Genomic DNA, 57,671 nt, shown 5'->3' with positions numbered 1-57,671 from the left:
CGGAGTCGAAGATGCCGATGGGCGCGTCCCGGGATGCCGGGTCGATGAACGGAGGCAGTGGTGCGGCCATGAGGGAAAAGAGTACGGCTCCGCACGCGGAGCGTCGGCGATTGGGACGGCGGATGTGGCCACTGTCTCAGCGGTGCTTTTGGTCACGGCTGGCTTGACGTGCGGCGGAGCGGAGGCGGGGTGGGGCTGGGGTGCGGGGTCGGAGCGGGGAAATTTGCACTGGGGAGGAGGCGGGATGGTGGCTGCCGGGGAGGCGGCGGCGGGAACCGCAAAGCAGAAGCAGGCGCGGGGTCGGCAGGGGCGCCGGACTCGACGGACGCACAAGCAAGCGCGCGGCGGAAGTGCCGGAGGAAATGGAACCGGCGTCGGGCGCGGTCTAGGCCGGAGTGGTGGCCGGGGCGCGGTCTAGGCCGAGGCTGCGGCCGGAGTGGTGGCCGGGGCGGCGGTCCAGGCCGAGGCGGCGGCCGGACTAGTGGCGGGCGGCGGTCCAGGCCGAGACTGCGGCCCGAGCGGTGGCGGTGGCGGCGGTCCAGGCCGAGGCTGCGGCCCGAGTAGTGGCGGTGGCGGCGGTCTAGGCCGAGGCGGCGGCAGGAGCGGCGGCCTTGGCGAGTGCAGCGGCCGGAGTTGGTGGCAGGAGCGGCGGCCTAGGCCGAGGGAGCGGCCCGAGTGGTGGCCGAGGCGGCGGCCGGAGTGGTGGCGGGGGCGGCGGTCTAGGCCGAGGCGGCGGCCGGAGTGGTAGTGGTGGCCGGGGCGGCGGCCTCGGCGGGTGCGGGCCAGGCGAGCAGGGTGTCGCAGACCTCGATCAGGCGGTGGCGGAGGGGAGCGGTGCGGCGGGCGAAGTCGGCTTGCATCGCGGCGTACTCGGCGCGGCCGGGTGGGGTTTCGATGGCGATCGGGGTGTAGCCGAGTTCGGCGAGGTCGTAGGGGCTGGCTCGCATGTCCATCTCGCGGATCTCGGCGGCTAGGGCGAAGGAGTCGGCGATCAGTTCTGAGGGGACGAAGGGGTCCAGTTTGTAGGCCCACTTGTAGATGTCCATGCCGGCGTGGAGGCAGCCGGGCTGCTCGTTGGCGATCTGCTGTTCGCGGGTGGGGCGCAGGGTGTTGAGTGGTTCGGCTTCGGGGGTGAAGAAGCGGTAGGCGTCGTAGTGCGAGCAGCGGATGTTCTGGGTCTCGACGACCTGGTCGGTGCCTGGGGAGCCCAGGCGGAGGCGGCGTGCCGAGTGGCGCACCCGCTCGGGCTCCTGGCGGTAGACCATGGCCCACTCGTGGAGGCCGAAGCAGGCCAGGCGGGGCTCGCGGGCGGCGGTGGCGGTGAGGAGCGCGCGGATGAACTCGGCGGTGCGGCGGCGGGCGTCGGTGAACTCGGCGGGGTCGAGGGTGACGCCGTCGGGGGTCTCGGTGTAGCCGCGCCAGGACAGGCGCTCGCGGGCCGCGTCGCCGGACAGGGTCACGCCGATGCCGGGGTGCCAGCGCAGGAGGCGCGCGGGGCGGTGCGAGTAGTACGTGAACAGGAAGTCCATCACCGGGTGCGCCTCGTTGCCGGCGCGGCGGCGCAGGTGGGGCTCGGTCCAGGCGGCGACGCGGGTGTGGTGCTCGGCCTCGCGGGCCCGCCAGACGGATTCGGGGAGGACGAGTGGGGTGATGTGCTGCTCGGCCCGGTCCACGCTCACGCTTCGACGGTACCCGGTGCGGTGGGCAGGGCCGAATCGTGATGCCGGCTGAAAAGCGATGTGGGCCGAGCTGCGTATTGCAGCTCGGCCCAGCGGCATGCGACGGCTAGGCCGCAGAGGAGGACGCGCTGCTCGACGAGCCGGTCGACGTCGGCGAGGCGTGGCCGGTGCTCGACGGGCCGGTCGGGGTCGGGGCGCTCGGCACGCTCGGGGTGGCCGGAGCACTCGGGGTACCCGGCGTGCTCGGCGTGGCCGGAGCACTCGGAGCACTCGGCGTGCCGGGCGTGCTCGGCGCGCCCGGAGCACTCGGCGCGGACGGCGCACCCGAGCTGCTCGTCGGCACGCTCGGCGTCCCGCTCCCGTCCTGCGAAGCCTGCGCCGCGGCCTCCTCCTGCTTCACGATCGCGACGAAGTCCGCGCTCTGGCTGTCCGGGATCGGCGTCACCGCCACCTTGGTGCCCCAGTCGCTGTAATCGATCTCCCCGGTCATCGAACCGATCGACGTGCTCTCGGTGAACGTCATCGCGACCGGCAGCCCGTCGGCCCGCAGCCACACGTCGTACGCCAGCTTCGTCACCGCGCCCTGGGCCAGGGCGCTGCCGACCACGTCGGCGCCGTCCTGGGTGAGGCCGGTCCGGCCGGCGATGTTCGGGTCGGTGGCGTCCACGCCGGCCACGGCGCCGGAGTAGTGCACCGTCTGCACGCCCGCGTGCTGCTCGGTGCCCACCACGTGCAGGTCCCGCGCGGCGGCCAGCAGGGTCAGGCCCTTGTTCGGGGAGGTGTTCTCCAGCACGTCGGCGCCGAAGTTGGCGGTGTTCGGGTCGGCGGCCATGGCCTGCAGGTCCATCTTCATCCACTGCTTGCCGTTCATCTGCGCGGCCATCAGCGGGTCGCCGCCCATCTGCACGTACATCACGTCGTCGGCGAAGCGCAGCGGGAGGGGCTGCGCCGGCTGCGCGCTCGGGTCGCCGGAGCTCATCGCCATCGTGCCCTGCAGCGTCGGGTGCCCGTCGAAGGTCGCCACCACGTCGTCGGTCTCGGTGGCGGTCGGCGCTACCAGCACCGTGTGCACCTTCGCGCTCGGGTGCGCTGCGACGGCGCGGGTCGCGGCCTGGATCGCGTCCTGGGCGCTGAGCGAGGACAGCTGCGCGAAGGACTGCGGCGTGCCGTCCGACGCCTTCAGGGAGCAACCGGTGAGCGAGGACGCGGCCACGGCCGCCAGCACGGCGCCGGACCATATCTGCTTGCGGGGCATGTGTTTCCCACCCTTGATCGTGCTTGATCGTGAAAGCTGAAGAGCGGGGGAATCCTAGCGTTATCGCAGATCAGAGGACCGCGTGGGGGTCGAGACAAGATCGTTGATCAGGGAAAGAAGTCGATCTGACAGAGCGAAAAAGCGGCGGCGCCGGCCGAAAAAGCCGGCGCCGCCGCCACCTCAAGCTCATCAAGACCAGCCGAACGTCAAGCCCAGCCGTTCATCGGGCCCAGCCGTTCATCAAGCCCAGCCCTTCATCACGCCCAGAGCTGGCCCTCGATCCGATCCTCGGCCTCGTCGAGCGTCCCCTCGTAAGCGCCGGTGGACAGGTACTTCCACCCGCCGTCGGCGACGATGAACGCGATCTCCGCGCCCTCCCCCGCCTCGACGGCCTTGCGCGCGATGCCGAGCGCCGCGTGCAGCGCGCAGCCGGTGGAGATGCCCGCGAAGATGCCCTCGGCCGCCAGCAGTTCCCGGGTACGCCGCAGCGCGTCGTGCGCGCCGACCGAGAAGCGCGTGGTCAGCACCGACTCGTCGTACAGCTCCGGGACGAAGCCCTCGTCGAGGTTGCGCAGGCCGTAGATCAGCTCGTCGTAGCGCGGCTCGGCGGCGACGATCTGCACGTCCGGCTTCTGCTCGCGCAGGTAGCGGCCGACGCCCATCAGCGTGCCGGTGGTGCCCAGGCCCGCCACGAAGTGCGTGATCGTGGGCAGGTCGGCCAGCAGCTCCGGGCCGGTGCCGTGGTAGTGCGCCAGGGCGTTGGCCGGGTTGCCGTACTGGTAGGGCATGACCCAGTCGGGGTGTTCGGCGGCCAGTTCCTTGGCCACCCGGACCGCCTCGTTGGAGCCGCCGGCGGCGTTCGAGGAGATGATCTCGGCGCCGTACATGCGCAGGATCTGCCGGCGCTCCTCGGAGGTGTTCTCCGGCATGACGCAGATCAGCTTGTAGCCCTTGAGCTTGGCGACCATCGCCAGGCCGATGCCGGTGTTGCCGGAGGTCGGCTCCAGGATGGTGTCCCCGGGCTTGAGCCGGCCCTCCTTCTCGGCGGACTCGATCAGCCCCAGGGCCACGCGGTCCTTGACCGAGCCGGTCGGGTTGCGGTCCTCCAGCTTGGCCCACAGCCGCACCTCCGGCGACGGCGAGAGGTGCGGCAGCCCGATGAGCGGGGTGTGGCCCACGGAGTCCAGGAGCGAGTCGTAGCGCATCGTCGGCGCCCTCGTGCTCTTCCCGCGTCCCGGGCCTCAGCCGCCGGCGACGGCGGGCAGCACGGTGACGGCGTCCCCGTCGACCAGCGGGGTCTCCAGGCCGCCGAGGAAGCGCACGTCCTCGTCGTTCTTGTAGACGTTGACGAACCGGCGCAGCTGGCCGGCGTCCAGCAGCCGGTCGCCGAGCCCGGGGTGCCGGGCGTCCAGGTCGGTGATCAGGTCGGCGAGGGTGCTGCCCTCGGCCTCGACGCGCTTGGCGCCGTCGGTGTAGGTGCGCAGGATGGTCGGGATCGACACGTTGACGGACATGGCCGGTCATCTCCTCGTGGGAAAAGGGCGGAACAGGCGAGCAGGGCGTATGGGAGGCTCCGCGGGGAGGTCGCGCGCGACGAAGGCGGCCCGACTCGGCGGAACGGATGCGGTCGCGGGTTCAGGCGCCCCGGCGACACAGCGCGCTGGCCAGCCGGCCGAAGTCGACATGGCGGCGCGCGACGAGCAGCACCGTCGGGTCCATGCCGGGAGAACGCATGCCCCCATGATATTCATCCCGGCCGGACAGTGGACCCCTGTTCCCGAGCGGTGAGATACCCCCTACCGGGAGAAACCGACGGGCCCGCCGACACCCTGGAGAAGGCGCCGACAGGCCCGTCGCACGGTTCACCGTCGCGGGATTCACGGCTCACGGTTCAGGATTCATCGCTCACCGTTCGCCGGTCACGTCTCGGGCCGAGACCGACGTCACGCCCCCGGCACGCGGTCGGCGCGGTAGCGCTCGATCGCGGCGTTGGTCGAGGAGTCGTGCTCCAGCGGCGCGTCCGTGGACAGCTCGGGGACGATCTTCTTCGCCAGCACCTTGCCGAGCTCGACGCCCCACTGGTCGAAGGAGTCGATGTCCCAGACCGCGCCCTGGACGAACACCTTGTGCTCGTACAGCGCGACCAGCTGGCCCAGGATCGCCGGGGTCAGCCGCTGCGCGGTGACCGTGGTGGTCGGGTGGTTGCCGCGGAAGGTGCGGTGCGGGACCTGCGCGGCCGGCACGCCCTCGGCCTCGACCTGCTCACGGGTCTTGCCGAAGGCCAGGGCCTCGGTCTGGGCGAAGAAGTTCGCCATCAGGGCGTCGTGCTGGCCGAACGGGTCGGTGCCCTCGATCGGCCGGTCGAAGCCGATGAAGTCGGCCGGGATCAGCGCGGTGCCCTGGTGGATCAGCTGGTAGTAGGCGTGCTGGCCGTTGGTGCCGGGGGTGCCCCAGACGATCGGGCCGGTCTCCCACTGCACCGGCTCGCCGTCGCGCCGCGTCGACTTGCCGTTGGACTCCATGTCCAGCTGCTGCAGGTACGCGGTGAACTTCGAGAGGTAGTGCGAGTACGGCAGGACCGCGAGAGTCTGCGCGTCCCAGAAGTTGCGGTACCAGACACCGATCAGGCCCAGCAGCAGCGGCAGGTTCTGCTCCGGCGGCGCGGTGCGGAAGTGCTCGTCGATGGTGTGGAAGCCCTGGAGCATCTCCTCGAAGCGCTCCGGGCCGATGGCGATCATCAGCGACAGGCCGATGGCCGAGTCGTAGGAGTAGCGGCCGCCGACCCAGTCCCAGAACCCGAACATGTTGTCGGTGTCGATGCCGAATGCGGAGACGCCCTCGGCGTTGGTGGACACCGCGACGAAGTGCTTGGCGACCGCGGACTCGTCGCCGCCAAGACCTGCGAGCAGCCACTTCTTCGCGGAGGTGGCGTTCGTGACGGTCTCGACCGTGGTGAAGGTCTTGGAGGAGACGATGAACAGCGTCTCGGCCGGGTCCAGGTCGTGCGTGGCCTCGTACAGGTCGGCGCCGTCGACGTTGGAGACGAAGCGGAACTGCATGTCGCGCATGCTGTACGGCTTGAGCGCCTCGTAGGCCATCGCCGGGCCCAGGTCCGAGCCGCCGATGCCGATGTTGACGACGGTCTTGATGCGCTTGCCGGTGGCGCCGGTCCACTCCCCGCCGCGCACGCGGGCGGAGAACGCGGCCATGCGGTGCAGCACCTCGTGCACCTCGGGCACCACGTCGGCGCCGTCGACCTCGATGCGCTCGGTCTCCGGGGCGCGCAGCGCGACGTGCAGCACGGCGCGGTCCTCGGTGAGGTTGATCTTCTCGCCGCGGAACATCCGGTCCCGCAGCTCGAACACCCCGCGCTCGCGCGCCAGGTCCAGCAGCAGCCGCAGGGTCTCGTCGGTGACCAGCTGCTTGGAGTAGTCCACCGACAGGTCCCCGGCCTGCGCGAAGAAGCGCTCGGCGCGGCCCGGGTCGGTGTTGAACAGCTCGCGCAGGTTCACCCGGTCGAACTCCGCGTGGTGCGCCTCCAGCGCCTTCCACTGCGGCAGATCGGTGAGTTTCTCGGTCATCGGCGTCCTCCTAGCGACGTGCTGTATCGGCATCAAAACCCTATCGCCGCACCCGCACGGAAGCGTGGGCGGCGAGGTGAACGGGTAGGGTCCGGCGGTTATGACGATCATCGACGAGGACCGGGACGCGCGCTTGGCCGAGGCCGTGGCCCTGCGCACCGCCGGGGAACCCGAGCAGGCGCGGCAGCTGCTGGTCGTCCTGAGCGCCGAGTTCCCGGCGGACGCCGAGGTGGCGTATCAGACCGCGTGGGTCCACGACGTGCTCGGCCTGGAGGTCGAGGCGGTGCCGTTCTACGAGCGCGCACTCGCCGGCCAGGGACTGTCGGGGGACGACAAGCGCGGGGCGCTGCTCGGGTACGGCAGCACCCTGCGAGGGCTGGGACGGTATCCGGAGGCGGTCGAGGTGTTCCGGCGCGGGATCGTGGAGTTCCCCGAAGACAATGCGCTGCGGACGTTCTGCGCGATGGCGCTCTACAACGTTGGTGAGCATCACGACGCGATGCGGACACTCCTGGAAGTGCTCGCGGCAACAAGCTCGGACCCCGGGATCCAGCGCTACCGCCGCGCCATCGAGCACTACGCGACGGACCTCGACGCCGTCGAGTAGCAAGATCGCGCAGGTCGGAACAGCCCCTGTGCCGAAACTGTGCGCGTTCGGTGATCACGCCGGTACCGGGTCGACACGTGCCTATGCTGAACCGGTGACCAGCATTCTCGTCGTCGAGGACGAACCGACCCTCGCCGAGGCGATCGCGGCCCGCCTGCGCGCCGAAGGCTTCGCCACGCACCTGGCCGGCGACGGCCCGGCGGCGGTGCGCACGGCTCAGGAGCACCTGCCGGACCTGATCGTGCTGGACGTCATGCTGCCCGGCTTCGACGGCCTGGAGGTGTGCCGCCGGATCCAGGCCGAGCGGGCCGTCCCGGTGCTCATGGTCACCGCCCGCGACGACGAGAGCGACCTGATCGAGGGCCTGCGCACCGGCGCCGACGACTACCTGACCAAGCCGTTCTCCATGCGGGAGCTGATCGCGCGGGTGCACGCGCTGCTGCGGCGGGTAGAGCGCGCCGCGGAGCTCGGGGCCGGCGGCGGCGTCGAGGGCGCCGGCGGCGGCAAACTCATCCCCATCGGGACCGGGTTCGGGCCGGGCACGGCCGCCGCCGTCCGCACCCCGCGGCCGCTGCGCTTCATGGCCATCGGCACCAGCGCCGGCGCGCGGATGCTGGAGATCGACCCGGCGCAGCGCCGGGTGCGGGTCGGGGCCGGGCGCTCGCAGGACGAGGCGCACCTGACCCCCACCGAGTTCGACCTGCTCGCCTGCCTGGCCGGCCAGCCGCGCACCGTGCTCACCCGGGAGAAACTGCTGGCCGAGGTGTGGGACTGGCTGGACGCCTCTGGCACCCGCACCGTGGACAGCCATGTGAAGGCCGTGCGCCGCAAGATCGGCGCGGACTGGATCCGCACGGTCCACGGCGTCGGCTACGCGCTGGAGGCCGAGCCGGTCCTCGGCGACACCAGCCTGGAGGCGGCCGGACGATGAACTCCCGCGTCTCACTGCGCTTCGGCACCCGGGTCACCACCTTGAACGCCGCCTCGCGCAAGGTCGGCGGCACCGTCGTGGACCGCGCTCGCGAAGTGCGCCCGCTGGACCGCTTCCACAGCATCAAGGTCAAGCTCGGCGTGCTGGTCGTGGCCTCGGTGTCGGTGGTCGGCGTGTTCACCGCGATCGGGGTCTCGGCCGGCATCCAGGCCCGGTACGTGGTCAGCGTCGCGGTGATCCTGTCGCTGGGCGTCACGCAGATCCTGGCGCACGGCATGACCAGCCCGCTGCGCTCGATGGCCGACGCCGTCTCGCGCATCGCCCGCGGCGACTACAGCCGCCGCGTCACCACCTCCAACTCCCGGGACGAGGTCGGGCAGCTGGCGACCGCGTTCAACCTGATGGCCGCCGACCTGGAGGCGGTGGACCGGCAGCGCAAGGAGCTGATCGCGAACGTCTCGCACGAGCTGCGCACGCCGATCTCGGCGCTGCGCGCGGTGCTGGAGAACGTCGTGGACGGCGTCACCGAGCCGGACCCGCCGACCATGCGGCTCGCGCTGGAGCAGGCCGAGCGGCTGGGCCGGCTGGTCAGCACCCTGCTGGACCTGTCGCGGATCGACGCCGGGGCGGTCGAGCTGGACCGCGAGGACGTGGCGCTGGAGGAGTTCCTGGCCACCGTGGCCCGCGAGGCCACGGTCTCGATGCTGACCCGGGACGCCGCCGACCGGCGCCCCTACACGGTCGTGGACGTGGTCCCGGCCGAGCTCACCGTGCGCGCCGACCGCGAGCGCCTGCACCAGGTCGCCGCCAATCTGCTGGACAACGCGGTCCGGCACTCCCCGCCCGGCGGCAAGGTGACGCTGCGGGCCCGGCGGCTGGAGGAGGGCGGCGTCCGCGTCGAGGTGTGCGACCAGGGCCCCGGCATCCCGCAGGGCGAGCGGGTGCGGGTCTTCGACCGGTTCGACCGCGGCTCGCGGCAGGCCGCGGACGGCGGCACCGGGCTCGGGCTGGCGATCGCGCGCTGGGTGGTGGATCTGCACGGCGGACGGATCTCGGTGGCCGAGCCGGTCGTGCCGGCGCCCGTCGGCGGTCCCGACGATCACGACGGTCCCGGCAATCTCGGCAATCTCGGCAATACCGGTGCTCCGGGCGGCCCGGCCGACTCCCGGCACGGCGCCGCCGCCGCGTCCGGCCATCCGGTAGCCGTCGGCGCGCAACCCGGATGTGTCATCCGCGTCGATCTGCCGTAACCGGACCGGTGAGCACAACGCACTAATGTGCGGCCCGGGTGTGAATCTGGTCACTCCTGACCACCGCGTCGCCACCTGCCCCTAGTCACATGGAGGGATTTTCCCCGCACCGCGGTGTGATCAGTGCCTCGAACCCGGGGCGCGACTGCAATAAAGCCCCACATCGGCGTAGCCTGGATGACCGCTATACGTCTACGGCCGGAGCCGGTCGTAGCCGCCGTGCACTCCTATACGCACCCACGCGGAAGAGGGCGGAAACCGCCGTGTCGCCACAGCCGTCGCAGCAGGCAACCACCGATCAGACTGCCGGTACTCCGGGCTCCACGCCGGGGCACACCCTGGCCGAGTTCGGCCCGAACGAGTGGCTGGTGGACGAGATCTACCAGCAGTTCCTGCGCGACCCCGAAAGCGTGGACCGCGCGTGGTGGGACTTCTTCAACGACTACCAGCCCACGGACAGCTCTGCCGCCGCGCAGGCTCTTGCCCCCGTTGCGAAGGTTGATAACCCCGAAGTGACTGTGACCTCCGACACATCGGCCCCCGCCCAGCCCGCCGCCCCGGCGGCGCCGGCCGCCCTCGCGGCGGTGCCGGCCCCGGCCCAGGCCCCCGCCCAGGCGGCTCCCGCGACTCCGGCGGCGCCCGCCGCCCCGGCCCCCGCGGCTCCGACCGCCCCGGTCCAGGTCCCGCGGGACGCGGCGACCACCGCCGCCCCGGCCCCGGCCGGCGGCAGCGCGGGCACCACCACGGCGGTCCTGAAGGGCCCGGCGGCCCGCGTGGTCACCAACATGGAGGCCTCCCTGGAGGTCCCGACCGCGACCAGCGTGCGCGCCGTCCCGGCCAAGCTGCTGATCGACAACCGCATCGTCATCAACAACCACCTGAAGCGGGCCCGCGGCGGCAAGGTCTCCTTCACCCACATCATCGGCTACGCCCTGGCGCAGGCGCTCAAGGCGATGCCGGAGATGAACCGCTCCTACACCACGGAGAACGGCAAGCCCGCGGTCGTCACCCCGGCGCACGTCAACGTCGGCCTGGCCATCGACCAGGTGAAGCCGGACGGCACCCGGCAGCTGCTGGTGCCCTCCATCAAGGGCGCCGAGCTCATGGACTTCCGCGAGTTCTGGCAGGCCTACGAGGACGTGGTCCGCCGCGCCCGGAACAACAAGCTCACCCCGGACGACTTCGCCGGCACCACGATCTCGCTGACCAACCCGGGCACCATCGGCACCGTGCACTCCGTGCCGCGCCTGATGAAGGGCCAGGGCACGATCCTGGGCGTCGGGGCGATGGAGTACCCGGCCGAGTACCAGGGCACCAGCGAGGAGACGCTGTCCCGGCTGGCGGTCAGCAAGGTCATGACCCTGACCTCGACCTACGACCACCGGATCATCCAGGGCGCGCAGTCCGGCGACTTCTTGCGGATCATCCACCAGCTGCTGCTGGGCGAGGACGGCTTCTACGACAAGCTCTTCGAGTCGCTGCGCATCCCCTACGAGCCGGTCCGCTGGATCCAGGACATCTCGGCCTCGCACGAGGACGACATCAACAAGACCGCGCGCGTGCAGGAGCTCATCGAGTCCTACCGCACCCGCGGGCACCTGATGGCCGACACCGACCCGCTGGAGTACAAGCAGCGCCGGCACCCGGACCTGGACGTGGTCAGCCACGGCCTGACCCTGTGGGACCTGGAGCGCGAGTTCGCCACCGGCGGCTTCGGCGGCAAGAAGATCATGAAGCTGCGCGACGTGCTCGGCGTGCTGCGCGACTCCTACTGCCGCACCATCGGCATCGAGTACATGCACATCCAGTCCCCGGACGAGCGCAAGTGGATCCAGAACCGGGTGGAGCACGGCTACGCCAAGCCGGACCGCACCGAGCAGCTGCGGATCCTGGAGCGCCTGAACGCCGCCGAGGCCTTCGAGACCTTCCTGCAGGTCAAGTTCATGGGCCAGAAGCGGTTCTCGCTGGAGGGCGGGGAGTCGGCGATCCCGCTGCTCGGCGAGATCCTGGCCGACGCCGCGCGCTCGGGCCTGGACGAGGTCGCGATCGGCATGGCCCACCGCGGCCGGCTCAACGTGCTGACGAACATCGTCGGCAAGGAGTACGCCGAGGTCTTCCGCGAGTTCGAGGGCAACCTGGACCCCAAGAGCATGCACGGCTCCGGCGACGTGAAGTACCACCTGGGCGCCTCGGGCTCGTTCACCGCGCTCGACGGCTCGGAGATCGCGGTGACGCTGGCCGCGAACCCCTCGCACCTGGAGACCGTGGACCCGGTCCTGGAGGGCATCGTCCGCGCCAAGCAGGACATCATCGACAAGGCCTCGGCCGGCTTCACCGTGCTGCCGCTGCTGATCCACGGCGACGCCGCGTTCGCCGGGCAGGGCGTGGTGGCCGAGACCCTGAACCTGTCGCAGCTGCGCGGCTACCGCACCGGCGGCACGGTGCACCTGGTGATCAACAACCAGGTCGGCTTCACCACCTCGCCGGCCGCCTCGCGCTCCTCGATCTACGCCACCGACGTGGCGCGGATGATCGAGGCGCCGATCTTCCACGTGAACGGCGACGACCCCGAGGCCTGCGTGCGGGTCGCGCAGCTGGCCTTCGACTACCGCCAGGCGTTCAACAAGGACGTCGTCATCGACATGATCTGCTACCGCCGCCGCGGCCACAACGAGGGCGACGACCCGTCGATGACGCAGCCGCTGATGTACAACCTCATCGAGGCCAAGCGCAGCGTCCGCAAGCTCTACACCGAGGGCCTGATCGGCCGCGGCGACATCACCCTGGAAGAGGCCGAGGAGGCCCTGCGCAACTACCAGGGCCAGCTGGAGCGGGTGTTCGCGGAGACCAAGGAGGTCTCCAAGGCCCCGGTCTCGGCGACCTTCGCCGTGGACGTGCAGCCCTACCCGGCGCAGGTGGACACCGCGATCAGCGAGCAGACCGTCAAGGTCATCGCCGACTCGCAGGTCTCGCTGCCCGACGGCTTCACCCCGCACCCGAAGGTGCTGCAGCCGCTGCAGAAGCGGGCGCAGATGATCACCGACGACAAGATCGACTGGGGCATGGGCGAGACCCTGGCCTTCGGCTCGCTGCTGATGGAGGGCGTCCCGGTCCGGCTGGCCGGCCAGGACTCCCGGCGCGGCACCTTCGTGCAGCGCCAGCACGTGCTGGTGGACCGGGAGAACGCCACCGAGTACACCCCGCTGTCGAACCTGACCCCGGACCAGGCCAAGTACACGGTCTACGACTCGCTGCTGAGCGAGTACGCGGCCCTGGGCTTCGAGTACGGCTACTCGGTGGCCCGCACGAACGCCCTGGTGCTGTGGGAGGCGCAGTTCGGCGACTTCGTCAACGGCGCGCAGTCGGTCATCGACGAGTACATCTCTAGCGGCGAGCAGAAGTGGGGCCAGCGCTCCGGCGTGGTGCTGCTGCTGCCGCACGGCTACGAGGGCCAGGGCCCGGACCACTCCTCGGCCCGCCCCGAGCGCTTCCTGCAGATGTGCGCGCAGAACAACATGACCGTGGCGATGCCCTCGAACCCGGCGTCCTACTTCCATCTGCTGCGCTGGCAGGCGCACAACCCGGCGCACAAGCCGCTGGTGGTGTTCACGCCGAAGTCGATGCTGCGCCTGAAGGACGCGGTCTCGCCGGTGGCGGACTTCACCTCCGGCCGCTTCGAGCCGGTGCTGCCGGACGTCACGGTCGACCCGGCCGGCGTGCGCCGCGCGCTGCTGGTCTCCGGCAAGCTCTACTGGGAGCTGGCGGCCAAGCGGGCCAAGGCGGGCATCACCGACACCGCGATCATCCGGGTGGAGCGGCTGCACCCGCTGCCGGCCGCCGAGATCGCCTCGGCGCTGGCCAGCTACGGCCCGGACGTGGACCTGCGCTGGGTCCAGGAGGAGCCGGCCAACCAGGGCGTGTGGCCGTTCGTGGCGATGAACCTGCCGGCCGCCCTGGGCCGCGGCCTGACGGTGGTCTCGCGGGCCGCCGCCTCGTCCCCGGCGGTGGGCTCGGGCAAGCGCCACGCGGTGGAGCAGGCCCAGCTGGTCGAGGACGCTTTCGCCGGCTGATCTGAAAGCGTCGTACGGGGTGGGATCTGCGCTTCGGCGCGGGTCCCACCCTTTTGCATAGGAACTCAGAGCTCTTTCATAGCGAACGGGTAAAGCATGTACTTCACGGACCGCGGTATCGAGGAACTGGAGAAGCGCCGGGGGGACGAGGAGGTGTCGCTGGGCTGGCTCGCCGAGCAACTGCGCACCTTCACCGACCTGAACCCGGAGTTCGAGGCGGCGGTGGACCGGCTGGCCACCTGGCTGGCGCGGCTGGACGACGACGAGGACTGAGCAGCGTTCAGATGCCGCGTTCGTCCTGGTCAGACCGGGGTACTTGCCCTCGGGCGCAACGCGATATATCGTCTCCTACAGAGACGCGATACATCGTGAAAGGGCCCTGGTGATGACGAGACACGAGCTGAGCGGGCCGGACCGGCTCGCCTTCGAGGGGATCCACCGGCTGAAAGTCGTCACCACCTCGGGCAAGGTCGACGTGGTGGGGGCCGGCGAGGACGGCGCGGCGGTGGTGGACGTGACCCGGGTCAAGGGCGAGGAGCCCCTGGTGGTCGCGGACGAGGACGGCGAGCTGACGGTCCGGCACGGCGAGTTCCGGCCGAACGTGCTCGGGTGGCTGATGCACGGCCGCAAGATCGAGGCCGACATCTCGATCCAGGTGCCGCCGGACTGCCTGGTGGACGTCACGGTGGTCTCCGGGCCGCTGGTGGTGTCGAACCTGCACGAGCGGACCCGGGTCCAGGGCGTGTCCGGCGAGATCACGCTGGCGCAGCTGCACGGGCCCACCGACGTCAAGACGGTCTCCGGGGCGATCACCGCCGAGAACGTCACCGACGACCTGAGCGCGCACACCGTCTCCGGGGCGATCACCGTCATCGCCCTGGGCTCGCAGAACACGATCAAGGCGGGCACCACGTCGGGCGCGATCACCGTGGACCTGGAGGACGGCACCGACGCCCCGCGCCTGGAGCTGAACGTGGTCTCCGGCCAGGTGATAGTCCGCGCGCCGGAGGACGCCAACCTGGAAGTGGACATGTCCACGATGAGCGGCCGGACCGTCACCACCTTCGACGGTCTGGATTCGGCGGCACTGTTCGGCAACAAGCAGATCCCCTTCACCAAGCCGCGCCAGTTGTCCGGACGCCTGGGCACCGGGCAGGGACGCCTGAAGGCCAGAGCGGTGTCCGGTGACATGACGCTGCTGAGAAGGGCAGTCGACCCCGAGGCGATGTTCTCGGTGGACGGCGAAGATGGAGAGGATCGTTAGATGGCACCCGTCTTCGGACACGGACGACTGCGGCTGTACCTGTTGAAGCTGCTCGCCGAGAGCCCCAAACACGGGTACGAGATCATCCAGCAGCTCAAGGAGCGGTTCCAGGGCCTGTACGCGCCCAGCGCCGGCACGGTGTACCCGCGGCTGTCGCGGCTGGAGAGCGAGGGCCTGATCCGGCACGAGACCGACGAGCGCGGCCGCAAGGTGTACCACATCACCGACGCCGGCCGCACCGAGCTCGCCGCGCGCGCCGACGACATGGACGCGCTGGAGACCGAGATCCGCGAGTCGGTCAGCAGCCTGGCCGAGGAGATCCGCGACGAGGTCAAGGAGTCGGCGCGGCACATTCAGGAGGAGCTGCGCGCCGAGGCCGCCGAGGCTCGTACCGAGGCCCGCACGGACTCCGCGAAGAGCCGCGGCGGCGCCGCGCACGCCCCGGCGCATCCTCCGGCGGACCGCTCGCAGTGGGGCAAGGACGAGTGGCGCGAGTGGAAGCGCGCGCAGAACGACTGGAAGGAACAGTGGAAGGACCAGTGGGCCGCGCAGTGGCGGGAGCACTGGCAGGACGAGGCCTCGCGCTGGCAGCGCTTCGCGCAGGACAGCGTGGACGACTGGACCGGCCGGCGCTCGCGCGACCGGGCGGACCGGGAACAGCTGGACGAGCTGCGGGCCACGTTCATGCGGTTCCGGGACGAGGTGCGGACGATGGCCCGCGAGCACCGGGACGACATCCCGGTGTCGCAGGATCAGCTGAACGCCGCGCGTGAGGTGCTGGAGCGGGCCGCGCGGGAGCTGCGGGACATCTTCCGGGGCTGACAGGACGAGCCGGAACCGGTTCCGACCGGTTCGGTTTGAGGGGGATGACGGCGTGTGCCGTGGGCTTCGGTCCGCGGCACGCGCCGTCAGCGTCTTACGGCATCATGGGCCGTGGGAGGGAGCCACCGTGATCGCAGGATTGATCGACGCTTTGCACTTCGCGCACCCTGACGACGCCTCGGCGGTGCTGCACGGCCTCGACGACGCGCAGATCGCTGAAGGGATCGCGCAGGCTTCGCTTCCCATATCCGTGGCGGTCAGCGACTTCGTGCTCGAACAGCCTTCTTCCGCCCCAACCGTCGCCCTGGCCCGGCGGGCGCTGGCCGACGAGACCGTGGCCGACCCGGACGCCGTGCTGCGTGCGCTGCTCCGGCTGGCGGATCCCGCGGTCGACGAGGTGCTGGTCCGGACCGTGGGGAAGCGGTCGCGGGCCTGGATCCTGGCCGCGCTGGTGCGGGACCGGCGCGGGGCGGACGGCCGGCCGGTCATCGCGCCGGGCGTGAAGAAGTTCCTGCGGAACCAGCTCGCACGCGCCGAGCGACGGCACGCCGACCGGCACTCGCCGATGCCGGCGCGGGTCGAGACCGACCTGACGGTGGCCGCGTGCTCCGCGGACGACATCGGCCTGGCGACCACGGCGCTGCCGCTGGCCATCCACCTGCGGCAGGTGGGCGCCGTGGTGCGGGGGCTGCGGACGCTGCGCGACCACGGGCTCCTGGACGACGTGTGGCAGGACGAGCTGCGCGAGCGGGTCACCACGGTCATGGCGGCGGGGGCGTCGTACTACGCGCCGTGGTGGGAGACGGTGCTCGCCTTCGGGGACACCGGCGACGACGCGGAGCTGGACAAGGCGCCGCGGCCGCTGCGCACCGCCAGCCTGCCGCCGGCCGAGGAGGCGGATTCCTGGACCGCGCCGAACGTCGGGTCGCAGCACTACGCGATGGCGTGGGACGCGGTACTGGCGTACGCGTCGGTGGTCGGCACCGGCGAGGAGTGGACGCAGGCCGGACAGGCGACGTCGCGCGGCCTGGACGAGGCGGCGGCGCGCGAGGACGTGCCGCAGGACGTGCGGGAGCTGTTCGAGGCGCGGTATCCGCGTGCGGTGTTCTGGGCGGCGCGGCCGGATGTGGAGACGGTGCGGCGGGCGCGCGGGGCGGGCGGGACAACCGGGGCGCTGAACCCGGCGATGCGGCACTTCGCGACCCGCGAGCTGCTGCGCCGAGGTCTCCTGCACGGTTCGCTGAGCGCGGCGGAGGTGGTGGCGCACGCGGCGCCGGCGGCGGACGTGCTGGCGTTGGCGCTGCCCACGCCGCCGGGGCTGGCGGAGTACTACACAGCGAAGGGCAAGAACAGCTTCGCGCCGCACTTCGTCACCATCCCGGAGCAGGCCGAGGAGCGGTACCAGGCGGGGCTGCGCGCGGCGGTCGCCGAGGCGATCGGGCCGGACGCGGGGCGCTGGCTCAGGGTGCTGACGCGGGTCGCGGCGTGGGAGGGCAGCCTGGCCGGACCGGGCGGACTGCTGGAGGCGGTGGACGCCGGGGCGCCGCTGCCGGCGCGGCGTGCGGGGCGGTGGCCTCGGGGGGTGGATCCGGCGGCGGTACTGCTGGAGGTGGCGCCGGCTGCTGTGGTCGCGGCTTTGGTGGAGGCAGCGGGATTTGGCGCTGCTGAAGAGCACTCAATCGCCGAGGCAGTGGGAACCAACGCTGCCGAAGAGCATGCAACTGCCGAGCCAGTGCGATCATCCGACCCCGAAGTCCGCGCACTGATCGGCGTCCTCACCCGCATCCTGGACCGCGGCCCCGAGCCGCGCTGGCTGCTGGACCTCGCCGTGGGCCCGCACGGGACCCCGGCCATGCGGCTGGCCGCGGCGCGGAATCCGGCGGCGTCCGTCGGCACGCTGTGGCGTCTGGCCGACCGCGAGCCCGCGGAGCCCGGCGTGCTGGCGGCGGTGTACCTGCATCCGCTCGCGTCGCTGGAGCTGCGGATCGCGGCGGTGGTGCGCTCCGAAGCCGTGGGCGGCATCTATCCCGCGCTCGTGCAGCGCCTGGTGACGCGCTACGCCGAGCCCGCGCTGCTGCAGCCGGCCCTGGAGTCGCACGACCCGGAGTTGCTGCACGCCGTCCTGCGGCGCAGCAACCGCTCGCTGCAGACCGATCGCCGCATCGTCGCCTACGCGCGCCTGGCCGCGGCCGCCGGGCCGGAGCCGGTGTGGGCGCTGGAACTGGAGCGTGCCGGGAGCCTGGAGAAGATGCACGAGGCGGTCCGCGCCTCGATGAGCGAGCACAGCGACGAGCCTCTGCGCGCGGCGGCCACCGGCATCTCGCGGCCGGATCCGGAGCGCGTGACGGCGCTGTGGGACGCCGGCTTCCAGCCCGCGCGCCCGAACACCGCCGACCTGGTCCGCGAGCACCTCGACGGCCGCCCCGAGCGCTGGATGCGCCTCGCCGAGGACGGCGTCACGCTCCACGGCCTGCTCGCGGAGTTCGAGGGCGTGGGATCCGAGAGCACCGGGTCTGAGCACGCCGATCAGCACCTGCCGCAGCCACGTCAAAGCTCCGACATGCCCGCGCCCCACACCCCGCGCGAGCCCAGGGCCCGCCTGAGCCAGACCCCGAGCCTGCTCCCGCCCCTCCCCCGCAGCGAGCCCCCGAAGCCGCCGGCCCCGTGAGCGCCCCGACTCGTGCAATGGGCAACAGCCCAATCGGTTCGACCGACGGGCCGCGACATAGAAGACTTGTGTCAGGCCGCAGCACCGCGCAGGAGGACGCCGCATGAAGACCCACGAGTCGGGCCGCCGCTCGCGTCGCCTGCCGGTCAGCGCCACCGACCGCAAGGCGCTGGCGGCGTGGCACCCGGCCGAGCCGGCGACGGTCGCCGAGGCCGTGCGGCTGAAGGAGGCGGCGCTCGTCGACTTCGGCATGGAGTCCTCGGCGGTGGCCGGGTGGATCTACTCCAAGTGCACGCACCAGATACCGACCACCGCCATCGACACCGCGGCGGTGATGGCCGCCGGGGACGGCACCTGTCTGCTGCTGTTCAACCCGGACTTCTTCGTCGAGCTGGGGCTGGACGGGGTGAAGTTCGTGCTCTTCCACGAGGCGCGGCACCTGATCCAGCGGCACCTGTTCACCGAGCCGGAGCTGCGCGAGGACCCGGTCTTCGACATCGCCATCGAGAGCACGATCAACCACGTCGCGCTGACCCGGCTGCGGCGGGACGCGCTGCCGGTGGCGGACGGCAAGCCGACCGGCGTGGACCCGCGCAAGATCTTCGCGAGCTACCACGCGGACCTGACCGCGCAGGGCCTGAACCCGTTCTCCTACGAGGAGTTCATCCGCACCGACATGGGCTGCTACACCGAGCTGCGCCGGATGAAGCACCCGCCGAGCCCGCCGCCGGTCTGCATCCACGAGATCCTGCAGGAGCTGCAGGACGAGCTCGCCGACGCCGAGACCATCGAGCGGATCGGCAACGAGGTGCTGGCGAACGTGCTGCTGGCCGCCAAGCGCGGGGTGCGCGCGGCGCGCTCGGAACTGCTGGACCTCATCGACCGCACCGACGGCGCCACCGACCGGCTCGCCAAGCTCTGGGGCGACCTGGGTGCCGGGATGATCCGGGGCCAGACGCAGAAGACGCGGCGGGTGGACTGGTGGCAGCGCTGGCTGGTGGACGTACTGGCCTCCAAGCTGGCCGAGGGCGAGCGCCTGGTCTACCCGAAGAAGCGCGGCGCGGTGCTGGCCGCGCTCGGCGAGGACCCGATGCTGTCCCGGCGCGGGCCGGAGCGGCAGCGGGTGGTGGCGATCGCCGTGGACGCCTCCGGCTCGATGCCGCCGCCGGTGGTGGACTGGGTCGCCTCGCTGGTCGGGCAGCTGGACGGGGTCGAGGCGCACTGGCTGTCGTTCGACGCCGAGGTGGTGCCGTTCGCCCCGGGCGACCCGCTGGTCGGCGGCGGCGGGACCAGCTTCCAGGCGGTCGCCGACTACCTGGAGGGGCGCGCGCCGTCGGCCCGGACCGGGGAGCCGTTCGACGAGACGCTGGACGCCGTCATCATGGTGACCGACGGCATCGCCCCGCACATCACGCCGGCCGAGCCCGACAAGTGGATCTGGCTGATCACCGAGCACGGCGACGACTGGCCCGAGGGGCACACACCGCAGATGGCCTGTCACAAGGTACGAACGGGGGACCGTTGAGCGAGCACACCACCGGCCAGACCGCATGGGCGCCGGACGAGGAGCAGTTCACCGCCGGGTACGGCGGCGACCAGCTGCCGGGGCAGGGCGGGGGCGCCGGAGCGGGCGGGGCGGCCGGAGCGCCTGGACCGGGCGGGGCCGCCGGGGCCGCCGGGACCGCCGCGGGTCGGGCCGCCGCTCGGCCGTCAGCCCTGGAGGCGTTCATCGACGCGATGATCGACCTGGGCCAGACCGGGCAGATCTTCGGCGAGCACGGAATCGGCAAGACCGCGACCTTCGCCGCGCACATCAAGCAGGCGTACGACGACACCGAGCTGGTCTACGTCCCGGCCGCCAACCTGGCCCCCGACGACCTGCTGGTGAACGCCCCGGTGCGGGACCCGCGCACCGGGGAACTGGTGCTGCGGCAGCTGGTGATGCGCCAGCTCAAGCCGGGGCGCCGGTTCGTGCTGCTGATCGACGACTCGCTGCAGGCGGGCCCGGCGATCCAGTCGCAGCTGATGCAGATCGCCTGCAACTGGACCCTCGGCGAGCACGACCTGCGCGCGCTGGGCTGTGTCGGCGTGTTCCTGGCCGACAACGAGTCGCTGGCCGAGACCGCAGCGCGCCGCAGCGACTTCGCCATCCTGGACCGCATGGTCACCATCAGGGTGACGGCGAACGACACCGCGTGGCGGGACGCGCTGCGCCGCAAGTTCGGCCAGTTCGACCTGACCGGCGTGTTCCGCGTCTGGGCGGCGCAGCCCCCGGAGATCCGCCGCCTGCTCTCGCCGCGCACGCTGGAGCACATCCTGGCCAACGCCGCCGAGGGGTTCCCGCTGATCTGGGGCCTGCCGCTGCTCAACGGCACGCGGCTGCGGCTGGCGCTGCCGGCCGCCGAGGGCACGCGCGCCCAGGAGGTGGACCGCACCGCGGAGATCCTGGACGCGATCGCCGGGGCGCTGAACGTCCCGAACCGCGCCACGATCGCCGACCCGGTGCGGCGCCTGGTGCGCGCGGCGTTGAAGAACCGGTGGTGCGTGCTGGTGCAGGGCCCGCCCGGCTGCGGCAAGACCGAGGTGGTCAGGACGCTGATCCAGGAGGTGCTGCGGCGCGACCCGCTGTACTTCTCGCTGCCGGTGACCAACGTCGAGGACCTGTGCGCCCCGGTGCCCTCCCCCGACGGCACCCTGGACAATCTGCTGGCCGCGGGCTTCACCGGCGACGAGCCCAAGGCCGTGGTGTGGGACGAGTACAACCGGCCGAAGGACAAGGCGGCGTTCGCCCGGCTGATGGAGATCACGCAGGAGTGGTCGGTGGCGGGGCGGCCGATCCGCGGCCTGCGGGCGCAGATCGCGCTGCAGAACCCGCCGTACCACGTGGGTCGCAAGCTGCTGGTCTCGCGCAACAACATCGCGCAGGCCTCCCGCTTCACCGCCTCGCTGGACATCACACCGGAGGACATCCCGGCGAACGAGTGGCTGATCGCGAAGTACGGGCCGGTCGCCGAGACCGTGCTGGAGTGGTGGAAGAACGACATCGACGACGAGGGACGCGCCTGGATCACCAAGCGCACCCTGGAGCGCCTGATCCGCCTGCACGGCCGCGGCCTGCCGCTCCAGCAGGGGCTGGTGTACCTCGGCGACGGCGAGTACGCGCCGGTGCCGCTGGGCGCGCTGACCGCGCGGCTCGCGGGATCGCAGCGCACGGGGCTGAAGGAGCTGGCCGAGGACGTGGACACCTGGGAGCGCCGCCTGGCGCGGTCCGTGTCGGGCAACGCCGAGGGCGACGACGCCTCCGACGTGGTGCACCAGGTGTTCGCCAACGCGGAGCTGTCCCAGCTGAAGAAGCAGCGCGAGGTGGTGATCCGCCTGGCCGCGCACCTCCCGCCGAAGCTGCGCGCCACGTACCTGGTGGGCGCCTCGGAGGACGCGCAGGCCTTCTGGGTCGGCATCCTCGCGGCTTGCAAGGCGCGGGAGGGTTCCGCCAGGATTCCGTGAACGGCCCCGTAGCGCAGAGGCAGGCGCACCGCTCAGATCCACTCAAGCGACGCGGGGAACGCCGGTTCGAATCCGGCCGGGGCCACCTGGGGAGGGCGAGGGCCGCATGGATCCGGAGGAACTGAGCCGCGCACTGTCGGCGCTGAGCGCCCTGCCGGTCGACGACCCGGTTCGGCTGCGCGTGGAGCGCGTCGCGGAGTCGTTCGTCCGCGACGGCCGCCGCCGCCGACAGAAGGAGCAGCGGCTGCGCCGCGAGGCCGCCGACCGGGCGGTGCTGGCGGCTTCGGCGACCGGGGCTGCCGGACGGCGGGAGGATGCGGCGCTGGCTTTGCCGGAGGCGGGAACGGCGGCGGCGGCGAAGAGCGTGACTGCGGCCGCGCACGCAACGCAGGGCACGAGCACGCGGTCGGGCGAGTCGGCGGCGGAAGACCAGGCGGCTGCGGAACGTGCGTCGGCAATCGGGCACGCGACACAGCACACAGACACGCGCCCGGGCAGCGGCTCAGCGGCGGAAGACCACGCAGCTGCGGAGCGTACGTCGGCAATCGGGCACGCGACACAGCACACAGACACGCACCCGCGCAGCGGCTCGGCGGCAGAAGACCAGGCAGCTGCGGCACAGCGTGCAGGCGCTCGGACGGGCGGCTCGGCAGCTGCCGCGGACCAGGCGGCGGAGCGTGCGTCGGCAATCGGGCACACGGCACAGCACACAGACACGCGCCCACGCAGCGACTCGGCAGCGGAAGACCAGGCAGCCGCGGCACAGCGTGCGGGCACTCGGATGGGCGGCTCGGCGGCTGCCGCGGACCAGGCGGCGGAGCGTGCGCAGGTGATCGGGCGCGCGGACCCGCGGGCAGAAATACCGCTGCTCGTGCCGAGCGTGCCTGCTCAGGCAGCCGACTCGGTCGGCACCCTGCTGCGCCCCCGCCGCTGTTATGTCTGCAAGCAGCACTTCACCGAGGTCTCAGCGTTCTACCACCAGCTCTGCCCGGCGTGCGCGGCCGAGAACCTGGCGTGGCGCTCGGCTCGGACGCCGCTGGACGGTCGGCGGGCGCTGGTCACCGGCGGGCGGGTGAAGATCGGGTTCCAGGTGGCGCTGATGTTGCTGCGGGATGGTGCGGCGGTGCGGGTGGTCACGCGGTTTCCGCATGATGCGGTGCGGCGCTTCCGGGCGGTGGAGGACAGCGGGAAGTGGCTCGACCGGCTCACGGTCACGGGCCTCGATCTGCGCGATCCGCGGCAGGTCGTCGAGCTCTGTGATGAGCTGCTGGCCGCCGGGGAGCCGCTGGACGTCCTGATCAACAACGCGGCGCAGACCGTGCGGCGCCCGGAGTCCTCCTACGCTCCGCTGATCGCCGCCGATCGGCGGGCCGCGGCGGAGCTCGGCGGCGGGCTTCGGGAGCTGGCGCCGATCGCGGGGTATCGGGGCGCGGGCGCTGGTTCGGTTTCGCACAGTCCTGAGCTGCCGGTCGACGAGAACGGCCTGCTCCCCGACCCCTCGCCGCGCAACTCCTGGTCCGCGGAGCTCGGCGAGCTCGACGCCGTCGAGCTCCTCGAAGTCCACCTCGTCAACGCCGTCGCCCCGGCGCTCCTCGCCGACCGGCTGCTGCCGCTGATGACCGGCTCGCCGTTCCCGCGCCGCTACATCGTGAACGTGACGGCCGTCGAGGGACGCTTCGAGGTGCGCAACAAGACCGCGGGGCATCCGCACACCAACATGGCGAAGGCCGCCCTCAACATGCTGACCCGCACCAGCGCCGAGGCGCTGGCCCGCCGCGGCGTCTACCTCAGCAGCGTGGACACCGGCTGGATCACCGACGAGAAGCCGATGCCGAGCAAGACCCGGCACGCCGAGTCCGGCTTCCGCACGCCGCTGGACATCGTCGACGGCGCGGCCCGGATCTATCATCCGATCGTCAGCGGCGAGAACGGCGAGCCGTTGTTCGGCGTGTTCCTCAAGGACTATCGGGCGGTGGCATGGTGAACGACTCCCCCGTACGGCCCGCGCGGCCCGCGCGCCCCGCCGAGGAGCTGGCGCCGGTCCTGGCCTGGCTGCGGCGCGGCGAGCCGGTCCGGGCCCGCACCGCGTTCCCCGCCGGGACCGCGCTGCCCGACGGCCGCCTCGACATGTGCAAGCAGGACCTCGGCCCGCTCGGCGCCGCCGCCGTGGCCGACGCCCTGCCCGAGGGCGGCGGGCCGGTGAAGCACCTCCTGCTCGGTACCGACGGGCTCGGCGACGGAGGCGTGGCCGCCGTGGCGCCGAAGGCCGTCGCCGCCCGCGTCGAGACGCTCTACCTGGGCTGCAACAACATCGGGGGCGGCGGCGTCTGCGAGATCGCGGGCCAGCTGATCGCCTCCCCCGGCGTGGTGAAGGCGCTGTGGCTGAAGCGGAACCCGGTCGGCGCGGACGGCGTGCGCGCCGTCGCCGAGACCGTCCGCGCCGGCACCGTCCTGCGAACGATCGACCTCACGCAGACCGGCCTGGCCGCGCCGGAAGTCGCGACGCTGGTGGATGCCATGATCGACGCAGGCAGCGGCAGCGACAGCGGCACGCACGCCATCGAACGCCTCTACCTCAGCGGCAACAAGCTCGGCGCCGAAGGAGCACAGGAACTCGCCCGGCTGCTGTCCGCAGGCGCGGTAGCAGAGCTCTACGTCTCAGCCGCGCAGCTCGGCGACCCCGGAGCCCGACTCCTCGCCGCGGCATTGCGCACGGCACCGCCGGGAGCCCTGCGGCGCCTCAGCGTGGCCAGCAACGGCATCGGCTCGCAAGCCCTCGCGGACCTGGTCGCGGCAGCCGCCACCGCCGGCGTCGAGCTGATCGACGCCGGCCGCGTGAAGGCCGCGGCCGTCCTGGCCGCCGCCGACAACCACCTCGACGAGTCCGGCGCCGCGACCATCGCCACAGCCCTGGCCGCCGCACCGCACCAGCTCGCCTTCCTCAACCTCCGCTACACCGACCTGGGCAGCCCCGGCGCCCTCCGTCTCCTCGACGGCGCCCAGCGCGCCGCCACGCCGACCCGCTTCATGCTCGGCGCCGGCATCGCCAAGCGCGTCAAGAAGGAACTCGCCGCGCTGGCCGCCGACCTCCCGGCGGCAGTGTTCGACGTCGCGCCCGATGTCCGCGCCATCCGCAGCGTCTACCGGACCGCGCCGCCGGCCTGAGACACCGAGCCGACCGACTGACCGCCCGCCCGGGCCCGCCCGGCCCGAGGCCGTGACGGCGCGCACAGTGGCAAGGACACCGCACTGCGCGCCGTCTAAGCTCGGCCCCATGTTCGCAGTGAGCGCCGTGCGCATCGACTCCAAGGACCCCCTCTCCGGCCTCGAACTCGGGGAGCGCGACGAGCCCACGCCCCGCGCGGGCTGGACCACGGTCACGGTCAAAGCCGCGTCCCTGAACCACCACGACCTGTGGACCCTGCGCGGCGTCGGCATCAGCGAGGACAAGCTGCCGATGGTCCTGGGGTGCGACGGCGCCGGGGTCGACGAGGACGGCAACGAGGTGATCATCCACTCCGTCGTCGATCCGCGGGACGGCAAGCCGTCCATCCTCACCGAGGTCTACAACGGCACGTTCGCGCAGCGAGTTCTGGTGCCGAAGGCCAACCTGGTCCCCAAGCCCGCCGCGCTGTCCTGGGAGCAGGCCGCGTGCCTGCCGACCGCGTGGCTCACCGCCTACCGCATGCTCTTCCGCAACTCCGGCCTCAAGCCCGGTGACACGGTCCTGATCCAGGGCGCCGGCGGCGGGGTGGCGACCGCGGCGATCGTGCTGGCCCGGGCCGCCGGCTTCCGGGTGTGGGCGACGTCGCGCAGCGAGGAGAAGCGCGCGCGGGCCGTGGAGCTCGGGGCGCACGCCGCGTTCGAGTCCGGGGCCCGGCTGCCGGAGCGCGTGGACGCCGTGCTGGAGACGGTCGGCGCCGCGACCTGGTCGCACTCGGTGAAGTCGCTGCGTCCGGAGGGCACGATCGTCATCTCCGGGGCGACCTCCGGCGCCATGCCGCCGGCCGAGCTGACGCGCATCTTCTTCCTCCAGCTGCGCGTCATCGGCTCCACCATGGGCTCGCTGGACGAGCTCAGGGCGCTGGCCAAGATGTGCGAGGTGACCGACGTGCGGCCGGTCATCGACTCGGTCCTGCCGCTGGCCGAGGCTCGGACCGGCTTCGAGCGCATGGAGCAGGGCGAGGCCTTCGGGAAGATCGTTTTCACGGTGTGACCTCGATGATCCCGAGCCGCCGCGTCGCTCGGGTGAGCGCCACATAGAGATCGTTCTCGCCGTGCTGGGCGGTGACGATCGCAGCCGGGTCGACGACCAGCACCGTGTCGAACTCCAGCCCCTTCGCCTGGCGCACCGGCAGCACGACGGTGCGCCGCTCCAGGTCGGGGTCGGAGCCGTAGCCCGCCTCGGGCAGCAGCGCCGACACCGCCCCGGCGACCTCGGCGAGCCGCTCGTTCGGCACCAGCACCGCCATCCGGCCGGTGTCCCCGGCGCCGCCGCCGTCGGTGCCGATCCCCCCACCGCCGTCGGCACCACCGCTGTCGGCACCAACACCGCCGGCACCGACACCATCGGCCCCGGCGGCCAGCGCCGAGTCCTCGCGCAACGCCAGCTCGGCGACCTTCTCAGCGAGCGAGGACGCCGGCACCGACACCCGCCACGGCTCCTCGCCGGTGGAGCGCACCGAGCGCGGCGGCGACAGATGCGGGTCGATGCGCTGAAGCACCTCGGCGGCGACCGCCATGATCTCCGAGGGGGTCCGGTAGTTCACCGTCAGCTCCGCCAGCCGCCACCGGTCGCCGACGTGCGGGGCCAGCACCTGGCCCCAGGACGCCGCGCCGGCCGGGTCGCCGGTCTGCGCCACGTCCCCGACCAGCGTCATCGACCGGGCCGGGCAGCGCCGCATCAGCAGCCGCCAGGCCATCGGCGACAGCTCCTGCGCCTCGTCGACGATGACGTGCCCGAAGGTCCAGGTCCGGTCGGCCATCGCGCGGTCGGCCACGCTGCGCTCGTCGCGCTCCTCGAACCGCTCCGCCAGCATCTCGGCCGAGACCAGGTCCACGGCGGTGACGATCTCCTCGCGCGGGTCCTCCAGGTCGATCGACCGGGAGCCCTCGGCGACCTCCAGCGCGCCCTGCGCGTAGGCGATCCGGGCCCGGCGCTCGGCCTCGGCCCGCGCCGCCGCCTCGGCGGTGTCGGAGTCGCCCAGCAGCTCCGCGGCCTCGTCCAGCAGCGGGATGTCAGCCGCCGACCAGCCGCCGGGAGTGCGGACCAGCAGGTCGATCTCAGCGTCCGTCAACAGCGGCGCGCCGCCTTCGGAAGCCTCGCCGACCTCTTCCACGGCCTCGCGCAGCAGCTCCGGCGTGGCGAACAGCTCGGCCAGCATCCGCTGCGGGGTCAGCTGCGGCCACAGCCAGTCCAGCGCCTCCTGCACGCTCGGCTCCTCGGCCAGGGACGCCGCGATCTGCTCGCGGTCGGCCCGGCCGAGGAACACCCCGTCGGCCATCTCCGCCGGATCCTCGCCGAGTTCCTCGGCGATCAGATTCACCATCGCCAGCGTCTCCTGGCGGTGCGGGTCGTCGTTCAGCCGGTCCACGACCTGCCCGGCGAGGGCGTCGACGACGTACTCGGCGAAGGCCCTGCGGCCCAGGTTGGGCAGCCGGCTCGCCTTGCGCCCCAGCTCGCGCGCGGCGATGCAGGTCTCGCGGTCCAGGCGGTACTTCACGCCCTCGTACACGACCTCCAGCACGTCCTCGGGCACCCGCTGCCGGGCCCGCACCGCACCGGCGATCAGGTCCGCCATCGCCGCCCGGCCCTTGATCTCGGCGACCTCCGCCGAGTCAGCCCGCGAGGCCCGCACGCCCGGGAACATCTCCCCGACGGTGGCCAGCACCGCGCTGGTCTCCCCCAGCGCCGGCAGCACGTGCGAGACGTAGCGCAGGAAGGTCGGGTTCGGCCCGACGATCAGCACGCCGCGCTTGGCCAGCCGCTCGCGGTAGGAGTAGAGCAGGTAGGCCGCGCGGTGCAGCGCCACCGCGGTCTTGCCGGTCCCCGGGCCGCCCTGCACGACCAGGACCCCGCGCAACTCCGAGCGGATCGCGTGGTCCTGCTCGGCCTGGATGGTCTCCACCACGTCGCGCATCCGGCCGGTGCGGCCGGCGGTCAGGGCGGCCAGCAGCGCACCCTCGCCGACCAGGCCGGAGGCGTCGCCGTCGGCCGCCACGTCCAGATCCAGGACGTCGTCGTCGACCCCGACGACGGTCCGGAACCGGGTCCGGATGCTGCGCCGCCGCCGCACACCCTGCGGCGCCGCGGAAGTCGCCACGTAGAACGGCCGCGCCGCCGGGGCCCGCCAGTCCAGGAGCAAGGGCTCGAAGTCGCCGTCGTCGTCCAGGATGCCGATCCGGCCGACGTAGCGGCGCTCGCCGCCGTCCAGATCCAGCCGGCCGAAGCAGAGCCCTTCCTCGGCCGCGTCCAGCTGCGCCACCCGGCCGGCGCCGGCGGTGGCCATGTTGTCGCGCTCGGTCCGCGCCTGCTGGGTGCCGGTACCGGATCGCAACACGCCGGCGAGCTGGCCCTCCGCATGCGCGCGCAGGGCGTCGAGGCGGGTATACAGCAGATCCAGATAGCGCTGTTCGTGGAGGATTTCTTCCGTACCCCTTGACAAAACGCCTCCCGCTGCCTCAGAATCAAGCACGTACCAGTTATCTGGTAATGTGACTGTGCCCGAAAACTCTACGATAGCAGACGCCATCGTCAGAGCCTTCGGGCCTGTTTTGTTTCTGAGGCTTCGCGCCGATCCCGCGGATCGTTCAGCCGGCCGTGATCAACTCCTCCACTTCGGCGAGAGCCTCGGCCTCCGCCTCGCTGTGCACGTTGCGGGTCCGCAGCGCGATGACCGCCGCGCACGCCACCGCGACCGCGCAGGCCGTCAGCGCCCAGGACAGCCCGGACGTCATCGCCGCCGCGGGCTGCGCACCGGCCTTCAGCTCGTGGTTCAGCCGGGCCGTGGAGATCGCCGCGAAGATCGCGAGCCCCAGCGCGCCGCCGACCTGCTGCGAGGCGTTCAACAGCGCCGCGGCCAGGCCCGCCTGGTGGTGCGGGACGCCGGCGTTGGCCGCCGTGGAGACGCCGACGAACAGCAGCCCGAGCCCGACCGCCATGATCACCATGCCCGGCAGCAGACCGCTGACATAAGAGCCGTGCACTTTCAGCTGGGCCAGCAGGAAGATGCCGACCGACGCGATCACGGCCCCGGTCACCACCACCGGCCGGGTACCGACCTTGGCGATCAGCTTCGGCGCCGACCCGGCCCCGATCCCGACCGCCACGGTGATCGGCACGTAGGCCAGGCCGGCGCGGATCGGCGAGTAGCCCTCGACGTTCTGCATGTAGAGCGTCAGGAAGAAGAACAGCGAGATGAAGCCCGCGACCCCGACCAGCTGTGTGACGTCGGCGGCGACCAGGCCGCGGATCCGGAAGACCGACAGCGGCAGCAGCGGATCGCGGCTGAAGCGCTCGTTGATGATGAACACCACCAGCAGCACTCCCGCACCGGCCAGCTCCAGAATCGTCCGGCTCGACCCCCAACCCTGGTCGGGCGCCTTCACCAGACCGAACACCAGCAGCAGCATCCCCGCGGTGACCAGGAACGCGCCGACGAGGTCCAGGCCCTTGAAGGAGACCCGCTTTTCCTCGGGCTCGAACATGCGCAGGGCACCCACCGTGATCAGCACGGACAGCGGCGGGTTCACGAACATCACCCAGCGCCACCCCGGCCCGTCGGTGAGCAGGCCGCCGGCCAGCACACCGACCGCGGAGGCCAGCCCGGCGACCGCGCCCCACACCCCGAAGGCCTTGGTGCGGTCCTGGCCCTCCTTGAACGTGGTGGTGAGCAGCGACAAGGCGGCGGGCATCATCAGGGCCGCCCCGACGCCCTGCGTCAGCCGCGCGCCGACCAGCAGCCCGGCGCTGTTCGCGAAGCCGCCGGCCAGCGAGGCGACGCCGAACACCGCGGTCCCGGCGAGCAGCACCCGGCGCCGTCCGAACAGGTCCGCGGCCCGGCCGCCGAGCAGCATGAAGCCGCCGTAGGTGAGCAGGTAGCCGCTGGTCACCCACTGCAGGTTCTGGGTGCTGAAGTGCAGATCCTTGCGGATCGACGGCAGGGCCACGTTCACGATCGAGGCATCGACCAGATCCAGGAACGCGACACCGCACAACAACAGCAGAATGAGCTTGCCTCTGCCGGTTGATAGGAAGGATGCAGACACGGGAGACCCCCTCCGGTACGCTTACTTTGAGTTTCGTACGTTACGAAGAAGGTATCATATGAGTTCCGTATCATCCACCGGGGCTGCGGGCTCCCGCGAACGCCGCCGGACCATGAACCAGATCACGGAGACGATCCGCGAGATGGGCGTGGTGATGACGGTGCTCAACCTGCGGGCCGGGGAACAGGTGGGGCTGCGGGACGTCGAGCTGAAGGCGCTGGACGTCCTGATGCGCGACGGCGCGATGAGCGCGAAGGCGCTCGGCCAGCGGCTGGGGATCCATCCGGCGACCATGACCGGGATCCTGGACAAGCTGGAGAAGTCCGGCTGGGTGACCCGCGAGCGCAGCCCCGAGGACCGCCGCGTGGTGCTCATCGAGCCGGTGCGCGAGCGGGTCGGGGAGATCGTGCGGCTGTTCACCGGGATGAACACGATGGCGGTCGGGCTGCTGGACCGCTACGACGACGAGAAGCTGGAAGCGATCGCCGGGTTCCTGGACGCGATGGTGACCATGGCCAAGGAGGCTTCGAAGGAGTGGGGGGCATGACGGCACCGCTGGGCCCGAACACGACGACCGTGTCCCACGCGCGCTTCGCCGTCGCTCATCCCATGTGCGGGTAGCGGTGGTCCGTCGGCGGGACGAACGTCTCCTTGATCGAGCGCGTGGACGTCCAGCGCATCAGGTTCTGCGCCGAGCCGGCCTTGTCGTTCGTCCCCGAGTTCTTGGAGCCGCCGAAGGGCTGCTGCCCGACCACGGCGCCGGTCGGCTTGTCGTTGATGTAGAAGTTGCCGGCGGCGAAGCGCAGCACGCTCATCGCCTCGGCGACGGCCGTGCGGTCCTGGGCGATGATCGAGCCGGTGAGGGCGTAGTCGGTGACGCCCTCGACGCCGTGCAGGACGCGGTCGTAGTCGCTGTCGTCGTACACATACACGGACAGCAGCGGGCCGAAGTACTCGGTCGAGAAGATCTCGTGCTCGGGGTTCGTGCACACCATCACGGTCGGGCGCACGAAGTAGCCGACCGAGTCGTCCGCGGTGCCGCCGGCGGCGATGCGGATGGTGTCGTCGGCGTGCGCGATGTCCAGGACCCGGCGGTGTTTGGCGAAGGCCCGGGCGTCGATGACGGCGCCCATGAAGTTCGACAGGTCGGTCGGGTCGCCCATGCTCAGGGCGTCGACCTCGGCGGAGAACTCCTCGCGGAGCCCCGCGCCGTGCCACAGCGAGCGCGGGATGTAGGCGCGGGAGGCCGCTGAGCACTTCTGGCCCTGGTACTCGAACGCGCCGCGGGTCAGCGCCGTCTTCAGCACCGCCTTGTCGGCGCTGGGATGCGCCAGGACGAAGTCCTTGCCGCCGGTCTCGCCGACGATGCGCGGGTAGGCGCGGTAGGCCGCGATGTTCTCGCCGACCACGCGCCACAGGTGCTGGAACGTGGCGGTCGAGCCGGTGAAGTGGATGCCGGCCAGGTGCGGATCGGCGAGGACCACCTCGGAGACCGCCAGGCCGTCCCCCGGCAGCATGTTGATGACACCGGGCGGCAGGCCCGCGGCCTCCAGCAAGCGCATGGTGAAGTGCGCGGCGAGCTGCTGCGTCGGCGAGGGCTTCCAGATGACGGTGTTGCCCATCAGCACCGGGGCGGTCGGCAGGTTGCCGGCGATGGCGGTGAAGTTGAAGGGCGTGATCGCGTAGACGAAGCCGTCCAAGGGGCGGTGGTCGGTGCGGTTCCAGACGCCGTGGGCGTTCTCCGGCGGCTGCTCGGCGAGGATCTGGCGGGCGAACTCGGCGTTGAAGCGCCAGAAGTCGATCAGCTCGCAGGCGCTGTCGATCTCGGCCTGCACCGCGGTCTTGGACTGGCCGAGCATGGTGGCGGCGTTGAGGGTCGCGCGCCAGGGACCGGAGAGCAGGTCCGCGGCCTTGAGGAGGATCGCGGCGCGGTCGTCGAAGGAGAGCGCGCGCCAAGCCGGGGCGGCCTCGCGGGCTGCGGCCACGGCGGCGCGGGCGTCGTCCCGGGTGGAGTTGCGCAGGGTGCCGAGGACGGACTTGTGGTGGTGCGGCTGGACCACGTCGACGGGGTCACCGCCGCCGGGGCGCCGGGCGCCGCCGATGGTGGCGGTCAGGTCGTGGTGGTGCCCCGCCAGGTCGGCCAGCTTCGCGGTCAGGGCGGCACGCTCGGGGGTCCCCGGCGCGTAGGTCAGCACCGGCTCGTTGTACGGGACGGGGACCTTCGTGGCGCCGGTGACGGGGTCGTGCTCATTCGCGTGCGCAGCCATGTCCGCATCCCACCGCGACCGGGAACGGCGCGCCACACCACTGCGCCGATCGACGTACCGGCTCAGCCCTCGCCGGCCGCCGCCTCGGCCACGACCTCGTCGATCAGCGCCACGGCGGCGGTCAGGCTGTCCGCGATCGGCGCCCCGGTGGCCCGCAGCGACTGCCCGGCGGCGAACCCGCCGGAGTAGAGGATCGCGTGCGCGCCGACGCTGGCGGCGGCCGCCGCGTCGTCGGGCGAGTCGCCGATGAGCACCACCCGCGCCGGATCCACGCCCAGACGCGCCAGGTGGTCCCGCAGGTGCAGCCCCTTGCGCGCCGGCCGCGGCGGCGTGGTGCCCTGCACCAGGTCGAAGTACCGGTCGATACCGTGGTGCCGGACCACCGGGACCAGCTTGTCGTCGTGGTACATCGACAGCAGCGACTGCGAATGCCCGCGCCCGGACCACTCCCGGAACAGGTCGGGCAGGCCGTCGGAGAGCCGCGCCTCCCGCTCGTAGGCGACGTAGTACTTGTGGAAGGTCGCGTCCAGCGCCTCCCACTCCTCGTCCTCGGGCTCATGGCCGAGGATGTCGGCGTAGAAGGAGCGGATCGGCATCTTGATCTGCGTGCGGTACTGATCGGCCGTTATCGGCGGCAGCCCATGGTCGCTGAACGAGTCGTTCGTGGAGCGCAGGATGATCTCGAAGTCGTTCAGGACGGTGCCGTTCCAGTCCCAGACGAGGTGCAGCGGCTCACGATTCATCGGCACGATCACCTGGACAGGCTATCGGCGGGCGGCAAGAGGTTTTGGTGCCTGTGGGTGACGCTTTTGTTAACGACCCCCCGGCCTAGCCGAGCAGGTCCGGGAGCTCCTGGGTGGCGTACCACAGCAGCTCGTGGTCGTCGATGCCGTCCACCGTGAACGAGGCGTCCTCGTCGCCGGCTTCGGCGGCGCCGAGGAGCACGACGGCCAGGGCCACCTCGTCGATGACGCCGGGGTCGTCGACGTGGAGGGATGCCACCCAGGACAGGGGGATCTCGGTGTTGACGCGGACCAGGCCGGGTTCGGCGCCGTCCAGGACCGGCTGGGCGTGCGCGTCGGGGACTTCGGCGGCGACCACCACGCGGCGGCGGGGGGCCTCCGGGGCCTCGACCAGCAGGCGCAGGGAGGCGCGCGCGGCGTCGGTCAGGGCAGCGTACTCCAACTCCTCGCTGTCCCCTTCGGTGTACCACTCGCGCAGCGCGGGGGTGACCGCGTACGCCGTCAGCGGCGCGGGGGTGACACGACCCGTCTTGTGGAGCTCGGCGAGCACTGACAGGGTCGCGGGAAGGTAGACGCGCATTGCGCCATTATCCCCTCCTGCCGTGCGGTGGAGTGCGCCGCGCCGTGGAGCGCTATAGCGAAGTTCTACGGGAGGGTGCGCTGGGCGTCGATCTGCTCGCGGGTGGTGCGCATCGCGGTCTCCAGGACCTGCGGGCGGCGGTCGCCGTCCATCACGTTCAGGCCGATGGCCTCGAAGTCGTCCGCGGTCGGGCAGAAGACGATGACCTTGGTGCCGTCCGCGCGGACCTTCTGCGCCTCCACCAGCATCCGCCGTGTCACGGCCCTTCTATAGCGGCGCGCCACACGCTCCATGACGCTGTGCGGCGGGCCGTTGAAGCCGCGCACCGCCATCGGCGCCAGGACATAGAGCTCGTCGAGCGGCGCCTCGCCGATCTCCTGGAAGCTCTGCTTCGCTGCCACGTCCACGTTGGTCGCGGACCACATGCCGCCGTCCACGTAGCGACGCCCGTCGATGATGATCGGGGCGAACCAGCCCGGGATCGCGCAGGAGGCGGTCACGGCCTCGGCCAGCGTGGTGTGCGGCGCCCGGGGGCTGCCGAAGGTCACGCGCTCGCCGGTGGTGAAGTCCAGCGCGACGACCCGCAACGCCTTGTGCGGCGACCAGCCGTCGGCGGTCCGGGGCAGCGCCTCGACGAGGTCGCCGACGCCGCCGAGGGAGCCCCGGCCGGGCGGCAGCGCGGCGGCCATGACCGCGGTCGGGGGCACGGAGCGGGGGTGGCGCGCGGTGCGGGCCAGCAGAGGGCCGGAGCCCAGGCGCAGCTTGGGACGCTCCGGATGCGCGCCGCCGGCCGCGGTGGCGTAGTCGAACTCCACACCGCTGAGCGGGCCCTGGTCGATCCGGCCGGTGAGCTGGTGCTCGTGCAGGTCCTCGGGGCTGGCGCCGGCGCCGATCAGTGCGGCCATGACGGCGCCGGCGGACGTCCCGACGATCATCTCGGCCTCGCGCGGATCCCAGTCGATCGCCTCGCTGAGCACCGTCAGCGACCCGACCATCCAGGCCGCGCCGAGCATGCCCCCGCCGCCCAGGACCAGGCCGCGCCGCACTGCCGTGGAAGCCATCGCTTCTCTCCCGTCGCCGGTGAGCCGGTGATCCGTTCCCTCGACTGTAACGGTGCAGGCGGCACGGGACCCGCTAATAGAGGCGCCGAAAGTCGCATACACAGGGGTTACTAACGGGAATAACGTGACACGCGGGGGATGTTCGTGTGTCGCGGGAGGTAGTGCCCATGGCTGACCGGGATGGAAGTGAGACGTCGGTCCCTGAGGATCGGCTGACGGTGTGGCCCTTCGCCGCACTCGTCCTCGCCGCAGCGGCGACGCTGTTCGGGTACGCGGCGGCTTCCAGCCCACCGTCATGGCTCACCAGAACCGTCATCGTGATCGTCGGTGCGGTACCCAACGGCGGCCATGCCGTGCACATAGGCCTGGCACTCCTACTCTTGGGACGCGGCCTATACGTGCGGCGTCTCATGGCGCTTTATCTGACTTCTGCCGCAGTGGTGTGGTCGACGGCGATGTCGCTGATCACCTGGGACCAGCCGTGGCGGCTGCTGCCGATGGCGGCCTTCGCGTGGGCTCTATGGGGAGCACGGCATCGGTTCACCGCAGTGCCCGATACCGCGCGGCTGCGTACAGCGCTTCACATCCTTCTCGGGCTCGGCATCGTCGCGGTCGTGGTCGGCGGCGGCGGGATCTTCCTACAGCGGGGCCGGCTGAGCTCCTCACTCACCCCGGTCGGGCTGGGGCGCGAGCTGTTCGACGGGTTGACGGCGAACTCCGGGCCGATGACGATCGAGGGGCGGTCGTGGTTCCTGCACGGGCTGTCGCTGCTCGGCGGGGTGACGCTGCTGCTGGTGCTGACGTGCCTGCTGGCGCCGGCCCGGGCTCCGCTTCCGGGGACGGACGCCGAGCGCGACCGGGTGCGGCGCCTGGTGCAGCATCCGGACTCCGACACGCTGGCGCCGTTCGCGCTGCGCCATGACAAGTCCTACGTGTTCTCCCCGGACGGCCGGGCCGCGATCGGGTACCGGGTGTTCCTGGGCACCGCCGTCGTGGGCGGCGATCCGTTCGGCGCGGCGGACGCGCGGGAGGCGGCTGTCGTCGAGTTCCTGGCACTGTGCCGGCGCCGGGGATGGCGGCCCGCGGTGGTGGGCGGACGCGAGGAACTGCTGCCCCTGTGGCAGGCGCACGGCGTGCGGCGCGCCATCGGGATCGGGGACGAGGTCATGCTGGACGTGGCCGGGTTCTCGCTGGAGGGGCGGTCGATCCGGAACGTGCGGCAGGCGGTGCGCCGGACGCACAAGGCCGGGATCACCACGCGCGTGCTGCGGGAGACGGCGCTCGACGGGGAGGAGGCCGACCAGCTGCTCGGCATCCACCAGCGCTGGCTGAAGGGGCACGCCGAGCACGGTTTCGCGATGAACCTGGACGCCATCACCTCGGCCCGGCACCCGGACGCGCTGCTGATCGTGGCGTACGGCGCCGACGGGCGCGCGGTCGGCTTCCAGCGCTACCACCCGGTCGGCGCCGACCGGGCCGCCGGCCCCACGGCGCTGTCGCTGGACGTGATGCCGCGCGACCCGCAGAGCCCGAACGGCGTGAACGAGCGGCTGATCGTGGACCTGGTGGCCTGGGCCCGCGAGCGCGGGATCGACGAGATCTCACTGAACTTCGCGGCCTTCCGCCCGATCATGGACGCGGGGAGCCGCCGCACGCCGCTGCAGAGCGCGGCGTACCACGCGATCCACCTGCTGGACCCCTGGATCATGCTGGAGAGCCTGTACCGCTTCAACGCCAAGTTCCGCCCCGGCTGGCAGTCGCGCTCGGTGGTGTTCCGCTCCTGGGGCGAGGTCGGCTGGCTGGCCGCCGCGGCGCTGGCGATGGAGTTCTCACTGCCGCTGGACCGGCGGCGGGTGGCGTCGGCGGAGAAGCTCGCGCGGGGGCATGGAACGCCGGCGACGGAGAGTGGGGACGGCGTGCGGGAGGATGGCATCGGGGATGAGGATGCTGTCGGGGGGCCGGTGCGGCGGCATGTCGGGTAGGGCACCAGACCAACCAGCTAAGGCTGCTGCTAGATGTCAGCCTGTTTGAAGCGCGGTGCAGCGCCAGCGAGAGTCTTCATCGCGGTCGAAGCGCAGCGCCACCGCACGTGTGCGTGCGCCGTCGCGAAGAAGCGCGAGTGCTTCGACGCCGGCGCCGCTCTCGGAGAGCCGGACTGATTTGAGCGTGGTGGTGCGGGCGTAGCGGGGAGTGCGGAGCTTGCCGCGGACTTCGGCATCGGTCCAGCGGGCCGCGTGAGTGGCGGTGCGGCGGCCGACCAAGACCTCGACCACCATGCCCACCAGGGCCCTGACTTCGGTGTACGCCTTCTGCGACGGCATGCGCCGAGGCGGTGGCGGTGGCTCGACATCCACTGCCAGCACCTCGGGACGCCGCTCGGGACGCTCGGGACGCTCAACTCGCGCCAGCGCACGCGCCAACGCGCCGGTCGGCGGATCCGGCAGCGGGGTCGGACAAGCCACCACCACACCTGCCCGCACCACCGACAACAGCAGCCCCGGACGCGGCTCGCGTCCGCTCCCTGCGAGTGGCCGCCAGACCTTGCCATAGTCCGTCGACCAGGCGTCCACCGCCCACGGCACGGGATCGCAGTCCTCTGGCTCCTCCGAGACCGCCTCGCGACGGACAGCCCCCTCGCCGAACCCGAACCCGAAAGCCTCGGCGTCGATCTCCACCTCGGCCACCGCGTCCACCCACACCGCGATGCCCGGAAAGTCTGGCCTGTTATCGCGACGCCACCGTGTTCCGACCCCGACCCGCACCGGCGTCACGTCAGACCGCCTCCCCTCTGCCCGGCCCTGTACCCGGGAAATGAGGCTCCAGCAGATCACAGGGGCATGCGAAACGGCTGACTTCCCCAAGGAAGTCAGCCGTTCGGCCCAGCCCTATTACCTCAGCGCTTCTTGCGCTTGCCCGAGGAGCGGCGGCGCGGGGTGTCGTCCTCGACCGGCTCGGGGGCCGCGTCGGGGTCGGGGTACTCCGCGGCGAAGGAGACCTCGCGCTGCAGGACGCCGCCCTCGCCGTCGACCGTGGGGGCCGTGTAGCTCAGGTGGTCCGGGCGGCGGGGCGCCTCCAGGCCCTTGGCGTGCAGGTGCGGGGTGCCCGGGATGGCGTCCTGGACCCCGTTCTGGCCGGCCGCCAGGGCGTTCGCGGTGGCGGCGGCCTGGGCCTGCGCCTCCGGGTCCTGGTTCACCGCCTCGACCTCGACCTTGAGGTTGAACAGGTAGCCGACGGACTCCTCCTTGATGGCGTCCATCATCGCCTGGAACATCGCGTAGCCCTCGCGCTGGTACTCGACCAGCGGGTCGCGCTGGGCCATCGCGCGCAGGCCGATGCCCTCCTGCAGGTAGTCCATCTCGTAGAGGTGCTCGCGCCACTTCCGGTCCAGGACCGAGAGCACGACACGGCGCTCCAGCTCGCGGGTGATCTGCTCGCCGAGCTGGGCCTCGCGGGCGTCGTAGCCGCTGCGGATGTCCGCGGTCAGCTCCTCGGTCAGGACCTCGCGGGTGACCTTGTCCTGGCCGCCGGCGGCGTCTTCGATCTCCTCGATCGACACCGAGATCGGGTACAGGGTCTCCAGCGCGGTCCACAGCTTGCCCAGGTCCCACTCCTCGGCGTAGCCCTCGGAGGTGGCGGCGTCCACGTAGCCGGCGATGGTGTCGTCCATCATCAGCCGGACCTGGTCCTCCAGGTCCGCGCCGTCCAGCACCTTGCGGCGCTCTTCGTAGACCACCAGGCGCTGGCGGTTGAGGACCTCGTCGTACTTCAGGACGTTCTTGCGGATCTCGAAGTTCTGCTGCTCGATCTGGGTCTGGGCGCTGGCGATCGCGCGGGTGACCATCTTGTGCTCGATCGGCACGTCCTTGGGCACGTTCGCCATCGCCAGCACGCGCTCGACCATGCCGGCCTTGAACATGCGCATCAGGTCGTCGCCGAGCGAGAGGTAGAACCGGGTCTCGCCGGGGTCGCCCTGGCGGCCGGCGCGACCGCGCAGCTGGTTGTCGATGCGGCGGGACTCGTGGCGCTCGGTGCCCAGCACGTACAGGCCGCCGAGGTCCTGGACCTCGTCGTGCTCGGCCTTCACCTTGCGCTTGGCCTTCTCCAGCGCGTCCGGCAGCGCCGCCACCCACTCCTCCTGGGTCAGCTCCGGGTCCAGGCCGCGCTGCTGGAGCTCGGCGTTCGCCAGGTCCTCGGGGTTGCCGCCGAGCTGGATGTCGGTGCCTCGGCCGGCCATGTTGGTGGCCACCGTGACCGCGCCCTTGCGCCCGGCCTGGGCGACGATCGCCGCCTCCCGGTCGTGGTACTTGGCGTTCAGGACCTCGTGCGGGACACCGCGCTTGCGCAGCATCTGCGACAGGCGCTCGGACTTCTCCACCGAGGTGGTGCCGACCAGGATCGGCTGGCCGAGGGCGCTGCGCTCGGCGATGTCCTCGACGACCGCCTCGAACTTCGCCTCCTCCGAGACGTAGATCAGGTCCTGCTGGTCCATGCGGATCAGCGGCCTGTTCGTCGGGATCGGCACCACGCCCAGCTTGTAGATCTGCTGGAACTCCGCGGCCTCGGTCATCGCGGTACCGGTCATGCCGGCGAGCTTGTCGTAGAGCCGGAAGTAGTTCTGCAGCGTGATCGTGGCGAGCGTCTGGTTCTCGTCCTTGATCTCGACGTTCTCCTTGGCCTCGATGGCCTGGTGCATGCCCTCGTTGTAGCGGCGGCCGGCCAGGATGCGGCCGGTGTGCTCGTCGACGATCATGACTTCGCCGTTCATCACGACGTAGTCCTTGTCCTTCTTGAACAGCTCCTTGGCCTTGATGGCGTTGTTCAGGTAGCCGACCAGGGGGGTGTTCACGGACTCGTAGAGGTTGTCGATGCCGAGCAGGTCCTCGACCCGCTCCACGCCGCGCTCCAGGATGCCGACGGTGCGCTTCTTCTCGTCGACCTCGTAGTCGACGTCCGGGGCCAGCCGGTCGACGATCTTGGAGAAGTCGGTGTACCACTTGGTGGCCTGGTCCGCGGGACCGGAGATGATCAGCGGGGTCCGGGCCTCGTCGATGAGGATCGAGTCGACCTCGTCGACACAGGCGAAGAAGTGGCCGCGCTGCACCATCTCGTCGCGCGACCAGGCCATGTTGTCGCGCAGGTAGTCGAACCCGAACTCGTTGTTGGTGCCGTAGGTGATGTCGCAGTTGTACTGCTCGCGGCGCTCGGCCGGCGTCATGTTCGCCAGGATCACGCCGACCTGCAGGCCCAGGAACCGGTGCACCCGGCCCATCCAGGACGAGTCGCGCTCGGCCAGGTAGTCGTTGGTGGTGACGATGTGCACGCCCTCGCCGGCCAGCGCGTTGAGGTACGCCGGCAGGGTGCCGACCAGGGTCTTGCCCTCGCCGGTGCGCATCTCGGCGATGTTGCCCAGGTGCAGGGCGGCGCCGCCCATCAGCTGCACCTTGTAGTGCCGCTGGCCGAGGGTGCGCTTGGCCGCCTCGCGGACCACCGCGAAGGCCTCCGGCATCAGGTCGTCGAGGGTCTCGCCGTCTTCCAGGCGCGCCCGGAACTCGTCAGTCTGAGCACGCAGCTCGGCGTCGCTCATCTGGACGTAATCGTCCTCGATCTCCTCGACGAGGTCGGCGATGGCCTCCAGGCGGCGCAGGATCTTCCCCTCGCCGGCCCTCAAGACCCTGTCCATCAGACGCGCCACGGCAGACAACTCCTCGATTACGGGCTCGGGCAGGCAGGCGTATGCCCCGCCTTTTCCAACATGTTATGCGACGGCCCGCGCTCCAAGGGAAGAGCGCGGCGGAATGATCATCGGCATATTCCCTGGAGACCGCCGATCCGGCTCGCCTACGGTGGAGCGATGGACATACGGCAAACGCACGAGCGCCTCGAACCGGTTCCCGTGCCGGACCGGTTGCTGGGCGCTCCGCCGCTGCCCCAGGGCCCTTTGGTGACCCGGCGGCTGGTGTTGCGGCCGTGGCGCGAGGACGACATCCCGGCGATCTTCGCGATCTGCCAGGATCCCGAAGTCCAGCGGTGGACCACCGTACCGTCGCCGTATCGGATGAAAGACGCGGAGTGGTTCGTGCGGGAACACGCCCCGAAAGGGTTCCGATCCGGGGACGAGGCGACGTTCGGGGCGTTCGTGAAGGACACCGGGCAGATCGCCGGATCGGTCGGGCTGGCCGGGATCACCACGTTGGCCGCGGGGCGCGGGGTGCGGACGGCGGAGGTCGGGTACTGGGCCAATCCGGACACGCGCGGGCGCGGGTACATCACGGAGGCCGTTCGGGAGGTCGTGCGCTGGGCGTTCGAGGACGTGGGGCTCGGGCGTGTCGTCTGGCAGGCCTTCGACGGCAACACGCCCTCACGCAGGGTGATCGAGAAGGTCGGCTTCACGATGGTCGGACGGCAGCGCTCCTCGCACACGCACAACGGGGCGGTGCGGGACATGTGGCTGGCCGACATCCTGCCCGGAGAGCTGCGGTAGCGGAAAAGCTGTCGGTGCCGACGGCTAGCGTGACGGATGTGACATCCGCACCCGCACCGCGCACCGAACTGTCCGCCGCCGAGGCCCGCCGCCTTGCCCTGCACGCGCAAGGGCTGATCGGCGTGCCGGACCGGCGGGCCGGCGCGGCGGGTGTGCTGCGCGACCTCGGGGCGGTGCAGCTGGACACCATCAGCGTGCTGGCACGCTCGCACGAGCTGGTGCCGTACGCGCGGCTCGGCGCGATCGGGCGCGACGGAATCGAGAAGGCGTACTGGAACCACGAGCCGCACGGGGCCTCGACCTTCGAGTACTGGGCGCACGCGGCCTGCATCCTGCCGGTCGAGCAGTGGCCGACTTTCGCCTACCGCCGCGCGGCCTACCGCGACCGGGCCAGCGGCGGCTGGGGCCTGCCGACCTCCGGCGAGGCCGAGGCGCTGGTGCTGGGCAAGCTGCGGGACGAGGGGCCGTGTATGACCTCGGACTTCGGCGGCGCGCGCAAGAGCGCGGAGTGGTGGGACTGGTCGGAAGCCAAGGTCGCGGTCGAGAAGATGCTGGCGACCGGGGACGTGGTGTGCGTGGAACGGCGCGGCTGGCGGCGGGTCTACGACCTGCCCGAGCGGGCGCTGCCGAAGGCTGTCTTGGACGCCCCGGAACCGACGCGCGAGGAGTCGCACGTCCAGCTGCTGGCGCAGGCCGGGCGGCGACTTGGCGTCGGCACGATAGGCGATATCGCGGATTACTACCGCTTGAAGATCCCTGACGCCAGGCCCCTGATGGACCAGACCGGCCTGGTGCCGGTGAGCGTGCGCGGCTGGATCCAGCCGGCCTGGGCCGACCCCGCGGCGCTGGACCTGCTGGCCGCCGGCGGCCCGCGCGGCAGGCACCGCACGACCCTGCTGTCCCCCTTCGACTCGCTGATCTGGGAACGCGACCGGATGGAGCGCGTCTTCGGCATGGTGCACCGGATCGAGGCCTACACACCGGCCGCGAAGCGGGTGCACGGCTATTTCGCGATGCCACTGCTGGCCGGCGGCAAGCTCCTCGGCCGCGTGGACCCCAAGCGCGAAGGCAAGACGCTGGTCGCGCGGAAGGTCTCGCTGGACACGGCCGGGGCGGCGCAGCCGATGGCCGACGCGCTGCGGGAGGCCGCGGGGTGGGTCGGGTGCGACGCGGTGGCGGTGGAGCAGGTGACGCCAGCGGATGCGGCGGGGGCTTTGCGGGCGGCGCTGGGCTGAGGGCTGCGGCAGATAATCGGGATCGGTCAGCTCGCGAGCAAAAACCATATTGCCGGCGGCATTGAGGGCTCGGTGCAGCGCAGCAGGACCAGTCGGCTCGCGAGCAAAAACCGTGCGGCGGCACGGTGGCAGGCTACGCGCAGCCGCACATCGCGATCAGTCCGCTCGCAAGTAAAACCACATCGCCGGCGGCATTGTGGGCTCGGCGCGGCGGCGGCAGCGCAGCAGGACCAGTGGGCTCGGGAGCAAAATCCCAGCGGCCGACAGCATTGAGGGCCCGGTGCGGCGGTGGCAGCGCAGCAGGATCAGTCTGCTCGCGGCCAAAATCCCAGCGGCCGACGGCTTTGAAGGCCTGGTGCGGCGGCAGGCGAGCAATCAACCCACGATGACAGCCCCGGCGATTGCCCTCGATTGTCCTCAACAGAGCGGCGGCACCCGAAACCGCGATCGCGCTCCCCTACCGCCACAGCGGCTGCGGGGGCGTCCCGAACCAGCCGGCCAGGATCTCGGCGTCGTCGGTTCGCAGGCCGCCGCGCCAGTCGACCAGTTCCAGGCCGCGCTCGCGCAGCAGGGCGCCGAAGGCGGCGGCGACCTCGGTGCCCGCGATGCCGGTGCGGTGCACGCCGGCCACGGTCACGCGGCTCGCCGGGTCGACCTGGCCGTAGACGTGCACGCCGTCGGCGACGGTCAGGGCGTAGCCGCCGTGCACCACGCCGCGGCCCTCGATCGCTACCGGGCGGACGAAGTGCGTGGTGGTGCCCAGGCCCGCCGCCAGGTCCTCGACGGTGAGTGTGACGCCGGCCAGGGGTTCGGCGGGGGTGGTGCGCAGGTGGATCTCGGTGAAGCCGGGGCCGGAGCGGAATTCGTCCTGGATGCGGCGGATGGCCAGGAGGTTCTCCTCGACGGCGGTCGCGCCGGCCGGGCCGATCAGCTCCACGTCGCGCCACAGGTCGTCCTTCACCAGCAGTACCGTGCGGCCGTCGAGCGGTCCGGCGATGTCCGGCAGGCGGTCGCTGATGCTGGACATGCTGAAGTGGATGTCGCGGGCCGGCAGCATCTCGACCCGCGGCTCCTGCTCGACCCGGCGCAGGGTCAGCTCCAGCTCGCCGATCAGCTCGTACTCCTCGCGGAAGGCCGGCTCGGCGCGGGCCACCCGCCAGACCTGTCCGGCTGCTTCCAGCATCTGCGTGCCGTCGAACGCCGGGGGAAGGTTCTCCGACGGCACCGTCGTGCGCGCTATCACCCCGCCGTCCGCGGCGTCTCTCAACGTCACGGATATGTCCATGGTCACGAACCTACGCGGGTGGCGTCTTGCTATGTCAAGCAGCGAAGGCTAGGTGATCTCCAGCAGTTTCTCCCGCACGGCGTACACCACGGCTTCCATGCGCGAATGCAGGTTCAGCTTCTCAAGGATGTTGCGGACGTGGTTCTTCACCGTGTTCTCGGTGATGAACAACTCCTTGGCGATCTCCCGGTTGTTGCGTCCGGTGGCCACCAGCTTGAGCACTTCCATCTCGCGGTCGGTGAGCTTGGGCGCCGGGGCGACCGGATCGGCCGCGGGGGCGGCGTCCGCACCGCGGGCCAGGGCCGCGAAACCGGTCATCAGCTTGGCCGCCATCGAGGGGCTGACCTGCGACTCGCCGCGCTGGACGGCGCGCAGCGCGTCCGGGATGGTGTGCGGCAGCACGCTTTTGAGCAGGTAGCCCGAGGCCCCGGACTTCACCGCCTCGTAGAGGTCGGTCTCCTCGTCGCTGGAGGTCAGCATGATGACCTTGGCGCCCGGGACCGAGCGTTTGATCGCCGCGCACGCCGTCAGACCGTCGGTGTCGGGCATGCGGACGTCCAGGATCACCACGTCCGGGGCGAGTTCCTCAGCCTTGTGCAGCGCTTCCGCGCCGTCCGACGCCTCGCCCACCACCTCGATGTCGTCCTCGGTGTCCAGGACGACGGCCAGGCCTCGGCGCAGCAACGTGTGGTCGTCGGCTATGAGGACTCTTATGGCTTCCGACACAGCTCCATGATGACACCTCAGAAGGACAAGTGACATTACCCATCTGGGTGATCGTTGAACCTCGCTCCTTCGCGGGGCCGGGTGCGCCCGGCCCCGCGAAGGAGTCCTTTGAGATCAGAGCTCTGCCGGCTGCGCGTCAGCCGCGTTCGGAGGGGCTCAACGGCGGGAACTGGCCATCCGGTCGGAGGGCGACGAACCGTTGATCATCGGCTCGGCATGCTCCTCCCCGGGCTCCAGGCGGATCACTCCGTAGTCGTAGGCGCGTCGCCGGTAGACGACCGCCGGCAGGCCGGAGTCCTTGTCCACGTAGAGGTAGAAGTCGTGGCCGACGAGTTCCATCTCGTACAGCGCCTGGTCGAGCGTCATCGGGGCCGCGGAGTGCGTCTTCTCGCGGACCACCATGGGACCGTCGTCGTGCGTGGGGCCGGGGATGCCGTAGGGCTGGAGGTCCACCTCGGGGTTGTCGCTGACCGCGCCGTCCGCCGTCAGCAACGGTTCCGTGCCCGGTGGCAGGTCCGCCATCGGCGGGAGGTGCTTGATGGAGTCCGCGATCGCCTTGCGGTTGCGGTGGATCTTCTTGCGGTCCTTGGCCCTGCGGAGCTGCGCCTGAAGCTTGGCTGCGGCCATGTCGAGCGCTGAATACGGGTCGCCGGCACAGGCCTCGGCCCGGATCACGGGGGCCCGGGGGCAGTCCAGCGTCAGCTCGATCCGGTCCTTGCTCTCGGCCTGGCGGGGGTTCTTCTCCTCGCCGAGGACGACGGTGAGGCTGATGGCCTTGCCATCCATCTCCTCAACCTTGGCCAGCTTCTCCATGACGTGCCGACGGAACCTGTCGGTCACCTCGTGGTGGCGGCTCTTGACGACGATGTCCACGCGCGTTCTCCAATCTCGCGTTCAGATCTGTGCCGGGCTCAAGGGCTCGGCTTCGGCGTCGAATGAGAGTGAATCCAGCGGCGCCTCCGCGAAGTGATCGGGGACTGCTCTGACGTTGAGTCTGTATTGACTTGTAGATCTGTATTGACTTGTAGATCTCTAACGTACGCCGGGTCCCCTTGGTGCCCGGTTTCCTGAGTGGAGGAAGTCACAGCCGATACGGGTTCCGGCGGGAGTCGCCGGGGGTACGGCTGCGACGCGAGTTCTCGCGAGGTGTCGGGGAAGAGGGATCAAGCCGTCGGAACCGGCCGGCCGCCTGCTACAGGCGGCTGATTATGTGCGTGCTGGTGCGCATCGTGCCTGCTCACTGTCTCGTGCGCGGGTGCCTATGGCTGAAAACTAGCCCCGGATCGCGCTCGGCGGAAGGGGCCGGAGGCGGCGTTGGACCGTTCGAGTGATCGGAACGGTGTTCGACCGGGGTTTGTGTGCGGTTTCGTGCCGATTCCTCGGTAGTTCACAAAGTGAGACGGCGGTCGGGCACCTCTTACGAGCGGACCCGCGCGGCGGCGATCGTGGCCGCGCCGAGGACCGGCACGCCGGCCTCCCGCAGCGCGCGGGACGCCTCCGCGAGGCTGGCGCCGCTGGTGCTGATGTCGTCGACGAGCACCACACTGGAAGTGGCGACCGCCGCCGGACGGCGGGCCCGCAGGGCTCCCGCCAGATTCGCCTGACGCTGCTCACGCGACAGCCCTGCCTGGTCCTCGACGGCGCGAGCATGCCGGAGCGCGGCCACGGCACGCACCGGAAGCCCGACCTCGCTCAGGGCCCGCGCCGCGGTCCTGGCCAGGCGCGCAGTGGTGTCCTGGCCACGGTCGCGGACGGCTTTGCGGCGAGAGGGCATGGGAACCAGCGCCACCGACGCGCAGCCCGCGGCACCCGCCGTGTCGAGCGCGGTGTCGAGCGTCTGCGCGACGGCCCGCGCGAGCGCCCGGCCCAGCGCGCGCCGCAGATCGACACGGCCGCGCTCCTTGTACCCGATGAGCATCGTCCGAACCGGGTCCTCGTAGCGGGCCACCGCGTGCGTGCGCGGGGTGCCGGGCACGGCCGCCAGCGTGCGCCACGGCCCGCCCTCGGCCAGCAGGCCGTCGCAGGCGGGGCACAGTGGCTCTCCGGAGGGCTGCGGACGCCCGCAGCCGCCGCAGTCACGCTCGGCTGCCAGATCGAGCAGAGCGGCCCAGAGCGGGCGGACGAGCGGCATCGGACCCCCGGGTCGCGCTGTGGTCGGAACGTGGCGGAATTATCCGCTATGCCCGGTTACCCGCGCCAGCCGGCCTCGGCGGTCAGCCCTCTGTCGTGACTCCGCCGGCCGCCGTGACTCAGCCGGCCGTCGCCGTCGCCGCGACCGGACTCCAGCCCGACTCCTGGAAGCTGTCCGCACCACTGCTGCGCTTGAAGTACGAATACGTGGTGTTCGAATCCGTGGGCCCGGGGGCGTCGCTGAACGTCCACAGCGAGGCGTGCCCGCCGATCATCCCGGTCACCGCGGCGATGTGCCTGGCGGCGGTCTGGGCGTCCTCGGGAGCCATGATCGTCGAGTCCTGCGAACCGTCCAGGTACAGCCTGTAGAGCTTCGGCGTGCTCGACCCGGCCTGCTGCAACCCGAGCAGCACCACGGTGCGGCCGTCGGCCCAGGCGGCGTCGGTGACGGTCTGCAGGACGTCGTGCTGCAGACCGTCGTGCGACGCCTCCGCATCCGTTGTGAGGGCCTGGACCAGCGAGAACGCCCCAGAGGGCGACCCGTCGAGGCCGGTCAGGGCGACACTGCCGCCGGTGCGCGCGATAAACACCATCGTGGCCGTCTGCGGACCGGCCGCGCCCGAGGGATCGGTGGTGCTCGGGCCGCTCACCACGACCGCGCGCAGACCGTCCGGAGAGGGCTTGAAACGGACCACCTGCTGGTCGGGTATCGGGATCGGGATCTGCTGGGGCGTGCCGTCGCCCGACCCCGGGGCCACGGGGTCCTGAACCCGGTAGAGGTTCTTGTTGTCGACCACCCACAGCGAGCCGTCCGTCGGATCCCACTCCAGGTCGGTCACGCCGTTCGCGGATTTCGCGCGGTACCAGACCTGCTGGGCGTTGTTCTTGTCGTCGAGGACGACCACCGCGCCGCTGTGCTCGACCGCGGCCACGAAGGTCATGGACTGCGGCGACTTGGCGTCGGAGGAGTCGGAGGTCTGCTTCACCGCGATCGGCGTGTCCTTCTCCAACTGGATGCCGGTCAACGGGACCAGGGACGGGACCTTCGCACCGTTCGCCGGGCAGACGGCGGGTGCGTCGGCGCCCCCTGACAGCTGTGGCCGGTCGACGATCGCGGCGTTCGAGTCGCCCTGCGTCTGGGGACACACCCAGTACACCGGCGGGGTCGTCGAGCCGTCCGGGGCGACGCTGTTCGGATTGCACGAAGTGCAGCCCGGGTAGTCGACGAGCACCTGGCTCAGCGCTGTCGAGGAGAGCAGTTGCTGGTTCTCCGAGGCGTCCCGGAAGGTCCTGGTCAGGGCCAGCTGCACGTCGGTGACCAGGCCCGCCCGGCCGGGCGGCGGGGTCTGCAGGGTCACGCGGGCCAGGCCGTTGGAGTCCACGGTCACCGGACGGGCCAGCGTCAGGCCGGTGTCCTGCGAGCTGAGCCGGCCGTGCAGCACGGCACGGGCCAGTGCGTCGTAGGTGTAGTCGACCTTGCCGGAGTCCTGGGTCAGGTAGACCTGGTCCGTCACCGGGGCCGCGGAGCCGTGCGAGGGCAGGTAGACCGCCAGCGGTGACTGGTACTCCTGGTAGGCGCGCTTGAAAGAATCCGGATGGATCATCCGGAAGTCCGGGGGCGTGGCGATCCGCCACCCGACCGACGCGCCCAGGTACTTCAGCGTGAACTGCTGGATGACGGGCCCGGTCTGGAACTGGAAGAAGCCGTACGGGTCGATCTGGGCCACCTGGGCACCGCTCACGCTGATCGTCTGCTCCGCACCGACCGGCGTCGGCGCGGCGGCCTGCGGCGCGGTGGCGGCCCCGGCCCCCTCGGCCGGGTGCGCGGAGTGGTTCGCGGTCTGCGGGGCGTCCGGGACCGAGACCTCGTATCCCACGATCTTGGTCGTGCCGGTCCAGGTGGAGCCGGCGGGGATCCACTTGCTGCGGGCCTCGGGAGTCAGGAACTCCTGGGCGACGCTGAAGCTCGGATCCTCCTGGTCGCCGGTCAGCGCCTGCAGGAAGCTGGTCACCAGCAGCCCCGGCGGCATCGAGGGCGTCGGTTCGTTGGCCAGGATGGCCACGTTGTTGCGGCTCTGATTCAGCGGGGCGCTGCGGACGTCGCCCTTGGAGGGCGGCCCGGCGCAGGCCGCGGCGCCCGCGAGGGTAACCAGGGCGAGCAGCGCGGCCGCCCATCGACAGGCCCGGTGCGCCGCCACCCGGCCGGGCTGCGTCGGCTCGTCCGGGCGCGAACCCGGGTCCGGGTCCCGCGTGGTCCGGTAATCCACGGCGTCTCCCGGTCGCGGGGCGGACGGCGGCGTCCCGGCGGCCATCAGCGCTCCCCCACCCGGTCGGTACCGCGGCCGGTGAGCCCGGTCAGGTCCGGGCCGCCGGTGTGCCGCGGCGGCGCGGTCGCGGCGCCCTCGGCGGCCAGGCGCGCGGCCTCGGCCTGGCGTTTGTGGTGGCGCGAGTCGTCCGGCTCCAGCGGGATCGGCGAGCGCACCAGCTCCATGCCGGCGGTGCAGGGCAGCGTCAGCCGGAACTGCGAGCCGCCGCCGGGCTCGCCCCAGGCCTGCAGCCAGCCGTGGTGCAGGTGCGCGTCCTCCAGCGAGATCGCCAGGCCCAGTCCCGTGCCGCCGGTGGTCCGGGCGCGCGCGGGGTCGGCCCGCCAGAAGCGCCCGAACACCAGGGAGGACTCGCCGGGCTTCAGGCCGACACCGTAGTCGCGCACCGCGACCGCGACCGCCTCGGCGGAGGCGGCGATCTTGACCAGCACCGGCCGGCCCTCGCTGTGCTCGATGGCGTTGACCACCAGGTTGCGCAGGATCCGCTCGATGCGCCGCGGGTCGATCTCGGCCACGCAGGGCCGGTCCGGCGCCACGATCCGGACGTCCGAGCCCTTGCGCTCGGCCAGCACCTGGCTGCTGTCGACCACCCGGCGCGCCAGCTGGCGCAGGTCCACCGGCTCGGCGTCCAGTACCGCGGCCCCGGCGTCGAACCGGCTGATCTCCAGCAGGTCGCCGAGCAGCTCCTCGAACCGGTCCAGCTGGGTCTGCAGCAGTTCGGCCGAGCGCGCGGTCGGGCCGGAGAAGTCGTCGCGGGCGTCGTGCAGGACGTCGGCGGCCATCCGGACCGTGGTCAGCGGCGTGCGCAGCTCGTGCGAGACGTCGGAGACGAACCGGCGCTGGACCCGCGAGAGCTCCTCCAGCTTGCGGATCTGCCGCTGCAGGTTGCCGGCCATGGTGTTGAAGGAGGTGGCCAGCCGGGCCAGGTCGTCCTCGCCGCGCACCCGCATCCGCTCGTCGAACTTGCCGTCGGCGAGCCGTTCGGCGATCCCGGCGGCCTGCCGGACCGGGGTCACCACCAGGCGCGTGACGAACCAGGCGACCCCGGCCAGGGCCAGCACCAGCACCGCGCCGGCGATCACGATCATCTCGTTGTCGAAGTTGAGCGCGTCGCTCTCGGTGGTGAAGGGGAATGCGTAGTACAGCTGGACCGTACCCAGCTCGCCCAACGGGAACGAGGCGCCGTACAGCAGGCCCGGGGTCTTGTGGCCGGCCACGGCGGGGCCGGTACCGGCGTCACCCGGCGTGGAGGCGAGCTCGACGATCCCGCCGCCGGCGGTCTGCGGACCGTACTCGAGTTCGGTGGTCTGGTACTGGACCTGGAAACCGTCCGGGGAGCCGTAGACCTGCAGTTTGTCCTTGAGCGCCTGCTGGATGCTCTGGTGCTGGATCCCGCCGCAGGTGTAGCCGGCGACCGGGAAATTGGGCACCGACGATATCAGCACCACCTGGTAGGTGTCGCTGTTGGCGCCGCTGCACAGGTTCCCGACGATAGCGAACAGGCTGTTGACCCACGCGGCGTACTGCAGGTTGTTGGACGCGTTGGCACCGACGGCGGCGTTCGGATTGTTCTGCCGGATGGTCTCGGCGGCGGCCGTGATCGAGGCGCCCGCCTCGCTGAAGCCGCTGCTGGCCATGGCCAGCGACGAGCTCTCCTTGGCCTGCACCAGACCGTCGCGGATCTTGTTGTTCAGCATCCAGCCCAGCACGAAGGCGATGACGATCGACAGCAGCAGGGTGAGCGACACCACGCGCAACTGCAGCGAGCCGCGCCAGGTCCCGGGCAGTTCCAGGACGGCGCGGCCGAAACGCCGGGCACCGCCGGTGAACTTCGAGACCCGCATCTACTTCCCCGTGCCGTTAAGCCGGACCGGCTTTGTAACCCACCCCGCGCACGGTGACCACGATCTCCGGGTTCTCCGGGTCGACCTCGATCTTGCTGCGCAGCCGCTGGACGTGCACGTTCACCAGCCGGGTGTCCGCGGCGTGCCGGTAGCCCCAGACCTGCTCCAGCAGCACCTCGCGGGTGAACACCTGCCAGGGCTTGCGGGCCAGCGCGACCAGCAGGTCGAACTCCAGCGGGGTGAGCGGGATCTGCCGGCCGTCGCGCTTGACCGAGTGGCCGGCCACGTCGATCGACAGGTCGCCGATGGCCAGGGTCTCGGGCTTGGGCTCGTCGGCGCGGCGCAGCCGGGCGCGCACCCGGGCCACCAGCTCCTTGACCTTGAACGGCTTGATCACATAGTCGTCGGCCCCGGACTCCAGGCCGACCACCACGTCGACCGTGTCGCTCTTGGCGGTGAGCATGATGATCGGGACCCCGGACTCGCCGCGGATCAGGCGGCACACGTCGATTCCGTCGCGTCCGGGCAACATCAGGTCAAGCAGGACCAGGTCCGGCTTGAAATCACGGAAGACCTGCAGTGCCCGGTCACCGTCGGCGACGGACGTGGTCTCGAAGCCCTCGCCGCGCAGGGCGATGCCCAGCATCTCGGACAGGGCTATGTCATCGTCGACGATGAGGACACGACCTTTCATGCGGACTATCGTCGCATTACTTTCTGCTTTTGGTGAATCCCCGGTGCCACTGGGAAGGATCACGGGTGTTGGTGCGGGGGTGGCGCCGTCCTCACGGCTCCCTGCATGCTGGGGTGCACACTCCCGGCAGAGAGCCGGTCCGCGCCCGAGGAAGAAGCGTCCACGCAGCCCATGAGCCAACTCACCGGAGTGAACGCGCCTGTCGGCGACCCTGGTACGGCGTACACGCCGGCCGGCCTCGGCCGGGGAGTCGTCCCGCTGCGCCCTTTGCAAGCCGGGGAAATCCTCGACGGCGCCGTGACCGCCATGCGCACCTATCCCGGCGTCATACTCGGGCTGTCGGCCCTGGTGGTCGCGCTCGGGCAGGCGGTGGCGATCCCGCTGGACTATCTCTATCTGCACTTCCTGGCCGGACTGGTCAACGGCAACACCACGCTCGGCAGCGGCACCGGGATCAACGACCTGGCGCTGCTGCGGCCCGGCGTGCTGCTGAACGCGCTGATCGTCTCGCTGCTGGTCGGGCTGCTGACCACCGCGGTGGCGCGGGCGGTATTGGGCCGGCCGGTGACGCTGGGCGAGGTCTGGGCGCAGACCCGGCCGCGGCTGCCCCGGCTGCTCGGGCTCTCGCTGGTGATCTTCATCGTCCTGTTCGGGGTGCTGGCCCTGGGGATGCTCCCCGGCCTGCTGCTGGCCGCCGCCGGGAGCCCGGCCGCGGCCCTGGTGCTGCTGCTCGGGCTCGGCGGCGCGGCGGCGCTGGCCGTCAACCGGTGGGTGGCGTGGTCGCTGGCCGCGGCCGCGCTGGTCCTGGAGGATCAGCCGGTGCGGCGTGCGCTGAAGCGGTCCTCGACGCTGGTCAAGGGCGGCTGGTGGCGGGTGCTGGGAGTCTCGCTGCTGGGGCTGCTGGTGGCCGAGATGGTCGCCTTGGTGTTCTCGGTGGTGCAGCAGGTGGTCGTGGGCTCGAACCTGAGCCCGGTGAGCGACAACGGGGACGGGACGTATTCCGGACACCATGTCTCGCTGATGTACGTGTTCCTCGGGGCGTTGTTCTCGGCGGGGATCCAGGCGGTGGTGTCGCCGTTCGCCGCGTCGGTGATGGCGCTGCAGTACGTGGACCGGCGGATGCGGCGCGAGGGGTTGGACATCCAGCTGGCGATGAGCGCGCGGGCTCGGCGGGACGGCTCGGCGGGCGCGGCAGGCACGGCGGCCGGTGCGGGGGCGGTCGGCACGGCGCCCGGCGGCGGCCCGGAGCCGGGGAACGGCCCGGCCGCGTGACCGATCCGGGGGCCCCGGTCACGCCACCGCCCGGCGTACCGATCACTGTCGGCCGCGACGAGGCACACCGCGCGGCCGCTGACGAGCTGGCCAAACCGGTCTACGCGCACGCCCGGCCCACGCTCACCAAGCGCGCCCTGGACTGGCTCGGCCACGAGATCGGCATCCTATGGGACAAGATCTTCGGCACCGGCTCGGGCGGGGGCGGAGGCCAGGGCTGGGCCGCCGTGCTGGTCGTCCTGGTACTGCTGGTGGTGGCCGTGGTGGTGATCCGGCGGCGCTACGGGCCGATGCGGCGGCGGGTCACGGCCGACCAGGCGCTGTTCGACGAGGCCGCCCCGATGGACGCGGCCGGCTACCGGCGCACGGCCGAGGAGCACGCGGCCGGCGGACGCTGGGCCGAGGCCGTGCGGGCCCGGCTGCGGGCGGTCATCGCGGCGCTGGAAGAGCGGGCGGTCCTCGATCCGAGGCCGGGACGGACCGCCGACGTGGCGGCGCGCGAAGCCGGGGCGCTGCTGCCGGACCAGGCGCCGGCGCTGCTCGCCGCGGCGCGGGTCTTCGACGACATCTGGTACGGCCAGAGCGCGGCCGGGCCCGACGACTACCAGCGGCTGGTGGCCGTCGACGACGCGGTCGCGGCGGCGCGGGTGCGCGTCAGCAGCGCGGCCGGGGCGCCCCTGGCCGGCGACCTGCCGCAGCTCTCTGAGACCCCGGCCGGCCGCCGGGACCCGTCGGAGCCGCGATGACGACGCTGCGGGCGTGGCGCTGGCCGGTGGCCGCGCTCGCCGTCCTGCTACTCGGGGCCCTGGTCACCGCGATCGTCAGCGGCGGGAACGGCGGCGGGACACTCGATCCGGACTCCGCGTCCCCCGACGGCGGCCGGGCTCTGGCCTCCCTGCTGCGCGACCGCGGCGTCACGGTCACACCGGCCCGGACCACCGCCGACGCGCTGGCCGCGGTCCAGGGCGCGCAGGGCGACGCGACGCTGCTCGTCACCGATCCGGGACTGCTGACCCTGCTCCAGATCGACACGCTGGCCTCGACACCGGTGGCGCGGCTGGTGGTGGTGCAGCCGGATCCGGAGTCGGCGCGCCTGCTGACCACGCAGACGGCCCGGGTGGACACGCCGCCCGAGGGCTCGGGGCTGGTCGATCCGGGGTGCCCGGACGCCGACGCGACGGCGGCCGGGAACGCCGACATCGGCGACGCCGAGGTTTTCAGCGGCCTGACGAGCGGGTGCTATGCGGTGCCCGGCGGGTACGCGCTGGCCACCGCGGCCGGGCCGTCGTCGAACGACACGGTGCTGGTCGGCAGCCGCACGCCGTTCCGCAACGACCGCCTCGCCGACCACGGCAACGCGGCCCTGGCGCTGCGGCTCCTCGGCAAGCACCCGACGGTCGTGTGGTACCTGCCGGACGGCGCGGACCCGGGCGCGACGGCGTCGGGACAGAAGAGCTTCACGGCGGTGCTGCCGGCCGGCTGGCGCTGGGGCGCCCTGACGATGGTGCTGGCGATCGCGCTGCTGGCGCTGTGGCAGGCCCGGCGGCTGGGTCCGGTCGTCGCCGAGCGGATGCCGGTGGCGGTGCGCGCGGCCGAGACGGTCGAGGGCCGCGCGCGGCTGTACGAACGTGGCAAGGTGACCGACCGGGCCACCGGGGCGCTGCGCGAGGCGACACGCTCGCGGCTGGCCGCGCGGCTGGGGCTGCCGCGCGCGGCCGCGGTGGGCGACATCGCGGCGGCGATCGCGGCGCGCGGCGGGCCCGAGGCCGGGGCGACGCTGGCGGTGCTGGCGGGGGCGGTACCCGCGGACGACGCGGGGCTGGTGGGATTGGCTTCGGCGCTGGACCGGCTGGAAGCCGAGGTCGGGCGGCTGTGAACGAGGGACAGGAGAGCGAGATGACGCAGCAGGACCCGGCATCCGGCCTGGGAGGTTTCGGGGGGTTCGGAGGCTTCGGACAAACCTCGGCATCAGAATCCGTGTCGGGTTCCGTCAACCCCGAGGCCGCCCGCACGGCGCTCTTGGCGGTGCGCACCGAGGTCGCCAAGGCCGTGGTCGGCCAGGACTCGGCGGTCACCGGACTGGTCATCGCGCTGCTGTCGGGCGGGCACGTGCTGCTGGAGGGCGTGCCGGGCGTCGCGAAGACGCTGCTCGTGCGCTCGCTGGCGGCGGCGCTGGCGCTGGACTCCAAGCGCGTGCAGTTCACCCCGGACCTGATGCCGGGGGACGTGACGGGGTCGGCGGTGTTCGACAGCCGGACCGCGGAGTTCTCGTTCCGCGAGGGCCCGGTCTTCACGAACCTGCTGCTCGCCGACGAGATCAACCGCACTCCCCCGAAGACGCAGGCCTCGCTGCTGGAAGCGATGGAGGAGCGGCAGGTCACCGTCGACGGTCGACCGCGACCGCTCCCCGAGGTGTTCCTCGTGGCCGCGACGCAGAACCCGGTCGAGTTCGAGGGCACGTACCCGCTCCCGGAGGCACAGCTGGACCGCTTCCTGTTGAAACTGGTGCTGCCGCTCCCCGGCCGTGACGAGGAGATCGGCATCCTGGACCGGCACGCCAACGGCTTCGACCCGCGCGACCTGGACGCGGCCGGCGTCCGGCCGGTGGCCGGCCGCGCGGACCTGGCTGCGGCCCGGGCCGCGGCCCGAAAGGTGACGGTCAGCCGCGACGTGCTGGGCTACATCGCCGACCTGGCCCGCGCCACGCGCGTGTCGCCGTCGCTGTCGCTGGGCGTCTCGCCGCGCGGCGCCACAGCACTGCTGAACACGGCGCGCTCGTGGGCCTGGCTCGCGGGGCGCGGCTACGTGACGCCGGACGACGTACAGGCGCTGGCGAAGCCGACGCTGCGGCACCGGGTGCGGCTGCGCGCCGAGGCGGAGATGGAGGGCGGGACGGCCGACGGGGTGCTGGACGCGGTGCTCGGTGCGGTTCCGGTGCCTCGGTAGGCGGCGGGTGATGGCGATGGTGGGCGCGGCGGAGCAGCAATACGTGCGCGTAGTGCTGTGCAGATGCTTGGCGGAGGCGGAGTACTCATGCGCGCCTGGCTCCAAGGCGCGATTCGCAATGGGTACCCAACACCGATGCGGCTTTACTTTTGGGCGCGCGGGCGCGGCCGCGGCCGACATGGCGGCCGCCTGCGAACGAGCCGCGATCCGTGAGGTCGCGGCCGCTGACGTCCTCTCACCAGGGGCACTCTCATGGCCCTGACCTGGCGTGCCGGCGCTCTCGCGGCACTCGGCGCGGTGTTCGTGGGCGTCGTGCTGCCGTCGTGGGTGGGGATCGCGGTGGTGGCGGCTGTCGTGGCGGTCGGGGTCGTCGTCGACGTCGCGTTGGCCGGCCCTGTGCGGACGCTTCAGTTCGAGCGCGGTGGCGACACCACCGTGCGGCTCGGCACCACGGCCCGGGTGCAGCTGGTCGTCACCAACCCTTCGGGGCGGCGGGTGCGGGCCCTGATCCGCGACGCGTGGCCGCCGTCGGCAGGGTTGCGGGGCGTCGCGCGGTCGGCGAACCGGCTGGCCGATCCGACCATCGTGCAGCCCCGCCACGCGGTCACGATCCCGGCCGGCGAGCGTCGGCGGATCGAGTCGGTCCTGGTGCCGACCCGGCGCGGCGACCGGCAGGCCGAGCACGTCAGCGTCCGCTCCTTCGGCCCCCTCGGCCTGGCGGCGCGGCAGCGCACGATGCGCAGCCCCTGGCGCGTGCGGGTCCTACCGCCGTTCCTGTCACGGCGGCATCTCCCCTCGCGCCTGGCGCGCCTGCGCGAGCTCGACGGCCGCACCTCACTACTGGTGCGCGGGCAGGGCACGGAGTTCGACTCGCTGCGCGACTACACGGCCGGCGACGACGTCCGCTCCATCGACTGGCGCGCCACCGCCCGCCGCCACATCGGCGACCACTACGACGTCGTGGTCCGCACCTGGCGCCCGGAGCGCGACCGCGCGATCCTGATCGTCCTGGACACCGGCCGCACCGCCGCGGGCCGCATCGGCACCGAGGAACTGGGCACCGACGGCGTCCGCCTCGACGCGGCCCTGGACGCCGCACTCCTCCTGACAGCCCTGGCCCTCCGCGCCGGCGACCGCGTGGACCTCCTGGCCTACGACCGCCACGTCCGCGCCGCCGTCACCCGCACCGCCGCCAGCCAGACCCTGGCCCGAGTCACCGAAGCCATGGCCGTCCTGGAACCGGAACTGGTCGAACTCGACGCCCGCGGCCTGGTGACCACCATCCTGAACCGCGCCTCCCAGCGCGCCCTGGTCGTCCTCCTGACGAGCCTGGACTCAGCCCCGATGGCAGAGGGCCTCCTCCCAGTGATCGGCCGCCTCACGGCCCGCCACGAAGTAGTAGTCGCCTCCGTCGCCGACCCCCGCATCGAGCAGATGGCCCACGGCCGCGGCGACGCCACAGCGGTATACGAGGCGGCATCAGCGGAACGCGCCCGCGCCGAACGCCGCCACGTGGCGGACTTGCTGGCCAAGCACCGGGTGACGGTGGTCGACCAGCCGCCCGCACTCATCGCCCCGGCACTGGCGGACGCGTACCTGGCACTGAAGGCAGCGGGGCGGCTGTAGCGGGAAAGACTGAGGGGCTGACAGCAGGCATATTGGGGGCAACGCAGCCGCGCCGCGCGAGGAGGATCACCGGCGCCTGTTGCGCGATGAGCCAGCGCGGGTGCCTTGGCCGAGTCTCACGCAGAGGCTTGCCGGCTGTCGCTTCGCAATGTGCCAGCGCGGAGTTTGCCGGAAAGCATCTGTGCCGGAAAAGCAGTAGACCCCCGATGGAAAACCATCGGGGGTCTACATGAAATTTAGTTCGGCCGCGTCCTACTCTCCCACCAGGTCCCCCTGGCAGTACCATCGGCGCTGGCGGGCTTAGCTTCCGGGTTCGGAATGGGACCGGGCGTTTCCCCACCGCTATGGCGGCCGTAACACTACGAGACAAACCAGGCCAGCACACACCTGCGCGTGTGCTGGGACCGGTAGGGGTCTCAGATCTAAACAGTGGATGCGAGCAGCAAAGAAACTCTCGTGCTGAAAGAATCAGCTTTGTGGTCAAGCCCTCGGCCTATTAGTACCGGTCCGCTACACCCCTCACGGAGCTTCCACGCCCGGCCTATCAACCCGGTGGTC

At 71.6% G+C, this 57,671-nt stretch carries 44 protein-coding genes, 1 tRNA gene and 2 rRNA genes (1 of these 47 running past the window's edge); 23 read left to right on the top strand and 24 right to left on the bottom strand.

What is annotated here, in order from left to right; translation table 11 throughout:
- From murI to pgi, 7 genes are all read right to left on the bottom strand, one after another.
- Positions 1-70, bottom strand: partial view of a glutamate racemase gene (gene murI, locus ABH935_RS21805; protein WP_370379758.1) — the beginning only. The gene continues 821 nt to the left of window position 1, outside the view; 70 of the gene's 891 nt are visible here — the first part of the coding sequence; the start codon lies at positions 68-70; its stop codon lies off the left edge, out of view.
- A 649-nt stretch (positions 71-719) separates the two neighbouring features.
- On the bottom strand, positions 720-1,673 hold the full coding sequence (locus tag ABH935_RS21800) for a 3-methyladenine DNA glycosylase (RefSeq protein ID WP_370379927.1): 954 nt from the start codon (positions 1,671-1,673) through the stop codon (positions 720-722).
- A gap of 112 nt (positions 1,674-1,785) precedes the next feature.
- The gene (locus ABH935_RS21795; protein WP_370379757.1) at positions 1,786-2,934 is read right to left on the bottom strand and encodes a hypothetical protein; all 1,149 of its coding nucleotides are present in this window, start codon (positions 2,932-2,934) and stop codon (positions 1,786-1,788) included.
- 257 nt (positions 2,935-3,191) lie between these two features.
- The gene (locus tag ABH935_RS21790) at positions 3,192-4,139 is read right to left on the bottom strand and encodes a PLP-dependent cysteine synthase family protein (protein WP_370353885.1); all 948 of its coding nucleotides are present in this window, start codon (positions 4,137-4,139) and stop codon (positions 3,192-3,194) included.
- Positions 4,140-4,175: 36 nt separating this feature from the next.
- Entirely contained in the window at positions 4,176-4,448 is a 273-nt protein-coding gene (locus tag ABH935_RS21785) for a MoaD/ThiS family protein (RefSeq protein WP_370379756.1), read from the bottom strand.
- A 121-nt stretch (positions 4,449-4,569) separates the two neighbouring features.
- Positions 4,570-4,668 carry a putative leader peptide gene (locus ABH935_RS21780; protein WP_317623733.1) on the bottom strand — a complete coding sequence of 33 codons (99 nt, stop codon included), beginning with the start codon at positions 4,666-4,668 and terminating at the stop codon, positions 4,570-4,572.
- Positions 4,669-4,877: 209 nt separating this feature from the next.
- A complete protein-coding gene (pgi, locus tag ABH935_RS21775) occupies positions 4,878-6,515 on the bottom strand; it encodes a glucose-6-phosphate isomerase (RefSeq protein ID WP_370379755.1) in 1,638 nt (545 codons plus the stop codon).
- A gap of 100 nt (positions 6,516-6,615) precedes the next feature.
- Between pgi and ABH935_RS21770 the strand changes: the two genes are divergently transcribed.
- The 14 genes from ABH935_RS21770 (at position 6,616) to ABH935_RS21705 (ending at position 25,847) form a co-directional block, all read left to right on the top strand.
- The gene (locus ABH935_RS21770; protein ID WP_370379754.1) at positions 6,616-7,122 is read left to right on the top strand and encodes a tetratricopeptide repeat protein; all 507 of its coding nucleotides are present in this window, start codon (positions 6,616-6,618) and stop codon (positions 7,120-7,122) included.
- Between the two features lie 94 nt (positions 7,123-7,216).
- The gene (locus tag ABH935_RS21765; protein ID WP_370379753.1) at positions 7,217-8,053 is read left to right on the top strand and encodes a response regulator transcription factor; all 837 of its coding nucleotides are present in this window, start codon (positions 7,217-7,219) and stop codon (positions 8,051-8,053) included.
- The gene (locus ABH935_RS21760) at positions 8,050-9,303 is read left to right on the top strand and encodes an ATP-binding protein (RefSeq protein WP_370379752.1); all 1,254 of its coding nucleotides are present in this window, start codon (positions 8,050-8,052) and stop codon (positions 9,301-9,303) included. The genes ABH935_RS21765 and ABH935_RS21760 overlap by 4 nt, the downstream gene beginning before the upstream one ends.
- 263 nt (positions 9,304-9,566) lie before the next feature.
- Entirely contained in the window at positions 9,567-13,373 is a 3,807-nt protein-coding gene (locus ABH935_RS21755; RefSeq protein ID WP_370379751.1) for a multifunctional oxoglutarate decarboxylase/oxoglutarate dehydrogenase thiamine pyrophosphate-binding subunit/dihydrolipoyllysine-residue succinyltransferase subunit, read from the top strand.
- 96 nt (positions 13,374-13,469) lie between these two features.
- Complete coding sequence (locus tag ABH935_RS21750) at positions 13,470-13,646, top strand: DUF6104 family protein (RefSeq protein WP_370379750.1); 177 nt, start codon at positions 13,470-13,472, stop codon at positions 13,644-13,646.
- Positions 13,647-13,758: 112 nt separating this feature from the next.
- Complete coding sequence (locus ABH935_RS21745; RefSeq protein WP_370379749.1) at positions 13,759-14,637, top strand: DUF4097 domain-containing protein; 879 nt, start codon at positions 13,759-13,761, stop codon at positions 14,635-14,637.
- Positions 14,638-15,459 carry a PadR family transcriptional regulator gene (locus ABH935_RS21740; RefSeq protein WP_370379748.1) on the top strand — a complete coding sequence of 274 codons (822 nt, stop codon included), beginning with the start codon at positions 14,638-14,640 and terminating at the stop codon, positions 15,457-15,459.
- 127 nt (positions 15,460-15,586) lie between these two features.
- The gene (locus tag ABH935_RS21735) at positions 15,587-18,127 is read left to right on the top strand and encodes a hypothetical protein (protein WP_370379747.1); all 2,541 of its coding nucleotides are present in this window, start codon (positions 15,587-15,589) and stop codon (positions 18,125-18,127) included.
- 103 nt (positions 18,128-18,230) lie between these two features.
- Entirely contained in the window at positions 18,231-19,652 is a 1,422-nt protein-coding gene (locus ABH935_RS21730; protein WP_370379746.1) for a hypothetical protein, read from the top strand.
- Positions 19,649-21,631, top strand: a complete 1,983-nt coding sequence (locus ABH935_RS21725; protein WP_370379745.1) for an AAA family ATPase — start codon at positions 19,649-19,651, stop codon at positions 21,629-21,631. The genes ABH935_RS21730 and ABH935_RS21725 overlap by 4 nt, the downstream gene beginning before the upstream one ends.
- Before the next feature lie 2 nt (positions 21,632-21,633).
- Positions 21,634-21,716: transfer RNA gene (locus ABH935_RS21720), tRNA-OTHER, on the top strand.
- A 603-nt stretch (positions 21,717-22,319) separates the two neighbouring features.
- Positions 22,320-23,615 carry an SDR family NAD(P)-dependent oxidoreductase gene (locus ABH935_RS21715; protein ID WP_370379926.1) on the top strand — a complete coding sequence of 432 codons (1,296 nt, stop codon included), beginning with the start codon at positions 22,320-22,322 and terminating at the stop codon, positions 23,613-23,615.
- Positions 23,609-24,796 carry a ribonuclease inhibitor gene (locus tag ABH935_RS21710; protein ID WP_370379744.1) on the top strand — a complete coding sequence of 396 codons (1,188 nt, stop codon included), beginning with the start codon at positions 23,609-23,611 and terminating at the stop codon, positions 24,794-24,796. The genes ABH935_RS21715 and ABH935_RS21710 overlap by 7 nt, the downstream gene beginning before the upstream one ends.
- A gap of 109 nt (positions 24,797-24,905) precedes the next feature.
- Positions 24,906-25,847: a zinc-binding dehydrogenase gene (locus ABH935_RS21705; protein ID WP_370379743.1), complete on the top strand. Its 942-nt coding sequence runs from the start codon at positions 24,906-24,908 to the stop codon at positions 25,845-25,847.
- On the opposite strand, the gene ABH935_RS21700 is transcribed toward ABH935_RS21705, so the two are convergent.
- The gene (locus tag ABH935_RS21700) at positions 25,837-28,296 is read right to left on the bottom strand and encodes an ATP-binding domain-containing protein (protein ID WP_370379742.1); all 2,460 of its coding nucleotides are present in this window, start codon (positions 28,294-28,296) and stop codon (positions 25,837-25,839) included. The genes ABH935_RS21705 and ABH935_RS21700 overlap by 11 nt on opposite strands.
- A 145-nt stretch (positions 28,297-28,441) precedes the next feature.
- On the bottom strand, positions 28,442-29,899 hold the full coding sequence (locus ABH935_RS21695; protein WP_370379741.1) for an MFS transporter: 1,458 nt from the start codon (positions 29,897-29,899) through the stop codon (positions 28,442-28,444).
- Positions 29,900-29,957: 58 nt separating this feature from the next.
- Between ABH935_RS21695 and ABH935_RS21690 the strand changes: the two genes are divergently transcribed.
- Complete coding sequence (locus ABH935_RS21690) at positions 29,958-30,446, top strand: MarR family winged helix-turn-helix transcriptional regulator (RefSeq protein ID WP_370379740.1); 489 nt, start codon at positions 29,958-29,960, stop codon at positions 30,444-30,446.
- 55 nt (positions 30,447-30,501) lie between these two features.
- On the opposite strand, the gene pruA is transcribed toward ABH935_RS21690, so the two are convergent.
- The 4 genes from pruA to ABH935_RS21670 all read right to left on the bottom strand — a co-directional run bounded on the left by pruA (position 30,502) and on the right by ABH935_RS21670 (position 34,550).
- Positions 30,502-32,166 (bottom strand): L-glutamate gamma-semialdehyde dehydrogenase, encoded by a 1,665-nt coding sequence (gene pruA / locus ABH935_RS21685; RefSeq protein WP_370379739.1) that lies wholly within the window; start codon positions 32,164-32,166, stop codon positions 30,502-30,504.
- A gap of 62 nt (positions 32,167-32,228) precedes the next feature.
- Complete coding sequence (locus ABH935_RS21680) at positions 32,229-32,921, bottom strand: HAD family hydrolase (RefSeq protein WP_370379738.1); 693 nt, start codon at positions 32,919-32,921, stop codon at positions 32,229-32,231.
- 73 nt (positions 32,922-32,994) lie between these two features.
- Complete coding sequence (locus ABH935_RS21675) at positions 32,995-33,489, bottom strand: hypothetical protein (RefSeq protein ID WP_370379737.1); 495 nt, start codon at positions 33,487-33,489, stop codon at positions 32,995-32,997.
- A 65-nt stretch (positions 33,490-33,554) separates the two neighbouring features.
- A complete protein-coding gene (locus ABH935_RS21670; protein WP_370379736.1) occupies positions 33,555-34,550 on the bottom strand; it encodes a patatin-like phospholipase family protein in 996 nt (331 codons plus the stop codon).
- A gap of 167 nt (positions 34,551-34,717) precedes the next feature.
- On the opposite strand from ABH935_RS21670, the gene ABH935_RS21665 reads away from it, so the two are divergent.
- Entirely contained in the window at positions 34,718-36,532 is a 1,815-nt protein-coding gene (locus ABH935_RS21665; protein WP_370379735.1) for a bifunctional lysylphosphatidylglycerol flippase/synthetase MprF, read from the top strand.
- Between the two features lie 36 nt (positions 36,533-36,568).
- Here the strand turns inward: ABH935_RS21665 and ABH935_RS21660 are convergent, their stop codons facing one another.
- Together ABH935_RS21660 and secA are read right to left on the bottom strand one after the other, a co-directional pair.
- Positions 36,569-37,234, bottom strand: coding sequence for an Rv3235 family protein (locus ABH935_RS21660; RefSeq protein WP_370379734.1), 666 nt, complete (start codon positions 37,232-37,234; stop codon positions 36,569-36,571).
- A 209-nt stretch (positions 37,235-37,443) separates the two neighbouring features.
- Entirely contained in the window at positions 37,444-40,230 is a 2,787-nt protein-coding gene (secA, locus tag ABH935_RS21655) for a preprotein translocase subunit SecA (RefSeq protein WP_370379733.1), read from the bottom strand.
- A 171-nt stretch (positions 40,231-40,401) separates the two neighbouring features.
- Between secA and ABH935_RS21650 the strand changes: the two genes are divergently transcribed.
- Together ABH935_RS21650 and ABH935_RS21645 are read left to right on the top strand one after the other, a co-directional pair.
- A complete protein-coding gene (locus ABH935_RS21650) occupies positions 40,402-41,031 on the top strand; it encodes a GNAT family N-acetyltransferase (protein ID WP_370379732.1) in 630 nt (209 codons plus the stop codon).
- A gap of 38 nt (positions 41,032-41,069) precedes the next feature.
- Positions 41,070-42,266: a winged helix-turn-helix domain-containing protein gene (locus tag ABH935_RS21645; RefSeq protein WP_370379731.1), complete on the top strand. Its 1,197-nt coding sequence runs from the start codon at positions 41,070-41,072 to the stop codon at positions 42,264-42,266.
- Between the two features lie 457 nt (positions 42,267-42,723).
- On the opposite strand, the gene ABH935_RS21640 is transcribed toward ABH935_RS21645, so the two are convergent.
- From ABH935_RS21640 to mtrA, 7 genes are all read right to left on the bottom strand, one after another.
- On the bottom strand, positions 42,724-43,551 hold the full coding sequence (locus tag ABH935_RS21640; protein ID WP_370379730.1) for a hypothetical protein: 828 nt from the start codon (positions 43,549-43,551) through the stop codon (positions 42,724-42,726).
- 48 nt (positions 43,552-43,599) lie between these two features.
- Positions 43,600-44,313, bottom strand: a complete 714-nt coding sequence (locus ABH935_RS21635; protein ID WP_370379729.1) for a response regulator — start codon at positions 44,311-44,313, stop codon at positions 43,600-43,602.
- 120 nt (positions 44,314-44,433) lie between these two features.
- Positions 44,434-45,150 (bottom strand): ribosome hibernation-promoting factor, HPF/YfiA family, encoded by a 717-nt coding sequence (gene hpf / locus ABH935_RS21630; protein WP_370379728.1) that lies wholly within the window; start codon positions 45,148-45,150, stop codon positions 44,434-44,436.
- Positions 45,151-45,694: 544 nt separating this feature from the next.
- Complete coding sequence (locus ABH935_RS21625; RefSeq protein WP_370379727.1) at positions 45,695-46,408, bottom strand: ComF family protein; 714 nt, start codon at positions 46,406-46,408, stop codon at positions 45,695-45,697.
- 118 nt (positions 46,409-46,526) lie between these two features.
- The gene (locus ABH935_RS21620; protein ID WP_370379726.1) at positions 46,527-48,719 is read right to left on the bottom strand and encodes a hypothetical protein; all 2,193 of its coding nucleotides are present in this window, start codon (positions 48,717-48,719) and stop codon (positions 46,527-46,529) included.
- On the bottom strand, positions 48,719-50,575 hold the full coding sequence (gene mtrB / locus ABH935_RS21615) for an MtrAB system histidine kinase MtrB (protein WP_370379725.1): 1,857 nt from the start codon (positions 50,573-50,575) through the stop codon (positions 48,719-48,721). The genes ABH935_RS21620 and mtrB overlap by 1 nt, the downstream gene beginning before the upstream one ends.
- Positions 50,576-50,591: 16 nt before the next feature.
- Positions 50,592-51,269, bottom strand: coding sequence for an MtrAB system response regulator MtrA (gene mtrA, locus ABH935_RS21610; protein ID WP_194894868.1), 678 nt, complete (start codon positions 51,267-51,269; stop codon positions 50,592-50,594).
- 171 nt (positions 51,270-51,440) lie between these two features.
- Here mtrA and ABH935_RS21605 point away from each other — a divergent pair, with 171 nt between their 5' ends.
- From ABH935_RS21605 to ABH935_RS21585, 5 genes are all read left to right on the top strand, one after another.
- The gene (locus tag ABH935_RS21605) at positions 51,441-52,541 is read left to right on the top strand and encodes a hypothetical protein (protein WP_370379724.1); all 1,101 of its coding nucleotides are present in this window, start codon (positions 51,441-51,443) and stop codon (positions 52,539-52,541) included.
- A complete protein-coding gene (locus ABH935_RS21600) occupies positions 52,538-53,287 on the top strand; it encodes a DUF4129 domain-containing protein (RefSeq protein WP_370379723.1) in 750 nt (249 codons plus the stop codon). The genes ABH935_RS21605 and ABH935_RS21600 overlap by 4 nt, the downstream gene beginning before the upstream one ends.
- Positions 53,284-54,417, top strand: a complete 1,134-nt coding sequence (locus tag ABH935_RS21595; protein ID WP_370379722.1) for a DUF4350 domain-containing protein — start codon at positions 53,284-53,286, stop codon at positions 54,415-54,417. The genes ABH935_RS21600 and ABH935_RS21595 overlap by 4 nt, the downstream gene beginning before the upstream one ends.
- 20 nt (positions 54,418-54,437) lie before the next feature.
- On the top strand, positions 54,438-55,487 hold the full coding sequence (locus ABH935_RS21590) for an AAA family ATPase (protein ID WP_370379721.1): 1,050 nt from the start codon (positions 54,438-54,440) through the stop codon (positions 55,485-55,487).
- A gap of 252 nt (positions 55,488-55,739) precedes the next feature.
- Positions 55,740-57,113: a DUF58 domain-containing protein gene (locus ABH935_RS21585; protein ID WP_370379720.1), complete on the top strand. Its 1,374-nt coding sequence runs from the start codon at positions 55,740-55,742 to the stop codon at positions 57,111-57,113.
- A 239-nt stretch (positions 57,114-57,352) separates the two neighbouring features.
- On the opposite strand, the gene rrf is transcribed toward ABH935_RS21585, so the two are convergent.
- Both rrf and ABH935_RS21575 read right to left on the bottom strand, forming a co-directional pair.
- Positions 57,353-57,469 (bottom strand): 5S ribosomal RNA (rrf, locus tag ABH935_RS21580).
- A 120-nt stretch (positions 57,470-57,589) separates the two neighbouring features.
- Positions 57,590-57,671 (bottom strand): 23S ribosomal RNA (locus ABH935_RS21575); the annotation flags it as partial.

It is taken from the genome of Catenulispora sp. GAS73 (genome assembly GCF_041262085.1).
Classification (GTDB): domain Bacteria; phylum Actinomycetota; class Actinomycetes; order Streptomycetales; family Catenulisporaceae; genus Catenulispora.
The sequence above is the reverse complement of the archived record's forward strand: the minus strand, read 5'-3'. Positions and strand labels throughout refer to the sequence as shown.

Bases quoted from the DNA above. Each gene is read 5' to 3' on its own strand.
- mtrA (WP_194894868.1), bottom strand. From the start codon at position 51,269: ATGAAAGGTCGTGTCCTCATCGTCGACGATGACATAGCCCTGTCCGAG.
- ABH935_RS21785 (WP_370379756.1), bottom strand. From the start codon at position 4,448: ATGTCCGTCAACGTGTCGATCCCGACCATCCTGCGCACCTACACCGAC.
- ABH935_RS21705 (WP_370379743.1), top strand. From the start codon at position 24,906: ATGTTCGCAGTGAGCGCCGTGCGCATCGACTCCAAGGACCCCCTCTCC.
- ABH935_RS21625 (WP_370379727.1), bottom strand. From the start codon at position 46,408: ATGCCGCTCGTCCGCCCGCTCTGGGCCGCTCTGCTCGATCTGGCAGCC.
- ABH935_RS21710 (WP_370379744.1), top strand. From the start codon at position 23,609: ATGGTGAACGACTCCCCCGTACGGCCCGCGCGGCCCGCGCGCCCCGCC.
- ABH935_RS21620 (WP_370379726.1), bottom strand. From the start codon at position 48,719: ATGGCCGCCGGGACGCCGCCGTCCGCCCCGCGACCGGGAGACGCCGTG.
- ABH935_RS21770 (WP_370379754.1), top strand. From the start codon at position 6,616: ATGACGATCATCGACGAGGACCGGGACGCGCGCTTGGCCGAGGCCGTG.
- ABH935_RS21605 (WP_370379724.1), top strand. From the start codon at position 51,441: ATGAGCCAACTCACCGGAGTGAACGCGCCTGTCGGCGACCCTGGTACG.
- ABH935_RS21750 (WP_370379750.1), top strand. From the start codon at position 13,470: ATGTACTTCACGGACCGCGGTATCGAGGAACTGGAGAAGCGCCGGGGG.
- ABH935_RS21795 (WP_370379757.1), bottom strand. From the start codon at position 2,934: ATGCCCCGCAAGCAGATATGGTCCGGCGCCGTGCTGGCGGCCGTGGCC.
- ABH935_RS21595 (WP_370379722.1), top strand. From the start codon at position 53,284: ATGACGACGCTGCGGGCGTGGCGCTGGCCGGTGGCCGCGCTCGCCGTC.
- ABH935_RS21650 (WP_370379732.1), top strand. From the start codon at position 40,402: ATGGACATACGGCAAACGCACGAGCGCCTCGAACCGGTTCCCGTGCCG.
- ABH935_RS21740 (WP_370379748.1), top strand. From the start codon at position 14,638: ATGGCACCCGTCTTCGGACACGGACGACTGCGGCTGTACCTGTTGAAG.
- pruA (WP_370379739.1), bottom strand. From the start codon at position 32,166: ATGGCTGCGCACGCGAATGAGCACGACCCCGTCACCGGCGCCACGAAG.
- ABH935_RS21790 (WP_370353885.1), bottom strand. From the start codon at position 4,139: ATGCGCTACGACTCGCTCCTGGACTCCGTGGGCCACACCCCGCTCATC.
- ABH935_RS21745 (WP_370379749.1), top strand. From the start codon at position 13,759: ATGACGAGACACGAGCTGAGCGGGCCGGACCGGCTCGCCTTCGAGGGG.
- mtrB (WP_370379725.1), bottom strand. From the start codon at position 50,575: ATGCGGGTCTCGAAGTTCACCGGCGGTGCCCGGCGTTTCGGCCGCGCC.
- pgi (WP_370379755.1), bottom strand. From the start codon at position 6,515: ATGACCGAGAAACTCACCGATCTGCCGCAGTGGAAGGCGCTGGAGGCG.
- ABH935_RS21635 (WP_370379729.1), bottom strand. From the start codon at position 44,313: ATGTCACTTGTCCTTCTGAGGTGTCATCATGGAGCTGTGTCGGAAGCC.
- ABH935_RS21780 (WP_317623733.1), bottom strand. From the start codon at position 4,668: ATGCGTTCTCCCGGCATGGACCCGACGGTGCTGCTCGTCGCGCGCCGC.
- ABH935_RS21690 (WP_370379740.1), top strand. From the start codon at position 29,958: ATGAGTTCCGTATCATCCACCGGGGCTGCGGGCTCCCGCGAACGCCGC.
- ABH935_RS21590 (WP_370379721.1), top strand. From the start codon at position 54,438: ATGACGCAGCAGGACCCGGCATCCGGCCTGGGAGGTTTCGGGGGGTTC.
- ABH935_RS21585 (WP_370379720.1), top strand. From the start codon at position 55,740: ATGGCCCTGACCTGGCGTGCCGGCGCTCTCGCGGCACTCGGCGCGGTG.
- secA (WP_370379733.1), bottom strand. From the start codon at position 40,230: ATGGACAGGGTCTTGAGGGCCGGCGAGGGGAAGATCCTGCGCCGCCTG.
- ABH935_RS21675 (WP_370379737.1), bottom strand. From the start codon at position 33,489: ATGCGCGTCTACCTTCCCGCGACCCTGTCAGTGCTCGCCGAGCTCCAC.
- ABH935_RS21670 (WP_370379736.1), bottom strand. From the start codon at position 34,550: ATGGCTTCCACGGCAGTGCGGCGCGGCCTGGTCCTGGGCGGCGGGGGC.
- ABH935_RS21640 (WP_370379730.1), bottom strand. From the start codon at position 43,551: ATGGACATATCCGTGACGTTGAGAGACGCCGCGGACGGCGGGGTGATA.
- ABH935_RS21730 (WP_370379746.1), top strand. From the start codon at position 18,231: ATGAAGACCCACGAGTCGGGCCGCCGCTCGCGTCGCCTGCCGGTCAGC.
- ABH935_RS21760 (WP_370379752.1), top strand. From the start codon at position 8,050: ATGAACTCCCGCGTCTCACTGCGCTTCGGCACCCGGGTCACCACCTTG.
- ABH935_RS21665 (WP_370379735.1), top strand. From the start codon at position 34,718: ATGGCTGACCGGGATGGAAGTGAGACGTCGGTCCCTGAGGATCGGCTG.